The organism is Pseudonocardia sp. DxW, assembly GCF_058448985.1.
Map to the genome: position 1 here is coordinate 226498 of NZ_JBZFLK010000007.1, position 55381 is coordinate 281878.

General features: G+C 74.7%; 60 protein-coding genes and 3 pseudogenes (2 of these 63 running past the window's edge). 19 read left to right on the top strand and 44 right to left on the bottom strand.

Annotated features, from left to right (window positions below; translation table 11 throughout):
• On the top strand, positions 1 to 287 hold the 3' portion of the coding sequence (locus tag ACVJO7_RS13465; protein WP_491673141.1) for a CAP domain-containing protein. The gene continues 502 nt to the left of window position 1, outside the view; only the last 287 of its 789 coding nucleotides appear in the window; the start codon falls outside the window, past its left edge; the stop codon is at positions 285 to 287.
• A gap of 25 nt (positions 288 to 312) precedes the next feature.
• Here the strand turns inward: ACVJO7_RS13465 and ACVJO7_RS13470 are convergent.
• From ACVJO7_RS13470 to ACVJO7_RS13495, 6 genes and pseudogenes are all read right to left on the bottom strand, one after another.
• Positions 313 to 525: pseudogene (locus ACVJO7_RS13470) on the bottom strand (winged helix-turn-helix domain-containing protein); the annotation flags it as partial.
• 92 nt (positions 526 to 617) lie between these two features.
• Positions 618 to 677: pseudogene (locus tag ACVJO7_RS13475) on the bottom strand (hypothetical protein); the annotation flags it as partial.
• 59 nt (positions 678 to 736) lie between these two features.
• Positions 737 to 904, bottom strand: a complete 168-nt coding sequence (locus tag ACVJO7_RS13480) for a hypothetical protein (protein ID WP_491673212.1) — start codon at positions 902 to 904, stop codon at positions 737 to 739.
• 33 nt (positions 905 to 937) lie between these two features.
• Positions 938 to 1236: pseudogene (locus ACVJO7_RS13485) on the bottom strand (potassium-transporting ATPase subunit C); the annotation flags it as partial.
• Between the two features lie 55 nt (positions 1237 to 1291).
• Positions 1292 to 1468, bottom strand: a complete 177-nt coding sequence (locus ACVJO7_RS13490; RefSeq protein ID WP_491673213.1) for a hypothetical protein — start codon at positions 1466 to 1468, stop codon at positions 1292 to 1294.
• Positions 1469 to 1484: 16 nt separating this feature from the next.
• A complete protein-coding gene (locus ACVJO7_RS13495; protein WP_491673142.1) occupies positions 1485 to 1673 on the bottom strand; it encodes a potassium-transporting ATPase subunit F in 189 nt (62 codons plus the stop codon).
• 218 nt (positions 1674 to 1891) lie between these two features.
• On the opposite strand from ACVJO7_RS13495, the gene ACVJO7_RS13500 reads away from it, so the two are divergent.
• Positions 1892 to 2941 carry a magnesium and cobalt transport protein CorA gene (locus tag ACVJO7_RS13500; RefSeq protein ID WP_491673143.1) on the top strand — a complete coding sequence of 350 codons (1050 nt, stop codon included), beginning with the start codon at positions 1892 to 1894 and terminating at the stop codon, positions 2939 to 2941.
• Between the two features lie 52 nt (positions 2942 to 2993).
• On the opposite strand, the gene ACVJO7_RS13505 is transcribed toward ACVJO7_RS13500, so the two are convergent.
• From ACVJO7_RS13505 to ACVJO7_RS13540, 8 genes are all read right to left on the bottom strand, one after another.
• Entirely contained in the window at positions 2994 to 4154 is a 1161-nt protein-coding gene (locus ACVJO7_RS13505) for an HAAS signaling domain-containing protein (protein WP_491673144.1), read from the bottom strand.
• On the bottom strand, positions 4154 to 4471 hold the full coding sequence (locus ACVJO7_RS13510; protein WP_344028503.1) for a PadR family transcriptional regulator: 318 nt from the start codon (positions 4469 to 4471) through the stop codon (positions 4154 to 4156). Before ACVJO7_RS13510 ends, ACVJO7_RS13505 begins: the two co-directional genes overlap by 1 nt.
• A gap of 234 nt (positions 4472 to 4705) precedes the next feature.
• Positions 4706 to 5590 (bottom strand): bifunctional DNA-formamidopyrimidine glycosylase/DNA-(apurinic or apyrimidinic site) lyase, encoded by an 885-nt coding sequence (gene mutM / locus ACVJO7_RS13515; protein ID WP_491673145.1) that lies wholly within the window; start codon positions 5588 to 5590, stop codon positions 4706 to 4708.
• A gap of 9 nt (positions 5591 to 5599) precedes the next feature.
• Positions 5600 to 6370 (bottom strand): ribonuclease III, encoded by a 771-nt coding sequence (gene rnc / locus ACVJO7_RS13520; protein WP_344028497.1) that lies wholly within the window; start codon positions 6368 to 6370, stop codon positions 5600 to 5602.
• Between the two features lie 10 nt (positions 6371 to 6380).
• Entirely contained in the window at positions 6381 to 6563 is a 183-nt protein-coding gene (gene rpmF / locus ACVJO7_RS13525; protein WP_085912377.1) for a 50S ribosomal protein L32, read from the bottom strand.
• 71 nt (positions 6564 to 6634) lie between these two features.
• Positions 6635 to 7222 (bottom strand): YceD family protein, encoded by a 588-nt coding sequence (locus ACVJO7_RS13530; protein ID WP_491673146.1) that lies wholly within the window; start codon positions 7220 to 7222, stop codon positions 6635 to 6637.
• A gap of 36 nt (positions 7223 to 7258) precedes the next feature.
• Positions 7259 to 8203, bottom strand: a complete 945-nt coding sequence (locus tag ACVJO7_RS13535; protein ID WP_491673147.1) for a MinD/ParA family ATP-binding protein — start codon at positions 8201 to 8203, stop codon at positions 7259 to 7261.
• A gap of 117 nt (positions 8204 to 8320) precedes the next feature.
• On the bottom strand, positions 8321 to 9100 hold the full coding sequence (locus ACVJO7_RS13540) for an AraC family transcriptional regulator (protein WP_344028485.1): 780 nt from the start codon (positions 9098 to 9100) through the stop codon (positions 8321 to 8323).
• A gap of 65 nt (positions 9101 to 9165) precedes the next feature.
• Between ACVJO7_RS13540 and ACVJO7_RS13545 the strand changes: the two genes are divergently transcribed.
• On the top strand, positions 9166 to 9666 hold the full coding sequence (locus tag ACVJO7_RS13545; RefSeq protein WP_491673148.1) for a VOC family protein: 501 nt from the start codon (positions 9166 to 9168) through the stop codon (positions 9664 to 9666).
• Positions 9667 to 9687: 21 nt separating this feature from the next.
• On the opposite strand, the gene ACVJO7_RS13550 is transcribed toward ACVJO7_RS13545, so the two are convergent.
• From ACVJO7_RS13550 to ACVJO7_RS13585, 8 genes are all read right to left on the bottom strand, one after another.
• Positions 9688 to 10455 (bottom strand): DivIVA domain-containing protein, encoded by a 768-nt coding sequence (locus tag ACVJO7_RS13550; protein WP_491673206.1) that lies wholly within the window; start codon positions 10453 to 10455, stop codon positions 9688 to 9690.
• A 109-nt stretch (positions 10456 to 10564) separates the two neighbouring features.
• The gene (gene coaD, locus ACVJO7_RS13555; protein WP_344028479.1) at positions 10565 to 11050 is read right to left on the bottom strand and encodes a pantetheine-phosphate adenylyltransferase; all 486 of its coding nucleotides are present in this window, start codon (positions 11048 to 11050) and stop codon (positions 10565 to 10567) included.
• Positions 11051 to 11079: 29 nt separating this feature from the next.
• A complete protein-coding gene (locus ACVJO7_RS13560; RefSeq protein WP_344028476.1) occupies positions 11080 to 11814 on the bottom strand; it encodes a GntR family transcriptional regulator in 735 nt (244 codons plus the stop codon).
• Between the two features lie 67 nt (positions 11815 to 11881).
• Entirely contained in the window at positions 11882 to 12670 is a 789-nt protein-coding gene (locus ACVJO7_RS13565; RefSeq protein ID WP_491673149.1) for a glucosamine-6-phosphate deaminase, read from the bottom strand.
• Positions 12671 to 12672: 2 nt separating this feature from the next.
• On the bottom strand, positions 12673 to 13926 hold the full coding sequence (locus tag ACVJO7_RS13570) for an N-acetylglucosamine-6-phosphate deacetylase (RefSeq protein WP_491673150.1): 1254 nt from the start codon (positions 13924 to 13926) through the stop codon (positions 12673 to 12675).
• Positions 13926 to 15608: a putative PEP-binding protein gene (locus tag ACVJO7_RS13575; protein WP_491673151.1), complete on the bottom strand. Its 1683-nt coding sequence runs from the start codon at positions 15606 to 15608 to the stop codon at positions 13926 to 13928. Before ACVJO7_RS13575 ends, ACVJO7_RS13570 begins: the two co-directional genes overlap by 1 nt.
• A complete protein-coding gene (locus tag ACVJO7_RS13580) occupies positions 15605 to 15871 on the bottom strand; it encodes an HPr family phosphocarrier protein (protein ID WP_491673152.1) in 267 nt (88 codons plus the stop codon). Before ACVJO7_RS13580 ends, ACVJO7_RS13575 begins: the two co-directional genes overlap by 4 nt.
• A 24-nt stretch (positions 15872 to 15895) precedes the next feature.
• The gene (locus ACVJO7_RS13585) at positions 15896 to 17125 is read right to left on the bottom strand and encodes a PTS transporter subunit EIIC (protein WP_491673207.1); all 1230 of its coding nucleotides are present in this window, start codon (positions 17123 to 17125) and stop codon (positions 15896 to 15898) included.
• Between the two features lie 259 nt (positions 17126 to 17384).
• On the opposite strand from ACVJO7_RS13585, the gene ACVJO7_RS13590 reads away from it, so the two are divergent.
• From ACVJO7_RS13590 to ACVJO7_RS13600, 3 genes are read left to right on the top strand one after another with little or no spacing between them, the layout of a single operon-like run.
• Positions 17385 to 17615, top strand: coding sequence for a PTS sugar transporter subunit IIB (locus ACVJO7_RS13590; protein WP_344028458.1), 231 nt, complete (start codon positions 17385 to 17387; stop codon positions 17613 to 17615).
• A complete protein-coding gene (locus tag ACVJO7_RS13595; protein ID WP_491673153.1) occupies positions 17612 to 18070 on the top strand; it encodes a PTS sugar transporter subunit IIA in 459 nt (152 codons plus the stop codon). The genes ACVJO7_RS13590 and ACVJO7_RS13595 overlap by 4 nt, the downstream gene beginning before the upstream one ends.
• Positions 18067 to 18705 (top strand): HAD family hydrolase, encoded by a 639-nt coding sequence (locus tag ACVJO7_RS13600; protein ID WP_491673154.1) that lies wholly within the window; start codon positions 18067 to 18069, stop codon positions 18703 to 18705. The genes ACVJO7_RS13595 and ACVJO7_RS13600 overlap by 4 nt, the downstream gene beginning before the upstream one ends.
• On the opposite strand, the gene rsmD is transcribed toward ACVJO7_RS13600, so the two are convergent.
• Together rsmD and ACVJO7_RS13610 are read right to left on the bottom strand one after the other, a co-directional pair.
• Positions 18690 to 19247, bottom strand: coding sequence for a 16S rRNA (guanine(966)-N(2))-methyltransferase RsmD (gene rsmD, locus ACVJO7_RS13605; protein ID WP_491673155.1), 558 nt, complete (start codon positions 19245 to 19247; stop codon positions 18690 to 18692). The genes ACVJO7_RS13600 and rsmD overlap by 16 nt on opposite strands.
• A 22-nt stretch (positions 19248 to 19269) precedes the next feature.
• On the bottom strand, positions 19270 to 22656 hold the full coding sequence (locus tag ACVJO7_RS13610; RefSeq protein ID WP_491673208.1) for a pyruvate carboxylase: 3387 nt from the start codon (positions 22654 to 22656) through the stop codon (positions 19270 to 19272).
• Positions 22657 to 22842: 186 nt separating this feature from the next.
• Here ACVJO7_RS13610 and ACVJO7_RS13615 point away from each other — a divergent pair, with 186 nt between their 5' ends.
• The gene (locus ACVJO7_RS13615) at positions 22843 to 23670 is read left to right on the top strand and encodes a hypothetical protein (protein WP_491673156.1); all 828 of its coding nucleotides are present in this window, start codon (positions 22843 to 22845) and stop codon (positions 23668 to 23670) included.
• Here the strand turns inward: ACVJO7_RS13615 and recG are convergent, their stop codons facing one another.
• Both recG and ACVJO7_RS13625 read right to left on the bottom strand, forming a co-directional pair.
• Positions 23671 to 25845 (bottom strand): ATP-dependent DNA helicase RecG, encoded by a 2175-nt coding sequence (gene recG / locus ACVJO7_RS13620; RefSeq protein WP_344028444.1) that lies wholly within the window; start codon positions 25843 to 25845, stop codon positions 23671 to 23673.
• Positions 25846 to 27894, bottom strand: coding sequence for a DAK2 domain-containing protein (locus ACVJO7_RS13625; protein ID WP_491673157.1), 2049 nt, complete (start codon positions 27892 to 27894; stop codon positions 25846 to 25848).
• A gap of 182 nt (positions 27895 to 28076) precedes the next feature.
• Here ACVJO7_RS13625 and rpmB point away from each other — a divergent pair, with 182 nt between their 5' ends.
• Positions 28077 to 28268 carry a 50S ribosomal protein L28 gene (gene rpmB, locus ACVJO7_RS13630; protein WP_186358563.1) on the top strand — a complete coding sequence of 64 codons (192 nt, stop codon included), beginning with the start codon at positions 28077 to 28079 and terminating at the stop codon, positions 28266 to 28268.
• 81 nt (positions 28269 to 28349) lie between these two features.
• On the opposite strand, the gene ACVJO7_RS13635 is transcribed toward rpmB, so the two are convergent.
• The 5 genes from ACVJO7_RS13635 to ACVJO7_RS13655 all read right to left on the bottom strand — a co-directional run bounded on the left by ACVJO7_RS13635 (position 28350) and on the right by ACVJO7_RS13655 (position 31330).
• Complete coding sequence (locus ACVJO7_RS13635; protein WP_491673158.1) at positions 28350 to 28952, bottom strand: DUF1707 domain-containing protein; 603 nt, start codon at positions 28950 to 28952, stop codon at positions 28350 to 28352.
• 86 nt (positions 28953 to 29038) lie between these two features.
• Positions 29039 to 29452, bottom strand: a complete 414-nt coding sequence (locus tag ACVJO7_RS13640; protein ID WP_491673159.1) for a PE domain-containing protein — start codon at positions 29450 to 29452, stop codon at positions 29039 to 29041.
• Positions 29453 to 29524: 72 nt separating this feature from the next.
• Positions 29525 to 30085 (bottom strand): DUF3558 family protein, encoded by a 561-nt coding sequence (locus tag ACVJO7_RS13645; protein ID WP_491673160.1) that lies wholly within the window; start codon positions 30083 to 30085, stop codon positions 29525 to 29527.
• Between the two features lie 40 nt (positions 30086 to 30125).
• Positions 30126 to 30806 carry a uracil-DNA glycosylase gene (locus ACVJO7_RS13650; RefSeq protein WP_491673161.1) on the bottom strand — a complete coding sequence of 227 codons (681 nt, stop codon included), beginning with the start codon at positions 30804 to 30806 and terminating at the stop codon, positions 30126 to 30128.
• The gene (locus tag ACVJO7_RS13655; RefSeq protein ID WP_491673162.1) at positions 30806 to 31330 is read right to left on the bottom strand and encodes a gamma carbonic anhydrase family protein; all 525 of its coding nucleotides are present in this window, start codon (positions 31328 to 31330) and stop codon (positions 30806 to 30808) included. Before ACVJO7_RS13655 ends, ACVJO7_RS13650 begins: the two co-directional genes overlap by 1 nt.
• Before the next feature lie 185 nt (positions 31331 to 31515).
• On the opposite strand from ACVJO7_RS13655, the gene mbhE (ACVJO7_RS13660) reads away from it, so the two are divergent.
• Genes mbhE (ACVJO7_RS13660) through ACVJO7_RS13685 form a run of 6 tightly spaced genes read left to right on the top strand, consistent with a single transcriptional unit; the run spans position 31516 to position 37258 of the window.
• Positions 31516 to 34296 (top strand): hydrogen gas-evolving membrane-bound hydrogenase subunit E, encoded by a 2781-nt coding sequence (mbhE, locus tag ACVJO7_RS13660; RefSeq protein ID WP_491673163.1) that lies wholly within the window; start codon positions 31516 to 31518, stop codon positions 34294 to 34296.
• Positions 34293 to 34697, top strand: coding sequence for a sodium:proton antiporter (locus ACVJO7_RS13665; protein WP_491673164.1), 405 nt, complete (start codon positions 34293 to 34295; stop codon positions 34695 to 34697). Before mbhE (ACVJO7_RS13660) ends, ACVJO7_RS13665 begins: the two co-directional genes overlap by 4 nt.
• Complete coding sequence (locus ACVJO7_RS13670) at positions 34694 to 36220, top strand: monovalent cation/H+ antiporter subunit D family protein (RefSeq protein ID WP_491673165.1); 1527 nt, start codon at positions 34694 to 34696, stop codon at positions 36218 to 36220. Before ACVJO7_RS13665 ends, ACVJO7_RS13670 begins: the two co-directional genes overlap by 4 nt.
• Complete coding sequence (locus ACVJO7_RS13675; RefSeq protein ID WP_491673166.1) at positions 36217 to 36606, top strand: Na+/H+ antiporter subunit E; 390 nt, start codon at positions 36217 to 36219, stop codon at positions 36604 to 36606. The genes ACVJO7_RS13670 and ACVJO7_RS13675 overlap by 4 nt, the downstream gene beginning before the upstream one ends.
• Entirely contained in the window at positions 36603 to 36866 is a 264-nt protein-coding gene (locus ACVJO7_RS13680; protein ID WP_491673167.1) for an MrpF/PhaF family protein, read from the top strand. The genes ACVJO7_RS13675 and ACVJO7_RS13680 overlap by 4 nt, the downstream gene beginning before the upstream one ends.
• Positions 36863 to 37258 carry a cation:proton antiporter gene (locus ACVJO7_RS13685; protein WP_491673168.1) on the top strand — a complete coding sequence of 132 codons (396 nt, stop codon included), beginning with the start codon at positions 36863 to 36865 and terminating at the stop codon, positions 37256 to 37258. Before ACVJO7_RS13680 ends, ACVJO7_RS13685 begins: the two co-directional genes overlap by 4 nt.
• On the opposite strand, the gene mnhG is transcribed toward ACVJO7_RS13685, so the two are convergent.
• The 10 genes from mnhG to ACVJO7_RS13735 all read right to left on the bottom strand — a co-directional run bounded on the left by mnhG (position 37156) and on the right by ACVJO7_RS13735 (position 48044).
• Entirely contained in the window at positions 37156 to 37623 is a 468-nt protein-coding gene (gene mnhG / locus ACVJO7_RS13690) for a monovalent cation/H(+) antiporter subunit G (RefSeq protein WP_491673169.1), read from the bottom strand. The two genes, ACVJO7_RS13685 and mnhG, sit on opposite strands and share 103 nt — an antisense overlap.
• Positions 37620 to 37886, bottom strand: a complete 267-nt coding sequence (locus ACVJO7_RS13695; RefSeq protein WP_491673170.1) for an MrpF/PhaF family protein — start codon at positions 37884 to 37886, stop codon at positions 37620 to 37622. Before ACVJO7_RS13695 ends, mnhG begins: the two co-directional genes overlap by 4 nt.
• Positions 37883 to 38494 carry a Na+/H+ antiporter subunit E gene (locus ACVJO7_RS13700; RefSeq protein WP_491673171.1) on the bottom strand — a complete coding sequence of 204 codons (612 nt, stop codon included), beginning with the start codon at positions 38492 to 38494 and terminating at the stop codon, positions 37883 to 37885. The genes ACVJO7_RS13695 and ACVJO7_RS13700 overlap by 4 nt, the downstream gene beginning before the upstream one ends.
• Before the next feature lie 308 nt (positions 38495 to 38802).
• Positions 38803 to 40428 (bottom strand): Na+/H+ antiporter subunit D, encoded by a 1626-nt coding sequence (locus ACVJO7_RS13705; protein WP_491673172.1) that lies wholly within the window; start codon positions 40426 to 40428, stop codon positions 38803 to 38805.
• Positions 40425 to 40877: a Na(+)/H(+) antiporter subunit C gene (locus ACVJO7_RS13710; RefSeq protein ID WP_344025029.1), complete on the bottom strand. Its 453-nt coding sequence runs from the start codon at positions 40875 to 40877 to the stop codon at positions 40425 to 40427. Before ACVJO7_RS13710 ends, ACVJO7_RS13705 begins: the two co-directional genes overlap by 4 nt.
• 2 nt (positions 40878 to 40879) lie before the next feature.
• Positions 40880 to 41485 carry an MnhB domain-containing protein gene (locus ACVJO7_RS13715; protein WP_491673173.1) on the bottom strand — a complete coding sequence of 202 codons (606 nt, stop codon included), beginning with the start codon at positions 41483 to 41485 and terminating at the stop codon, positions 40880 to 40882.
• Entirely contained in the window at positions 41482 to 43854 is a 2373-nt protein-coding gene (mbhE, locus tag ACVJO7_RS13720) for a hydrogen gas-evolving membrane-bound hydrogenase subunit E (protein ID WP_491673174.1), read from the bottom strand. The genes ACVJO7_RS13715 and mbhE (ACVJO7_RS13720) overlap by 4 nt, the downstream gene beginning before the upstream one ends.
• Before the next feature lie 175 nt (positions 43855 to 44029).
• Positions 44030 to 44515, bottom strand: a complete 486-nt coding sequence (locus tag ACVJO7_RS13725) for a GNAT family N-acetyltransferase (protein WP_491673175.1) — start codon at positions 44513 to 44515, stop codon at positions 44030 to 44032.
• Positions 44516 to 44607: 92 nt separating this feature from the next.
• Positions 44608 to 45801, bottom strand: coding sequence for an MFS transporter (locus tag ACVJO7_RS13730; RefSeq protein ID WP_491673176.1), 1194 nt, complete (start codon positions 45799 to 45801; stop codon positions 44608 to 44610).
• Positions 45802 to 45896: 95 nt separating this feature from the next.
• Positions 45897 to 48044 (bottom strand): malate synthase G, encoded by a 2148-nt coding sequence (locus ACVJO7_RS13735; protein WP_491673177.1) that lies wholly within the window; start codon positions 48042 to 48044, stop codon positions 45897 to 45899.
• 150 nt (positions 48045 to 48194) lie between these two features.
• On the opposite strand from ACVJO7_RS13735, the gene ACVJO7_RS13740 reads away from it, so the two are divergent.
• The 3 genes from ACVJO7_RS13740 to ACVJO7_RS13750 are packed head-to-tail and all read left to right on the top strand — an operon-like array spanning position 48195 to position 52349.
• A complete protein-coding gene (locus tag ACVJO7_RS13740; RefSeq protein WP_491673178.1) occupies positions 48195 to 49649 on the top strand; it encodes an FAD-linked oxidase C-terminal domain-containing protein in 1455 nt (484 codons plus the stop codon).
• Between the two features lie 14 nt (positions 49650 to 49663).
• Positions 49664 to 50926: an FAD-binding oxidoreductase gene (locus ACVJO7_RS13745; RefSeq protein ID WP_491673179.1), complete on the top strand. Its 1263-nt coding sequence runs from the start codon at positions 49664 to 49666 to the stop codon at positions 50924 to 50926.
• Between the two features lie 7 nt (positions 50927 to 50933).
• Complete coding sequence (locus ACVJO7_RS13750; protein WP_491673180.1) at positions 50934 to 52349, top strand: (Fe-S)-binding protein; 1416 nt, start codon at positions 50934 to 50936, stop codon at positions 52347 to 52349.
• Between the two features lie 234 nt (positions 52350 to 52583).
• On the opposite strand, the gene ACVJO7_RS13755 is transcribed toward ACVJO7_RS13750, so the two are convergent.
• Positions 52584 to 53189, bottom strand: a complete 606-nt coding sequence (locus tag ACVJO7_RS13755; protein ID WP_491673181.1) for a LysR family transcriptional regulator — start codon at positions 53187 to 53189, stop codon at positions 52584 to 52586.
• Between the two features lie 111 nt (positions 53190 to 53300).
• Between ACVJO7_RS13755 and ACVJO7_RS13760 the strand changes: the two genes are divergently transcribed.
• Positions 53301 to 54275: an LLM class flavin-dependent oxidoreductase gene (locus ACVJO7_RS13760; protein ID WP_491673182.1), complete on the top strand. Its 975-nt coding sequence runs from the start codon at positions 53301 to 53303 to the stop codon at positions 54273 to 54275.
• Positions 54276 to 54297: 22 nt separating this feature from the next.
• Here the strand turns inward: ACVJO7_RS13760 and ACVJO7_RS13765 are convergent, their stop codons facing one another.
• Positions 54298 to 54705 (bottom strand): hypothetical protein, encoded by a 408-nt coding sequence (locus ACVJO7_RS13765; RefSeq protein WP_491673183.1) that lies wholly within the window; start codon positions 54703 to 54705, stop codon positions 54298 to 54300.
• A 331-nt stretch (positions 54706 to 55036) separates the two neighbouring features.
• Between ACVJO7_RS13765 and ACVJO7_RS13770 the strand changes: the two genes are divergently transcribed.
• Entirely contained in the window at positions 55037 to 55228 is a 192-nt protein-coding gene (locus ACVJO7_RS13770) for a hypothetical protein (RefSeq protein ID WP_491673184.1), read from the top strand.
• Positions 55229 to 55288: 60 nt separating this feature from the next.
• Here ACVJO7_RS13770 and ACVJO7_RS13775 read toward each other — a convergent pair whose 3' ends face one another.
• Positions 55289 to 55381: the end of an L-lactate permease gene (locus tag ACVJO7_RS13775; RefSeq protein WP_491673185.1), read on the bottom strand. It continues 1674 nt past the right edge of the window; the window shows 93 of its 1767 coding nt (coding positions 1675-1767); its start codon lies beyond the right edge, outside the window; it ends in the stop codon at positions 55289 to 55291.

A 55381-nucleotide genomic window follows, 5' to 3' on the forward strand; every position in this document is an offset into this window, starting at 1 on the left:
ACCCGCGGATCAACGCGGCCGCCGAGGGGCACAGCGAGGACATGGCCGCGAACAGCTACTTCTCGCACGAGAGCCGGGACGGCCGGGACTTCGCCGACCGGATGACCGCGGCCGGCTACCCCTCCCCCGGCGCGGAGAACATCGCCGCCGGGCAGCCGGACGCTGCCACCGTCGTCGCCGACTGGATGGCCTCGCCCGGGCACCGGAAGAACATCCTCGACTGCTCGCTGTCCACGATCGGCGTCGGCCTGGCCGGCGGGTACTGGACGCAGAACTTCGGGCGCTGAGCACGTCGGGCGGTGAGATCACAGCTCAGCCGTCGAGCCGGTAGCCCATCCCGGCCTCGGTGATCAGGGATCGCGGGCGGGCGGGCACCGGTTCGAGCTTGCGCCGCAGCTGGGCCAGGTAGACCCGCAGGTAGTGGGTCTCGGCGTCGTAGCACGGGCCCCACACCTCGTGCAGCACCTGCCGCTGGCCGACCAGCTTGCCGCGGTGCCGCACCAGCAGCTCCAGGATCCCCCACTCGGCGAGCACTGTCCCGGCGTGCTGGACGCGCCGGCGGGGCAGCACCTCCAGGCCTCCAGCAGGGCGGCGGTTCGTTCCCGGCCGTGCGTCTCGACGACCCCGACGACGACGTCGGTGCCCCGGTCGCGCCGCCGGTGCGCCTCGGCGAGCATGGCGAAGGTCTTGCCGACCCCGGGCGCCGCACCGAGGTGGATCCGCAGCTCACCCCTGTTCACCGGACCGTTCTGGCAACCGGCGCCACCCCCGCGGAATCCCCGATCCCAGCGGCCCCGCGCAGGGCGGCGTCCTGCACGGTGGCGTTCAGCACGGTGGCGTTCAGCACGGTGGCGTTCAGCACGGTGGCGTTCAGCACGGTGGCGTTCAGGTCGGGAACGTTCACCCGCGGCTCACCGAGCATCCCGAACGTAGGGCCGTCAGCGGCGCCGGCGACCAGCTCCGCCACCAGCGCGGGCGGCAGTCCGGTGACCCGGCGAGCCGGGGCGCCTGCAGCGCGGCGTAACCGGGGCTGGTGTGCGGGTCCAGGCCGGACGCCGACGCCGTCACCGCGTCACCCCGGACCGCCGCGGGCCGGGTCCCCTTCCGGGCCGCGATCAGCTCCCGGCGCAGGGTCACCACGGCCAGCAGCTCCGGATCGGCGCCGCCCGCGAGGCCGGGCAGCCGGGCGGCCGCCCAGATCCCGAGCGGATAGACGACGCCGCACAGCACCGCCATGACCAGCAGCAGCCGCAGGCCGGCTGCGGCCTGTCTGCGCAGGATGGCGAGCACCTCACACCTCCGGGACCAGGCGGACGACGAGATCGATCAGGGCGATGCCGGCGAACGGCGTGAGCACCCCGCCGATCCGGTAGACGAGCAGGTTGCGGCGCAGCAGCGCAGCCGCCGACGACGGCCGGTACCGCACCCCGCGCAGCGCGAGCGGGATCAGCGCCACCAGGATCGCCACCTGGGCCAGACGGCCATCAGGAACGCTCCGGACGCAGCAGCGCCACCACCAGGTGGACGAGCAGTGCCAGCGCGGCGAGCCCGGCCACGACGTCGGCGATCACAGCTTCTCCATCCCGTGCAGTGCGAGCGCGAGGACGGCGAAGCACGCCGGCACCAGCGCGAGACAGGCCACGTCGGCCACAGGTCCCCTTCCGGGTCCGCACCGGGACATCCGCCGCGGCCGGAGCGAGATCGTGCGTCCCACGGGGGGCGGCGCGGCGTCCCGGTGACCATCGTTTGACGCCGCGCCCGGCCGCGTCGACGGCTCCTCGACGGCGCCGTGGGGCCGGTCACGCGCGGCGCCCGTTGCGAGCGGGAAGCACTCGTTACCCTCTGCTGGGCCGGGGGGCACCGGGCCGGGGAGTCCGGGAGGTGGCGGAGCATGTCGGTGATCGACAACGCGGTGTACGTGGACGGCAGGCGGGCCGCGGCGCCGGCGTCGGTGGACGGGGCGCTCGCCGAGCTGCACCGTTGCCGCCGCGACCAGGTGGACGCGTCGTCCGGCGGGTTCTGCTGGATCGGGATGCTCCGACCGGACCACGACGAGATCCGCGAGGTCGCGAAGGAGTTCGACCTGCACTCGCTCGCCGTCGAGGACACCGTGAACGCCCACCAGCGCCCGAAGATGGAGCGCTACGGCGACACCGAGTTCGTCGTGCTCCGCCCGGCCCGCTACGTCGACCACGACGAGGTCGTGCAGATCGGCGAGGTCCACCTGTTCCTCGGCCCGGACTTCGTGATCACCGTCCGGCACGCCGTAGAGCCGGAGCTGGGCGAGGTCCGCGAGCGGCTGGAGAACGACCCGGAGCTGCTCGCGCACGGCCCGATGGCGGTGCTCTACGCCGTGCTGGACCGGGTGGTCGATGACTACGCCCCCGTCCTCGACGGCCTGCAGGACGACATCGACCAGATCGAGGAGCAGGTGTTCCGGGGCGACCCGCAGGTCTCCCGGCGGATCTACCAGCTGACCCGCGAGGTGATCGCGTTCCAGCGGGCCGTCGAGCCGTTGCAGGAGATCTTCGGAGAGCTGCGCGGCCGGTTCGCGAAGTCCGGGCCGAGCCCCGATCTGGAGCTGCGCCGGGCGATGCGCGACGTGATCGACCACGCGACCCGGGTCCGGGAACGGGTGGAGGGCTTCCGTGACCTGCTGGGCAACATCCTCACCGTCAACGCCACCCTCGTCGCGCAGCGGCAGAACGAGGAGATGACCCGGTTGACCGAGGCCGGGTTCGCGCAGAACGAGCAGATGAAGAAGGTGTCGTCCTGGGCGGCGATCCTCTTCGCGCCCAGCCTGATCGCCGGCATCTACGGGATGAACTTCGAGCACATGCCCGAGCTGAGCTGGACGTTCGGCTATCCGATGGCGTTCGGCATGATGCTCGCGCTCGCGCTGGTGCTGTACACGATGTTCCGGCGCAACGGCTGGCTGTGACCGCGGGCCGGGCGCGCACCCCCCGTGCGCGCCCGGCCCCGGTCCCCGGCCGTCAGCCGGTGGGACCCGGCCCCGGTGCCGGTGGCGCGGTCGCACCGCCCGGGATCGTGACGATCAGCGGCTCCGGCGGGGTGGTCACGCACTCGCCGGTGACCGGATCGGGCGTGCGGTCGCCCCGCGGGTACGGGCCCGGCTCGGCCGCCGGCACCCCGCCGCCGGGCCGCTCGGCCGGGATGCAGCCGATGTCCTGCACGGCCAGCGGGCGGCCCTCCTGGTCGAACAGGTACACCCCGGACAGCGGGTTGCCCTGCGCGTCGAACGGGCGCACGTCGGTGACCGGCTCCCCGTCCCGGAGCAGGCCGGGCTGCACCCAGGACGCCTGGCCGCCGTCCCACGGCGGCGACGCGAGCGAGTGCACCGCGCCCAGCAGCACCCCGGCGGCGAACGCGTTCAGCGGCACGACCGCCCACAGCAGCCGCCGGTCGGCCCGGGTGCGGGCGCCCAGCGCGAACGACAGCGGGATCGCGACGAGCCCGAGCACCGCGCCGGTCACCAGCGCGGTCGGGCCCTGCCCGGCGAACAGGTAGGCGAGCGTGCCGCCCGCGAGCACCGCGCGCAGCACCCACCAGCCCGGTTGCAGCCCGGCGAGCAGGACCGGGACGTCGATCCGGCCGCCGCGGCCCGCCGGTTCCGGTGCGGAGCCCGCACCCTCCGGTCCGGGCCGCAGGCCGCGGTTCAGCGCGGACACCGAACCCAGGGCCGCGACCGAGGGCAGCCGCGGGCCGTCACCGAGCACCGGCAGCAGCCCGATCAGCGCCACCACCAGCCCGACGATCAGCCCCAGCACACCGGACGGGACCACCAGCCCGCCGACGACGGCGATCAGGACGCCCACCACCAGCGCCGTCACCGCGAACCGGGCCGACCAACGGCCCCGGTGCGCCGGGGACCTCTCCGGTGCGGTGCCGAACCCGGCCGCGGCCCGCAACTCGGCCGCGTACGCCGCGGGGGTCCCGAGCCGCTCCTGCACCGCGTCCCGGTCGTAACCCTCGCCGAGCTCCGCGGCGAGCTCCGCGAGATGCCCGCGGGCGTCCTCGACGATCTCCTCGACCTCGCCGGGCGGCAGATCGGCCAGGGCGGACCGCAGGCCGTCCAGGTAGTCGGCGGTGGTCCCGTCGGGGATCCGCGTCGTCGGGTCGTCCGTCTCGGCCATCACGCGCCCACCAGCCCGTTCATCGTGGTGGCGAACGCCCGCCACCGGTCCGTCGTCTCCCGCAGCCGTTCCCGGCCCGGCTCGTTGATCGCGTAGTACTTGCGGTGCGGCCCCTCCTCGCTCGGCACGACGTAGGACGTGAGCAGCCCGGCCCCGTAGAGCCGGCGCAGCGTGCCGTACACCGAGGCGTCGCCGACCTCGGTGAGCCCGGCGCCGCGCAGCGCGCGCACGACCTCGTAGCCGTAGCCGTCGGCCCGTTCGAGCACGGCCAGGACCGCGAGATCGAGTACGCCCTTCAACAGCTGGCTGGTGTCCATCGCCCCCCTTCCTTCCGCACCGGAGAGTACTACGTTAACCGCAGTAGCCTGGAGCGCGTTGCACCCGGGCAGGGTGGGCGCGCCGGGCACCGGGGTCGCCACGGCGCACCCCTTCCGTCGCGAATCGCACCCCCAGCGGGTTCGCGCACCCGGTGGAGCAGGTGCGGGGACGTGCTGGGGGTGCGGCATCGGAGCAGAGGGTGCGGCGCGGTCCGCACCGGCGGCGGCCCGTCGTCAAGGGGCGCGGTGCGCCCGCGGCGTGGGCTGGCAGCGCGGGCAGGTGAAGGACGACCGGTTCATGAAGTGGTCCCGGCGGATCGGCGTCCCGCACCGCCGGCAGGCCCGGTCGACCCGGCCGTAGACGTTCAGCGAGCGGTCGAAGTACCCCGACGCCCCGTTGACGTTGACGTAGAGCGCGTCGAACGACGTCCCGCCCTGGGCGAGCGCCTCGGTCATCACGGTGGTCGCGGCGTCGAGCACGGCGTGGCCCTGGGCGCGGGTCAGCCGGTCGGTCGGCCGGGCCCCGTGCAGCCGGGCCCGCCAGAGGGCCTCGTCGGCGTAGATGTTGCCGATCCCGGAGACCACGGTCTGGTCCAGCAGCGCCCGCTTGACCTCGGTCCGGCGCCGGCGCAGCGCCGCGACCGCGTCGGCCGCGGAGAACGCCGGGTCCATCGGGTCGCGGGCGATGTGCGCGACCGGTTCCGGCACGAGCCCGCCGCCCGACGCCGGCCGCAGCGGGTGCACGGACAGCCCGCCGAACGTGCGCTGGTCGACGAACCGCAGCTCGGGGCCGTCGTCGTCGAACCGGATCCGCACCCGCAGGTGCTTCTCGTCCGGACGCCCGGGATCGGCGACCAGCATCTGCCCGCTCATCCCGAGATGCGCGAGCAGCGCGTCGTCACCGGGGTCCGCGGTATCGAGCTCCAGCCAGAGGTACTTCCCGCGCCGGGCGGCGGCGCGCAGGGTGCGCCCGCCCAGCCGGCCGGTGAAGTCGTCCGGGCCGGTCGGGTGCCTGCGGACCGCCCGCGGGTGCAGGACCTCGACGCCGGCGATCCGGCGGTCCAGCACGTGATCGGCCAGTCCGCGCCGGACGACCTCGACCTCGGGCAGCTCGGGCACGGCGCGCGGTCAGAGCGTGGAGCCGGAGCTCTGCTCCGCCGACAGCGCCCGCCAGGCGAGCTCGGCCGCCTTCTGCTCGGCTTCCTTCTTGGTGCGCCCGGCCCCGGTCCCGAGGTCCCGCCCGGCGACGACGGCCGTCGCGGTGAACACCTTCAGGTGGTCCGGGCCCTCCTCGTCGATCCGGTACTCGGGCACGCCGTGCCCGCCGGCCGCGGTCAGCTCCTGCAGGCTGGTCTTCCAGTCCAGACCGGCGCCGAGCAGCGGTGCGCTGCGCAGCAGGTCGTCGAACAGCCGGTGGATCAGCTCCCGGGACGGCTCCAGGCCGTGCTGGATGTACACGGCGCCGAGCAGTGCCTCGGTGGCGTCGGCCAGGATGCTGGCCTTCGTCCGGCCGCCGGTCAGCTCCTCGCCGCGGCCCAGGAACAGGTACGCGCCGAGCCCCAGCCGGGTGCCGTCGATGCCGGTGCGCCCGTCCGGGGCGGGCAGTGCGGCCGCGACGCCGGCCAGCGCGTGCATGTTGACGACGCTGGCCCGCAGCTTCGCGAGCTGCCCCTCCGGCAGGTCCGGGTGGTCCCGGTAGAGCCGCTCGGTGATCACGATGGACAGCACCGAGTCGCCGAGGAACTCCAGGCGCTCGTTGGTCGGCAGCCCACCGTGCTCGTAGGCGTACGACCGGTGCGTGAGCGCGAGGACCAGCAGCTCCTCGTCCAGCTCCACGCCGAGCGCGGACAGCAGAGGAGACCGGTCCGTCGCCGGACCGGTCACACTCTTCTCGCCCACCTCAGGCGGGTCAGGCCGGACGGGTGACCTGCCGGCCGTCGTACTGACCGCAGGTCGGGCAGGCGATGTGCTGCAGCTTCGGCTCCCGGCACGCGCGGTTCGAGCAGGCGACCAGGTTCGGTGCAGTGGCCTTCCACTGCGACCGGCGAGCCCGCGTGTTGGACCGCGACATCCGGCGCTTGGGGACGGCCATGATGACACTCCTCGGTTCTGAGACGTTCAGTCTGTCTGCTCACCGGGATCCGGCCCGCGAGGGGCACCGGCTCACTCGGTGGAGGGCAGGCGCTCACGGAGCGCCGCCCAACGAGGATCCAGTGTCTCATGCCCGTGATCGGGCGCGAGATCGGCCCACCGCTCACCGCAGCCCTCGCACAGCCCGGGGCAGTCGGGCCTGCACAGCGGCGCCATCGGCAGGTCGGTGACCAGCGCGTCCCGCACGGTCTGGGTGAGATCGATCCGCTCGTCGACCAGCCGCGGGATCTCGTCGGCGTCGGTGGTCTCCTCGGTGACCGAGGCCGGGTAGGCGAACAGCTCGCCGAAGGCGACCACGACGTCGTCGGACAGCGGGTCCAGGCAGCGCGAGCACTCGCCCTCCAGCCGGGCCGATGCCGTCCCCGAGGCGTAGACGCCCTCGGTGACCGACTCCAGCGACACGTCGAGATCGACGTCCGACCCGTCCGGGACGGCGATCACCCCGACCAGCCCGATCGCCTCGTCACCCGAGGGCGCGGGGACGGTCCGCGCGACGGTGCGTTGTGTCCCGGGGCGGCGGGCCAGCTCGCGGGTGCTGACCACCCACGGGTCGTCGTCGGGACGGGCGGGCCTGGATCGGGGGGTGCGCTGCGTGCTCATGTCCCGGACCAGGGTACGCCGCCGCGGCGGACGATCTCAGCGCACCCGCGCGTCGAACGCGTCCGCGACCAGCGCACCCAGCTCCAGGAACGCCGCCGCGGTCGCCGGGCGCAGCCGGGCCGGGTCGATCCGCCCGCCGGTGGCCAGGTGCGGGTCGTGCGGCACCTGCACCACCCCGCGGGCGCGGCCGGCGAAGTGCTCGACGATCCGGCCGGTGTCCACCTCGGCGCTCTGCCGGTCGCACGACAGCACGACGACGGCGTCCCGGGCCAGCGCCTGGTGGCCGTGCGCGGTCAGCCAGTCCAGCGTCCGCCCGGCGCGCCCGGCGCCGTCGGCGGTCGGCGCGCCGACCACCACCACCGAGTCGGCGCGGGCCAGCGTGCCCTCCATGGCCGAGTGCACCAGACCGGTCCCGGAGTCGGTGACGATGACGTTGAAGTAGCGGCCGAGCAGGTCGCAGACCCGCTCGTACTCGTAGCGGCGGAATGCCTGGCCGGACGCCGGGTCCTGCTCCGAGGACAGCACCTGCAGCCGTCCGGCGAGGCTGGTGTAGCGGGAGACGTCGGTCCAGGTGGTGACGCCGTCGAGATCGTCGAGCAGGTCCCGGACGGTGACCCGCGGGTCGCCGGTGAGCCGGTCGGCCAGGGTGCCGGCGTCCGGATTGGCATCCAGCACGACGGCCCGGTCGCCGCGGTGCTCGGCCAGGGTGAGCCCGAGGCAGGCGGCGACGGTCGTCTTGCCGACGCCGCCCTTCACCGACATCACCGCGACCCGGTGCGATCCGGGCAGCGGGCCCCGGATCCGGGCGAGCAGCGCGGCCCGGTGCAGCTCGGCCTCGCCGGGGCCGGGGCTCAGCCGGCCGCCGGTGAGGTCGTGCAGGGCGCGCCGCCAGCCGGTGCCCGGCCGTTCGACGCGCGGGCGCAGCACGTCGGCCTCGTCCAGCACCGGGGCTGCGGCCTGCGGGAGGGGGCGGGATGTCACGGGCGGTCCTTCCAGCCGGTGCCCGTAGCGCTCCCACCAGGTCGTCGGATCGGGCTCGGGCCGGCGTGCCATGCACGGAGAGTAGTACGACGGCGTTGTCCCGCGGAACGTTTCCGATCATCGTCCGGCGCGGGCCGCGCGCCGGGTCGCGCCCGGCGTCTCCCCCACCACGGCGCGGTAGCGGCGGGTGAAGTGCGCCTGGTCGGCGTAGCCGAGGTCGGCGGCCAGCGCGGCCAGGTCGGTGTCCGGGTCGAGCCGCAGCGCGGCGGCCGCGTGCTGCAGCCTGCGGCACTCGATCAGCCACAGCGGGGTCAGCCCGACGTGCCCGCGGACCAGCCGCTCCAGGGTGCGGGGGGCGATCCCGAGCTCCTCGGCGAGCTGGTCGGCGCGGACGACGTCGGCTCGTTCCTCGGCGAGCGCGCAGGCCCGGTTCACCAGCCGGCCCGCGTCGCCGACCCGGGCGGCGGCCGGTGCGAGCCAGTCGCGCAGCACCGCCGCGACCGACCGGTCCGGATCGGTCGCGTCGTGCACGGCGGCGGTCAGCGCCGCGACCGGCGCGCCGGGGAACGGCTCGGACGAGCCGCGCAGCGCGGCGGGCGGGGTCGCGGTGAGCAGCGGCGTCGCGGCCGGCCGCAGCAGCACCGCCGCCACCCAGGACCGGCCGGTCAGCTCGCGGACGTCGACCACCGTCCGCGGCCCGTACAGGTAGGCCCCGGCCGGTTCGGTGACCAGGTTGAACGCCGGGTACTGCAGCACCCGCTGCGGCCGGGTGGCGCCGTCGGGCACGTCCCACCGGGCGACCCAGGCCCACCGGACGAGCTCGTCGAGGCCGATCGGGAACCGGCTCAGCGCGACGTCCGGCCCGCCCGGGTTCAGGTGGCCGCGGGACTCGACCACGGCCGCCCTCCCGCCCTGTCGGGAATCTTCAAGAACGCCGGACGGGCCCGGGGCAGGCTCGTCCCATGAGCACCGACACCGTCACCCCCGCCACCGGCGAGCACACCACCGGCGGCCTGCCGCACGTGAGCACCTCGCTGACCCCGCACCTGGTTGCCTCCCCCGCCTGTGAGGCGATCGCACTCTACTGCGCCGCGTTCGGCGCGCGGAGTGTCTCGGTGACCGAGAGGGGCGGGCTGGTCGGCCACGCCGAGCTGGAGCTGGCCCGCGGCCGGTTCACCGTCAGCGACCCGATTCCCGACTACGGGCTGACCGCCGCCGCACCCGGCGACCATCCGGTCGGCATGTCGCTGGCCGTGTACGTCACCGACGTCGACGCGGCCGTCCGGGTGATCGCCGAGGCCGGCGGCACCGTCCGGGAGGTGCCGGACACCTTCGTCTCCGGGGACCGGTTCGCCTCGGTGGTGGACCCGTACGGGATCCGCTGGGCGGTGCTGTGCCGGGTCGAGGACCTCTCGCCGGAGGAGAACCAGGCGCGGGTCGCGGAGTGGGCGGGCGCGCAGTGACCGGGGGGCCGGGCGCACCGGTCAGTCGATGAGGTCCATCCCGGTGCCGGTCCGGCCGTTGTGCGGGTAGCCGCCGGGGCCCCCGTCGGGCCCGTAGCCGTAGCCGCCGCCCTGGCCGCGCCAGAGCTGGCTGCGGCCGCGCCCGACGACGCCGAGCGCGTTGTTGAGGGTGGTCTCCAGCTCGCCGAGGGTGGTGTCGACGTACTCGTCGCACTCCCGGCGGAGCCGGTCGGACTCGGCGTGCGCGGCGTCGACGATCCGGCCGGACTCGGCGTGCGCGGCCCGGACGACCTCGGTCTGGGCGACCAGCCTGGCTTGCTCGTTCTGGCCGTCGGCGAGCAGCCGGTCGTGCGCGGCGCGACCGGCGTGGGTCATCCGCTCGGCCTCGTCGCGGGCCCGGTCGGTCAGCTCGGCGTACTGCCTGCGGCCCTCGGCGACGGCGCGCTCGGCCTCGTGCCGGGCCTCGGCGAGGGTGCGGGCCGCCTCCTCCTGGGCCTCCGACACCAGCCGCTCGGCCTCGGTGCGCGCGTTCTGCAGCGTCTCCTCGGCCTCGGAGCCCGCCGCGGACCGGGTCTCCTCGGCCTCCCGCTCCGCCTCGGACACCACCTCGTCCCGGCGGTCGAGGACGTCCTGCGCGTCGTCCATCTCGCCCGGGATCGCCTCGCGGACGTCGTCGAGCAGCTCCAGCACGTCGCCGCGCGGGACCACGCAGTTCGACGTCATCGGGACGCTGCGAGCGTCCTCGACGATTGTCACCAGCGCATCCAGCGACTCGAAGACCCGGTACACGCGGGGGATCATCGCACCGGCCACCGGCACGGCGCGTTATTACCCGCGACTCGCGCGTGTCAAGTTCCGCAAGGGTGACCCCCACACAGACGAACGCGAAGCGTCCGGCTCAACCCTGCAACCGCTCGACCAGCCGCTCGTGCACGCTCGGCGGCAGGAACGCCGTGACGTCGCCGCCGCCGCGCGCGACCTCCTTGACGAGCGAGCTGGAGACGTACACCTGGCCGGGCGCGCCGGGCAGGAACAGCGTCTCGACGCCGGTGAGGTGCCGGTTCATGTGCGCCATCGGCAGCTCGTAGTCGTAGTCGGTGGCCCCGCGCAGGCCCTTCACCATCGCCTGGGCGCCGCGCTCCCGGCAGTAGTCGACGACCAGCCCGGAGAACGCCTCGACCCGGACCTGCGGCAGGTCCGCGGTGATCTCGGTGAGCATCTGCACCCGCTCGTCGATCTCGAACATGCCCTGCTTGCGCGGGTTCACCAGGATCGCGACGAACACCTCGTCGAACAGTGCTGCGGTGCGTGCGATCACGTCCAGGTGGCCGACCGTCGGCGGGTCGTAGGAACCGGGGCACACCGCGCGGCGCACGTCGGGCATGCGGCGGAACCTATCAGCCGCTGATCACCTCAGGTCCACTCCCGGTCCAGGGACATGTGCAGCTCGTAGCGGTCGCCGCGGTAGCGGGAGACGGTGTACTCGACCGGCCGGTCGCCCGACGACGCCGTCCGGTCGAACACCAGGATCGGCTCCCGGGGCGCGATCCCGAGCAGCACGGCCGACGCCTCGTCGGCCTCCCGGGCGGCGACGCTCTGCTCGGCCCGGTCGATCGGCAGCTCGTAGTGCTCCAGCAGGATCCCGTAGATGGAGCCGCTGAGGTCGTGCCGGTCCAGGCCGGGGGCCAGCTCGGCGTTGTACCAGGCGTCGTCGATGGACATCGGGACGCCGTCGGCGACCCGCAGCCTGCGCACCCGGTAGCAGCGCTGGTCGGGTCCCAGGTTCAGCGCCTTCGCCGCGTCCGCCGACGGCGGGACGTGGGACACCTCGAGCACCACGGTGGTCGGGGTCAGCCCGAGCCGGCGCATGTCGTCGTGGAACGACGCCAGGTGCAGTCGCGAGCGCGCGGTGCGGGCGGCGACGTAGGTGCCCTTGCCGCGGACCCGGGTGAGCAGGCCGTCGCGTTCGAGCTGCCCGACGGCGGCCCGCACGGTGACCCGGCTGACCCCGTGGTCGAGGCACAGCCTGCGCTCGCTCGGGAACGGATCGCCGGGCGCGAAGTCGCGGGCGATCGCGTCGGCGAGCAGGGTGCGGAGCTGCTCGTGCTTGGGCACGACCCCGTCACCGATCCGGACTGCCCGCGTCATCGACCGTCCCCTCCCCGCACCGTCCCGGGCCCGCCCCGGCGGCCGGTCGCTCCGGCCCGTCCCGGGCTCAACGGTAGCCGCGGACCGGGGTGCCCGTACCGCACATCCTGCCGGACCGGCCGGGTCCGAGACCGGCCGCGGCGGCCGGGTCGAGGACCACCGTGCAACGCGGGTGGTCGCGCAGCAGCGAGGCGGGCACCGCACTGCCGACCGGCCCGTGCACCGCGGCCGCGACCGCCGGGGCCTTCTCCGGGCCGGTCGCGACCAGCACCAGGTGCGCCGCCCGGCCGATCGTGCCGATCCCCTGGGTGAGCACGCGGTGCGGCACGTCCTGCGGGCGGTCGAAGAACCGCGCGTTGTCGGCCCGGGTGCGCCCGGTCAGCGTGACCTCCCGGGTCGTCGAGCCGGGCGGTGAGCCGGGCTCGTTGAACCCGACGTGGCCGTTCCGGCCGATCCCGAGGATCTGCACGTCGATCGGGCCGGCGTCGAGCAGCAGCCGCTCGTAGCGGGCGGCGGCCGCGGCCGGGTCGTCGGCGGTGCCGTCCGGGGCGTGCACGGCCGCCGGGTCGATGTCGAGATGGTCGGTGAGCTCGCGCCGGATCACCTGCCGGTAGGACTGGGGATGGTCGCGGGGCAGGCCGAGGTACTCGTCGAGCAGGAACGCGCGGGCGCCGCGGAACGACAGCCCGTCGCGCCGGTGCCTGCGGATCAGCTCGGCGTAGGCCGGCAGCGGCGAGCTGCCGGTGGCCAGGCCCAGGTTCACCGGTCCGCCCGCCGCACCGGTCACGGCGTCGGCGACGGCGTCGGCCACCGCCGCACCGCAGGCGGCGGGATCGGGCAGGACGACGACGTGCACGGTCACACCTCTCGGTTCGGGGTCGGGCCGGACCGGCCGGTGACGGTCGCCCCGCACCGCAGGACCTCGGCCGGGCGCAGTGCGGGATCGGTGACGAGCACGTCCGCCCGGTGCCCGGCGGCCAGCGAGCCGATCTCGTGGTCGAGCCCGAGCAGCCGGGCCGGGGTACGGGTCGCCGCGGTGACGGCGGCCGCGAGCGGCACCCCGCTGCCGGTCACCGTGCTGCGCAGCACGTCGATCATCCGGGCGGTGCCGCCGGCGATCGCCCGGCCGCCGGTGCCGCCCGCGGCCGCCAGCCGGGCCACCCGGTCGGCGACCCGGACGTCCATCGCGCCGAGCCGGTAGCGGCCGTCCGGCATGCCGGCGGCCGCCATCGCGTCGGTGACCAGGGCGATCCGGTCCGGGCCGACGAGATCGAACACGGCGGACACGGTGTCCGGCGACAGATGGACGCCGTCGGCGATCAGCTCGACCACCAGCTCGCCGCGGGCGGCGGCGGCCAGGCAGGCGGTGGCCGGCCCGGGGGCGCGGTGGTGCACCGGGGGCATCGCGTTGAACAGGTGGGTCGCGCTCATCGGGGCGCCACCGGCCCGCCGGATCGCGGCGGCGGTGGCCCGGGCGTCGGCGTCGGTGTGCCCGATGCTGGGCAGCGCCCCGTACCCGGCCAGCACGGCGAGCAGCTCCGGGTAGCGCGGGGTCTCCGGGGCCAGCGTCATCGACGCGACCGTGCCGCCCGCGGTGGCGAGCAGCTTCTCCAGCAGCACCGGGTCGCCGGGGACGATCGCCGCCGGATCGTGCGCGCCGCAGCGGGCCACCGCGAGGAACGGGCCCTCCAGGTGGATCCCGGCCAGCTCCCCGGCGGCGACCAGCGGGCCGAGCAGCTCCAGCCGGTCGGCCAGCGTCGCGGCCGGCGCGGACACCAGGCTGGCCAGCATCGTGGTGGTGCCGTGCTCGCGGTGGTGCGCGACGGCCGCCAGTGCGCCCGCGGCGGTGGTGTCCGGGAAGCCGTGCCCGGCCGCGCCGTGACAGTGCACGTCGACCAGACCGGGCAGCAGCAGCCGGTCGGTCGGCGGGGGCAGCCTGCCGGGCGGGCCGGCCCAGGACGCGGCGGGCACGACGGCGACGATCCGGTCGCCGGTGATCGCGACGACGGTGTCCGGGAGGGTCCGGCCGTCGGTGACGACGGTGCCGCGCAGCAGGCGGTCGGGCACCGCATCGGGCGCCGCCGGGTCCGGTCCGGTCGGTGCGGGCTGCATCAGGTCCGCTCCAGCAGGGCCGCGACGGCCGCGCGGGCCGCCGCCGGGCCGTCGGCGGCGCGGGCCAGGTCGGCGGCGCGACGGCAGGTGTCCCGGTCGTGCCGGGCCAGGGCGGCGGCCACCGCGTCGCGGGCCGCCGGCGCGGTGGACAGGCTGGTCGCGCCCAGCCCGACCAGCACCACCGCGAGCTGCGGATCGGCGGCCGCCTCGCCACACACACCGACCGGTGTGCCGGTGGCCCGGCCGGCCTCGCCGACCAGGCCGACGAGATCGAGCAGCGCGGGCTGCCACGGGTCGAGCAGCTCGCCGAGCGCCCCGACCGTGCGGTCCGCGGCCATCAGGTACTGGCCCAGGTCGTTGGTGCCGATGCTGACGAAGTCGACGGTCCGGCACAGCTCGCGGGCCCGCAGCGCCGCGGCGGGCACCTCGATCATCGCGCCGGCCCGCAGCGGTCCGGCCGCCCGCGCGAGTTCCGCGAAGCGGGCCGCCTCGGCGGCGGTGGCGATCATCGGCGCCATCACGTCGACGCCGCGCCCGGCCTCCCGGGCGGCCTCGGCGATCGCGGCCAGCTGCTCGGTGAGCAGCTGCGGGTGCCCGGCCGCGGTGCGCAGTCCGCGCACCCCGAGCGCCGGATTGGCCTCCTCCCCCAGCGGCAGGAACGGCAGCGGCTTGTCCGAGCCCGCGTCCAGGGTCCGGACGACGACCCGCCGCGACCCGAACGCGCGCAGGATCCGGAGCAGCTGGTCGCGCTGCTCGGCGCGGGTCGGGGCGGTGCCGCGGTCGAGGTACAGCAGCTCGGTGCGCAGCAGCCCGATGCCCTCCGATCCGCCCGCCGCGGCGTCCAGCGCCTGCCGCTCGGTGCCGATGTTGCTCAGCAGCGGCACCGCGGCGCCGTCCGCGGTGCGGCCCGGGCCGCTCGCCCGCCCGGGCCCGGCGACCGGACGGGCGGCGGCCGCCGCCCGGGCGGCGGGCGGCGGGTCGACCTGCACGGTGCCCGCTGCACCGTCGAGCAGCACGGTGGCGCCGGCGGCGATCCGGGCGGCGTCCGGGCAGCCCACGACGGCGGGCAGGCCGAGCGCCCTGGCGATGATCGCGGTGTGGCTGGTCGGGCCGCCCTGCTCGGTGAGCAGTGCGACGACGTCGCTGCCGGCCAGCGCGGCGGTGTCGGCCGGGGACAGGTCGGCCGCGGTCAGCACCACCGGGTGCCCGGGCGCCGGGAGCCCCGGTGGCGCGACCCCGAGCAGCCGGGCGACCGTGCGGTGCCCGACGTCGCGGACGTCGGTGGCGCGCTCGGCGAGGTACCCGCCCAGCCCGGCGAGCCGGGTGCAGAACTCCTCGACGGCGAGGGTGACCGCGTGCGCGGCCGGCGTCCCGGCCCGCACCCGCTGGTGCGCGGCCGCGGCGAGCGTCGGGTCGAGCGCGATCGCCGCGGTCGCCTCCAGCACGCCCGCCGCGGCCGGGTCCGCGGTCCCGGCGCGCGCCTGCAGGTCGGCGGCGACCGCACCCAGCGCGTCGTCGATCCGGGCGCACTCGGTCCGGGCGTCGGCCCCGGCCGGGTCGGCGGCCGAGGTGACCGGCGGTGCGGCGAGCCGGGCCAGCGGCGCGCAGGCGGTCCCGGGGCTCACCCCGCGCCCGGTCAGGACGGTCCCGGCGGCGCGGGCCGGGTGTGCAGCCGTCGTCACGCGTCGAGGCCCGACTCGAGCAGCCCGACCAGCCCGGCCAGCGCGGCCTCGGCACCGTCGCCGTCGGCGGCCAGCACCACCTCGTCGCCGTGCCCGACGCCGAGGGTGAGCACGTTCAGCACGCTGCGGGCGTCGACCGGGTCCCCGCCGCGCACGGCGATGGTCACCGGCACGCCGGTGGCGCCGGCGGCCCGGGCGAACAGGGCGGCGGGGCGGGCGTGCAGGCCCACCTGGGACGCGACGACCGCGGTTCGGGTGTGCACGTCGATCTCCTTCCGGTGCGGGGTTCAGGAACGCTCGGGGGTGTCCGGCCTGCCCGGCTCGACCGGCCGGCCCGGCGCGTCCGGGGCGGCCGGTGCGGCCGGTGCGGCCGGTGCCGGGGTGCCCGGCTCGGTGGTCTCGTCGTCCTCCCGGCCCGGCGTGCGCAGGTTCCAGCGCCGGATCACGAACCGGAACAGCAGGTAGTAGACGACGGCGTAGGCCAGGCCGATCGGGATCAGCCACAGCGGCCGGGTGGACTGGCCGAAGTTCAGCACGTAGTCGATCGCCCCGGCGGAGAAGGTGAACCCGCTGTGGATGTCGAGCGCGTTGACCAGGGCCAGCGAGGTGCCGGTGAGCAGGGCGTGGATCAGGTACAGCGGCCAGGCCACGTAGACGAAGGCGTACTCCAGCGGCTCGGTGATCCCGGTGACGAACGAGGTCAGCGCCACCGACACCATGATCCCGCCGACCAGCTTGCGCCGCTCCGGGCGGGCCTCGTGCCAGATCGCCAGCGCGGCGGCGGGCAGCGCGAACATCATGATCGGGAAGAAGCCGGTCATGAACACGCCCGCCGTCGGGTCGCCGGCGAAGAACCGGTTGAGGTCACCGTGCGCGCCCTCGAAGTCGCCGATGATGAACCAGACCACCGAGTTGATGATGTGGTGCAGGCCCAGCGGCAGCAGCAGCCGGTTGACCACGCCGAACACGCCGCCGCCGAGCACGGCGTTCGCCGCGACCGCGTCGCCCAGCCCGGTCAGCCCGGCGTTGAAGATCGGGTAGATCAGGCTCAGCAGCGCGGCGACGACCATCATCACGGCGGCGGTGAGGATCGGGACCAGCCGGCGGCCGTTGAAGAAGCCGAGGAAGGTCGGCAGCGTCGTGCGGTGGAAGCGCTGCCAGAGCAGCGCGGCGGTGAGCCCCGCGACGATGCCGCCGAGCACCCCGAAGTTGACGACGGCCTGCTCGCCGTCGGAGTCGACCACCCCGGGCAGGACCATCGGGCTCATCGCGGTGAAGACGCCGTCGAGCACCAGGTAGCCGACCAGCGCGGCCAGCGCGGTGGATCCGTCGGCCTTGCGCGCCCAGCCGATCGCGATGCCCAGCGCGAAGATCATCGGGAGGTTGTCGAACAGCGCGCCACCGGCCGCGGCGAGCACCTCGGCCGGCCGTTCCAGCCCGGGCACGCCGCCGAGCAGGTCGTCCTGACCGAGCCGCAGCAGCAGGCCGGCGGCCGGGAGCACCGCGATCGGCAGCATCAGGCTGCGGCCGAGCCGCTGCAGGCCGGCCAGCACGGCCCGCCGCCGCACCGGTTCGGCCGCCGCGTCCGGGGGTGTCGGTGAAGAGGTCACAGCGCCCATCGCAACGCGCTCCTCGGGTTCGTCTCGGGACCGTCCGGCGTTGTGGCAGCGCCGCTCTCAGCGGTACGGTCTGGTTATAACCAGTGAGAGTGGCGGCAGGTCAAACGGCTGTCAAGGGCACTGGTTCCTACCAGTCCCATCCGATGAGGAGCCGAACATGAGCAGAGCCGCCGACATCGTCGCGGGCCTCGGCGGGGCCGCGAACATCACCGACCTGGAACCCTGCATCACCCGGCTGCGGACCGAGGTCGGCGATCCCGCGCTGGTCGACGACGCGGCGCTGCGGGCCGCCGGCGCGCACGGCGTCGTCCGCTCCGGGACGGTCGTGCAGGTGGTGGTGGGACCGGACGCCGAGAACCTCTGCGACGACATCCGGGACCTGCTGTGACGGTCGTCGTCGGGGCCCCGGTGGACGGCACCGTGGTCGGCCTGGCGGACCTGCCTGACCAGGTCTTCGCCCAGGAGATGGTCGGCGCGGGCACCGCGGTCGAGCCGCCGCCCGGCGCCGACCGCGCGGTGGTGCTGGCCCCGGTCGCCGGGACCCTGTCGACGCTGCACCCGCACGCGTTCGTCGTCGGGACCCCGGGCGGGACCGCGGTGCTGGTGCACGTCGGCATCGACACCGTCGGCCTGCGCGGCGCGCCGTTCACGCTGCACGCCGCGCGCGGCGACGCCGTCGAGCGGGGTGCGCCGGTGCTGACCGTGGACCTGGCCGCCGTCCGGGCCGCGGGCTGCGCCGTGACCTGCCCGGTGGTGGTGCTCGACGCGCCCGCCGGATCGGTCCGCGCGGTCGCCGGGGAGCCGGTCCGGGCCGGCGCCGAGCTGTTCGTCTGGGCGCCGTGACCGCCCCGGTCGTGTTCGACCTGGACGGCACGCTGGTGCTCAGCGAGCACGTGCACCGGCGGACCTGGTTCCGGTTCTTCGACGAGTGGGACGCCCGGATCGACGAGGGCACCTACCGGAACCGGTTCGTCGGCCGGCGCGCGGTCGACGTGCTGCCCGAGGTCGACGGCCCGTGGCGGGGCACCCCGGTCGAGGAGCTCGGCCGCAGGCTCGCCGAGCTCGCGACCGGGCTCGCCGACGAGGTCCGGCCGGTCCCGGGCGCCGTTGCTCTGCTCACCTCGCTGGCCGGGCGCGGGCACCGGCTCGCGGTGGTGACCAGCGCGCGCCGGGACTACGCCGAACGGGTCCTCGAGCGGGTTCTCGGCGCCGCGCCGCTGGTCGAGTTCGTGGTGACGGCCGGCGACGTGACCCGCGGCAAGCCGGACCCGCAGGGCTACCTCGGCGCCTGCGCGCGGCTGGCCGCCGATCCGGCGGACTGCTGGGGCTTCGAGGACTCGCCGTCCGGGGTGGCCGCGCTGGCCGCGGCGGGGTTCGGCACGATCGTCGGGGTGTGCAGCACCGCGCCCGCCGCGGACCTGCTCGCCGCCGGCGCCCACCGGACCGTGCCCGACCTGCGGGATCAGCCGCCGGTGTAGCGGGCCCGGTGCAGCACGGTGTCCCCGTAGCGCCGGGACCGCCCCGGTTCCAGGCCGTCCGGCCAGCCGAACTCCCCGGACGCCTTGGCCCGCTCCACCACCACCGTCGCGCCGGGCGCCAGCCAGCCGTTGCCGGCCGCGGCGGTGAGCCAGCCGGCGATCTCGGCGTCGTCGACGGCGTAGGGCGGGTCGACCAGCACCACGTCGAACTCCCGCGGGGCCGGTGCGCCGAGCGCCGTGCCCGCCGCGGCGGCGATCACCCGGCCGCCGAGCCCGACGGCGGCGAGATTGCGCCGGAGCACCCCGGCGGCGCGCCGGTCGGACTCGACGAACACGGCGTCGGCGGCGCCCCGGGACAGCGCCTCCAGGCCGAGCGCGCCGGACCCGGCGCACACGTCGAGCACGGCGGCGCCGTCCATCCCGGGATCGTGGTCCAGCGCGGAGAACAGCGCCTCCCGGACCCGGTCCGAGGTGGGCCGGGTGCCGGACGCGGGCACGGCGAGCCTGCGCCCGCCGGCCCGGCCCGCGATCAGCCTCGTCATCCCCCCATGATCCCCGGCCGGGTCACTCCAGCTCCACCAGCAGGTCCCCGCCCTCGACCTGGGTGACCTCGCCGATCGCGAGCCGCCTGACGGTCCCGGCGGTGTGCGCGGTGATCGACGCCTCCATCTTCATCGCCTCGATGGTGGCGACGGTCTGCCCGGCGTCGACCCGGTCGCCCTCGCCGACCTGCAGCGTGACCACCCCGGCGAACGGCGCGGCGACGTGGCGGTCGTTGCCCTTCTCCGCCTTCTCTGCCGCCTTGACCTCGGTGGCAACCGACTCGTCGCGCACCGCGACCGGGCGGATCTGCCCGTTCAGGGTGGTCAGCAGGGTGCGGTAGCCGCGCGCGTCGGGCTCGGAGATCGCCTCCAGCTCGATCAGCAGGGTGACGCCCGGCTCCAGCTCCACGGTGTGCTCGAGGTCCTCCTCCAGCCCGTAGAAGAAGTCCTTCGAGCTGAGCACCGAGGTGTTGCCGAACTGCTCGCGGTGCGCGTCGAACTCCTTGGTCGGCCCGGGGAACAGCAGGCTGTTCAGCGTCCGGCGGCGGTCGTCACGCAGTCCGCGGCGGTCGGCGATGGTCAGGTCGGCCTTGGCCGCCTCCGGGCTGCGGCCCTCCAGCGCGCGGGTCCGGAACGGCTCCGGCCAGCCGCCGGGGGGCTCCCCCAGCTCGCCGCGCAGGAACCCGATCACCGAGTCCGGCACGTCGAACGACGACGGGTCCTTCTCGAAGTCCGCGGGCTCCACCCCGGCGCCGACCAGGTGCAGCGCCAGGTCGCCGACGACCTTCGACGACGGCGTCACCTTCACCAGCCTGCCCAGCATCCGGTCGGCGGCGGCGTAGCAGTCCTCGATCAGCTCGAACCGGTCGCCGAGGCCGAGCGCGATCGCCTGCTGACGCAGGTTGGACAGCTGCCCCCCGGGGATCTCGTGGTGGTAGACGCGCCCGGTCGGCGACGCCAGGCCGGACTCGAACGGCGCGTAGACCTTCCGGACCGCCTCCCAGTACGGCTCCATGTCGCCGACCGCGGCCAGCGACAGCCCGGTCGCCCGCTCGGTGTGGTCGGTGGCCGCGACCAGCGCCGACAGCGACGGCTGGCTGGTGGTGCCCGCCATCGAGGCGACGGCGCCGTCGACGGCGTCCACCCCGGCGTCGATCGCCGCGACCAGCGTCGCCAGCTGACCGCCCGCGGTGTCGTGGGTGTGCAGGTGCACCGGCAGGTCGAACCGGTCCCGCAGCGCGCCGACCAGGGTCCTCGCCGCGGGCGGCCGCAGCAGCCCGGCCATGTCCTTGATCGCCAGCACGTGCGCGCCGGCGTCGACGATCTGCTCGGCGAGGCGCAGGTAGTAGTCGAGGGTGTAGAGCTCCTCGGCCGGGTCGGACAGGTCCGCGGTGTAGCAGAGCGCCACCTCGGCCAGCGCCGTCCCGGTGTTCCGGACGGCGTCGATGGCCGGCCGCATCTGGGAGACGTCGTTGAGCGCGTCGAAGATCCGGAAGATGTCCATCCCGGTCTCGGCGGCCTCGGCGACGAACGCGTCGGTCACCTCGGTCGGGTACGGCGTGTAGCCGACGGTGTTGCGCCCGCGCAGCAGCATCTGGGTGCAGATGTTCGGCGCCGCGGCCTTCACCGCGGCCAGCCGCTCCCACGGGTCCTCGGCCAGGAACCGCAGCGCGACGTCGTAGGTCGCGCCGCCCCAGCACTCCAGCGACAGCAGCTCCGGCATCGTGCGCGCCACGTACGGGGCGACGGCGAGCAGATCGCGGGTCCGCACCCGGGTGGCGAGCAGCGACTGGTGGGCGTCCCGGAACGTCGTGTCGGTGACGGCGACGGCGGTCTGCTCGCGCAGCCGCCGGGCGAAGCCCTCCGGGCCCAGCGAGCGCAGCAGCTGCGCCGAACCGTCCGGGGCCGGCGCGTCCAGCACCGACGGGTCCAGCTGCGGCAGCTTCTCGACCGGCTCGACGACGACCGGGCGGGGACCGTTCGGCTGGTTCACCGTGACGTCGCCCAGGTACTGCAGGATCCGCGAGCCGCGGTCGGCCGAGGGCCGCGCCCGCAGCAGGTGCGGGCGTTCCTCGATGAAGCTGGTGGTGACCCGGCCCTCCCGGAAGTCCGGGTCGTCGAGCACCGCGGCGAGGAACGGCAGGTTGGTCGCGACGCCGCGGATCCGGAACTCGGCGATCGCCCGCCGCGCCCGGCGGGCCGCGTTGGCGAAGTCGTGGCCGTGGCAGGTCAGCTTGACCAGCATCGAGTCGAAGTGCGCCGAGACCTCGGCGCCGACGTGCACGGTGCCGCCGTCGAGCCGCACCCCGGGCCCGCCCGGCGAGCGGTACACCGAGATCGTCCCGACGTCGGGCCGGAACTCGTTGGCCGGGTCCTCGGTGGTGATCCGGGTCTGCATCGCGGCCCCGGTGAGCGTGATGTGGTCCTGGGTGAGCCGCAGCTCGGGCAGCGTCATCCCGGAGGCGATCCGCAGCTGGGCGATCACCAGGTCGCGGTCGGTGACCTGCTCGGTCACCGTGTGCTCGACCTGGATGCGCGGGTTCATCTCGATGAAGTGGTGCTGTCCGCGCTCGTCGAGCAGGAACTCCACGGTGCCCGCGTTGACGTAGCCGATCTGCCGGGCGAAGTTGACCGCGTCGGCGCAGATCCGGTCCCGCAGCTCCGGGTCGAGGTTCGGTGCCGGGGCGATCTCGACGACCTTCTGGTGCCGGCGCTGCACCGAGCAGTCCCGCTCGAACAGGTGCACGACGTTGCCGTCGGCGTCGGCGAGGATCTGCACCTCGATGTGCCGCGGGTTCACCACGGCCTGCTCCAGGAACACCGTCGGGTCGCCGAACGCGGACTCGGCCTCGCGCATCGCCGCCTCGATGGCCTCGCGCAGCGCGGAGGGCTCCTGGACCCGGCGCATGCCGCGCCCGCCACCACCGGCGACGGCCTTGACGAACACCGGGAAGTCGATGCCCTCGGCGGCCGCGACGAGCTCGTCGACGTCCGACGACGGGTCCGACGACTCCAGCACCGGCACGCCGGCCTCGCGGGCCGCGGCGACCGCGCGGAACTTGTTGCCGGTCAGGTGCAGCACGTCGGTCGGCGGGCCGACGAAGGTGATCCCGGCGTCGGCGCAGGCCCTGGCCAGGTCGGGGTTCTCCGACATGAAGCCGTAGCCGGGGTAGACGGCGTCGGCGCCGGCCTTCCGCGCGGCCCGGATGACCTCGTCCACCGACAGGTAGGCGCGCACGGGGTGACCGGGCTCGCCGATCTGGTACGACTCGTCCGCCTTCGCCCGGTGCAACGAGTTGCGGTCCTCGTACGGGAAGACGGCGACGGTCGCGATACCCAGCTCGAACGCCGCCCGGAAGGCCCGGATCGCGATCTCACCACGGTTGGCCACCAGCACCTTGCGGAACATCGATCCCCTCACTTCTCCTCGTGCGCCCGGCGGCGCGGTGTTCCCGGACACCGGGCGCGTGATCCTGACACGTGGAACGCGCCGCCGACCACCGCGGGGAACCACCTGGTGGAACCCCGCCGGTCCGTCCGGCGGCCACCCGTCCGGCCCGCACCGCAACCGCGCCCGTTCGGGTACCAAGGAGGGATGACGCGCAGCACGCACCGCGGTCACGGCCGCCCCGTCCGGTGGAGCGGCGGCGGCCGGGCGGCCCTGCACGGCCACCGGCCGGGGCTGCGGCCGCACCGCGGTGGACGGCCCGCCCGGCCGCTCGCGCGGGTGGCGGCCGGGTCCGGTGTGGTGATCCTCGCGGGAACGGCGGTGGTGGTCGTGGGAGTGGTGGTCGCGGTGCTCGCCCAGCTGCTGCTGGTGCTGCTCGTCGGGATGATGGCGATCGGCGTGCACCGCGCGCTGCGGAGCGCGGCCCGGAACCGGGCCGATCCGCCGCCGCACCCGCAGCCCACCGGCGCCGCGGTCACCGCCGAGCAGGCGTGGCGGCGCGCCCGCGCCGACCACCAGCGGCTCCGCGCGGAGTTCCTGGAGCACGAGACCGACCCGATGGCGGTGCTCCGCCGCCCGGCGCTGTCCGACGTCACGGTGCCCAGCACCGCCCGGTTCGTCGACGCGTTCGCCGCGGCGCAGGCGCTCGACACCGACGGCTACCCCGGCGAGCCGTACGGCGCCCACTACCTGCGCGCCGTCGAGGCGGCCCGGCGCGCCTGGCGGGCCGCCGTCGACGCGGCCGACCGGATCCGGCTCTCCGGGCTCTCCGCCGAGGAGCGGCGCACCGTGGAGCGCGTGGTCAAGCTGCTGACCACGGCCCGCGACTCCGACTCCGAGCCGGAGCGGCTCGCCGCCTACGCGCGGGCCCGCAGCGAGCTGGACCGGCTCGACCGGGCCGGGATCGTGCACCTGCCCGCCCCGGCCAGGGCCCATCTCGACGCCCGCGCCCGCGGCGAGCTGCCCGGGGCCTGATCAGGCCTTGTCGAGGTAGGCGGCGCGCTCCTCGTCGCCCAGGGTCTCCCCCACCAGCGCCCGCAGCCGCGGATGCCCGAGCAGGCCGGGATCGCGCCCGACCAGGTCCTGGGCGTAGACCTGGGCCTTCGCGATGACCTCCTCGTGCCGCAGCAGCGACAGCAGCTTCAGCCCGGACCGTGACCCGGACTGGCTGGCGCCCAGCACGTCACCCTCCCGGCGCAGCTCCAGGTCGAGCCGGGCCAGCTCGAACCCGTCGGTGGTGCCGGCGACGGCGTCCAGCCGCTCCCGGGCGGTGGTGGCGGCCGGCATCTCGGTGACCAGCAGGCACAGCCCGGGGGCGGTGCCCCGGCCGACCCGGCCGCGCAGCTGGTGCAGCTGGGACAGGCCGAACCGGTCGGCGTCGAGCAGCACGATGCCGGTCGCATTCGGCACGTCGACGCCGACCTCGATCACCGTCGTCGCGACCAGCACGTCGAGCTCGGCGCGCTCGAAGGAGCGCATCACCGCGTCCTTCTCGTCGGGCGGGAGCTTGCCGTGCAGGATCCCGACCCGCAGCCCGGCGAGCTTCTCGGTGATCATCGGCGCGATGTCGAGGACGGCCAGCGGCGGCCGCCGCTCGGACTCGCCCTCCTCCGGCGGTGGCTCGTCGAGCTCCGGATCGGCCTTGTCGACGTCGCCGACCCGCGGGCACACCACGTAGCACTGGTGCCCGGCGTCGACCTCCTCGCGGATCCGCTGCCAGACCCGCTCGATCCACTGCGGGTGCTCGGCCAGTGGGACGACGGTCGTCGCCACCGGGGACCGGCCGCGCGGCATCCCCTTCAGCTCGGACACCGACAGGTCCCCGTAGACGGTCATCGCGACCGTGCGCGGGATCGGCGTGGCCGTCATCACCAGCATGTGCGGGGCGCGCTCGCCGCGGGCGCGCAGCGCGTCGCGCTGCTCGACGCCGAACCGGTGCTGCTCGTCGACGACGACCAGGCCGAGATCGGCGAACCCGACGGCGTCCTGGATCAGGGCGTGCGTGCCGACGACGATCCCGGCCGCGCCGGACTGCGCGTCCAGCAGGGCCTGCCGCTTGGCCTTCGTGCTCATCGACCCGGTGAGCAGCGTGACGGCGGTGGCGTTCTCGGCGGCGTCCAGCTCGCCGCCACGGCCGAGCGGCCCGAGCATCGCGCGCAGCGAGCGGGCGTGCTGGGCGGCCAGCACCTCGGTCGGGGCGAGCATCGCGGCCTGCGCGCCCGCGTCGACCACCTGCAGCATCGCCCGGAGCGCGACGATCGTCTTGCCGGCACCGACGTCGCCCTGCACCAGCCGGTTCATCGGGTGCTCCCCGGCGAGATCGGCGGCGATCTCCTCGCCGACCGCGAGCTGGCCGTCGGTCAGCGGGAACGGCAGGTCGGCGTCGAATGCGTCGAGCAGGCCACCCGCGGTGCGCGGGCAGGCCGGGGCGGGCCGGCCCACCGCGTCCTGCCGGCGCAGCGCCAGCGCCAGCTGCACGCCGAGCGCCTCGTCCCACACCAGCCGGTGCCGGGCGGCGTGGATGTCGGCCTCGGACTCGGGCACGTGGATCCGGCGCAGCGCCCGGCCCAGCTCGGGCAGGTTCTCCCGGCGACGCAGCTCCTCGGGCAGCGGATCGGTCGGGTCGTCGATCTGCTCCAGCGTCTGCCGGATCGACCGGGCGATCTCCTGCGAGGTGACCTTGGAGCTGGCCGGGTACACCGACAGGAACGGGCGCAGCGCATCCGTCTCGTCGAGCGCCTCGAACTGCGGGTGGGTCAGCTGCAGGCGCTGGTTGAACACCCCGACCTTGCCGGAGAACACCGCGCGCACGCCCGGCTTGATGAACTGGCGGACCTTGTAGGGGCTGAAGAAAGTGCAGTCGAGCTGGCCGCCCTTCTCGTCCCGGATGACGACCTGCAGCATCTGCCCGTTGCGCCGGCGCATGTCGCGCAGCGTCGCCTTCTCCACCTGCGCGATCAGGGTGGCGTGCTCGCCGGCGACCAGCCCGGCGATGTCGGTCAGCCTGCCCCGGTCGACGTGCCGGCGCGGGTAGTGCCGCAGCAGGTCGCCGACGGTCTCCAGGCCGAGCGGGGCCAGCGCGTCGGCGGCCTTCCGCCCCAGCGGCCCGGTCAGCCTGCTGTCCAGGTCGAAGGTCTGCACGCCCTCCATCTACTCCACCCCCAGCACCAGCGGGAAGTCGTGCTGGTCGCCGCGGTGCACCAGCACGTCCACCTCCGGATGGGTGCGGCGCAGGTCCTCGGCGAGCCGCTCGCCCAGCGCGTCGTCGGCCGCCGAGCCGAGCAGCACGGTCACCAGTTCCCCACCCGGTGTGAGCATGCGATGAGCCAACCACAGGGCCCCGACAGCCAGATCGGGGGCGATCAGCACCACCTCGCCGTCGGAGATGCCGAGCACCTCCCCCGGCCGGCACGGCCCGGCCCAGGTCAGTGCCTCCGCCTCGGCGATCTGCAGGCCGCCGGTGCGCGTCCCGGCGGCGGCCTCCGCCATCCCGACGACGTCCTCGGCCGCCCGGCGGTCCGGATCGTGCACGGCCAGCGCGGCCAGGCCCTGCAGCACCGACACCGTCGGGACGACGACGGCGTCGATCCCCTCCGCCCGGACCTGCTCGACCGCGGTCTCCGCCACGGTCCGCCGGTACGGCGCGCACGGCAGGACGACGACGTGCCCGGCGCCGGTCGCCCGGATCGCGGCGACCACGTCGTCGCGCACCGGATCGGGATCGGCGACCAGCACGTCCCCGCCGGCGGCCCTGGCGAGTGCGCCGGCCCCGGAGCTCTCGATCATGAGCAGGACGGCGCGGGCCCGGGTGCGGGTGAGCGCGGGCAGCGCCTCGATCCGGATCGACGACGGCCGCCCCGCCGCCAGGCCCGCCTCGACCGCCGCCCCCGGCTCGGTGGTGTGGACGTGCACCAGCCAGCCGCGCCCGCCGTCGCCCGCGATACCGACCGAGTCGCCCAGCGCGCCGAGCCGGATCCGGAGCGCCGTGAGGGCGTCCGGCGCGGGATCGTCGAGCAGGTAGGTGACCTCGTACACCGGCTGCGGGGCCGGTGTGGCGGGGAAGGGGCCGGCGGCCTCGCCGTGGCCTGCGCCCGGGCTGGTGGTCGATCCCGGCCCGGTCACCGCGCCGGTGTCCGGCGCACCCGGCCGTCCCGTGCGGTCGAACCCCGGGCCGCCGGGCCCCGGGCCGTCGGGCCCCGGGCCGTCGAGCCTCGCGAGGGTGCCCGCCGGGACCGGTTCCGGGGTGCCCCCGGCGGCGGCCACCAGCGCGTCGAGCACCACGACCAGGCCGAGCCCACCCGCGTCGACCACCCCGGCCCGGTCCAGCTCCGCGGGACGGCCGGCCACCCGGGCCAGCGCCGACCGTGCCGCCCGCGCCGCGACCGCGGCCGCCTCGGCCAGCGCCCCCTCGACCGATCCCGCACCGCCGTCATCCGCACGGGTTCGCTGCGTTCGCACGGGATCCGATCCCGTGCGAACGACAGGATCCCGTGCGAATCGGCCCGAGGCGGCCGACACCGCGGCGACCGTCTCGCCGACCGCCGACGCGGAGGCCTCCAGGACCGTGAGCGCGGTGCCGGGGCGGGGCGCCGACACGGCACCGGTGGCGAGCGCCGCGGCCCGGCGCAGCGCTCCGGCGAGCAGCTCACCCGCGGTGCGGGTACGGGTCGCGACTCCGGGACCCGACCCGACCGGGGCACCGGGACCCGGTCCGTCCGCAGCACCGGGACCCGGCCCGGCCTCGACACCACGACCCGGCAGACGCGCGCCCCCCGGTGCATCCGCAGCACCGGGGCCCGGCCCGCCCGCGACACCAGGACCCGGCTCGTCCCGGACACCCCGGTCGAGACCGGCCGGCCCGGCGCCCGTCGCCCCGGGCCCCGCCCAGCCGGTCCCCTCGGCCGGGGTCGCCGCCAGCTCCTCGGCGAGCCCCCGGAACAGCTGGGACAGGATCAGCCCGGAGTTCCCGCGCGCACCGCGCACCGCGGCCGCGGCCAGCGCCGCGGCCGCCCGCGCCGGGCCGCCCTCCAGCGGTGCCGACGCCGCCGCCCGCGCGGTGAGCAGCAGGTTCGAGCCGGTGTCGTGGTCGGCGACCGGGAACACGTTGATCCGGTCGATCTCGGCCCGGCCCGCGGTCAGCCGCTCGGCGGCCGCGTCGATCCAGCGGCGCAGCAGCGCGGGGTCGAACGGCGGGGCCACGCCGTCAGCGTAGGTGCGCGGCGGTCCGCCGCCGCCCCTGGGCGGGCCCCCGCGGAGGTCGCGTCGCACGGATGGCTAGACTGGATCGCCGAGCCCCGGTCCGTCCGGGCTCTGCGCACTGTCTCAACCTTGAGATGCTGTCTCTACCTTGCAATGTCTCCAACCTTCGAGGAGTGTTCGACGTGGCTGCCGTCTGCGACGTCTGTGGCAAGGGTCCGGGCTTCGGCATGTCCGTCTCGCACTCGCACCGCCGCACCCACCGCCGCTGGAACCCGAACATCCAGACCGTCCGGGCCGCGATCAACGGGGGCAACCGCCGCCGGATCAACGCCTGCACCTCGTGCCTGAAGGCCGGGAAGGTCGCCCGCGTCTGACGCGTGGTGCCGCGCGAGAACCGATACCCCGGTAGGCCCGGACCCGGCAGGGCCCGGGCCTACCGTCGTTCCGGGGGCCGATCAGCCCAGCACGGCCTTCCACCAGCCCTTGCGTGAGCCGCGGACGGTCAGCGATCCCATCCCGACCTTCCCGCGCACCACGATGTGCGGCCCGGAGCCGCCCGGCGTCGACGGCACCTTCGTCTTGACCTCGCCCCACGAGCCGGAGACGGCGTCGACGTCGGCGCTGCCGCCCTCGGGGAGCACCAGCACGATCTCGCCCATCCCGGTGGAGACCTCGATGTCGATCCGCGGCGGGACCCGCCGCGCCTCGGACAGGTCCAGGTGGATGGTGCCCATGCTGGTGGTCAGCCGCATCGCGGCCGGGACCGGCCAGTCCCCGGTCCGCTTCACCGTCCCGGCGCCGGTCCGCAGATGCACCCGGTCCGCCCCGTCGACCGGACGCGCGAGCCGCGCCGACCCGGGCGGGACGACGAGGTCCGAACCGGGCAGGTCGGCCAGCGGTGGGCGCAGCTCGCTCGCGGTGCGCGCGGCGTAGACGGCGTCGAGCCGCTCCTCCAGCTCGGTGAGCGTGATCCGGCCCTCGCCGAGCGCGTCGTGCAGCCGTTTGGCGGCGGCCTCGCGGTCGGCGTCGGATATGCGCATCTCCCCCGGATCGGTCACACCGACCAGCCTAATGCCCTGCGGCCTGCGACCCGGCACACCCGTTGACGACGCCGCACACCTGCTGTGCGGGGTGTGCGGCGCGGTCAGCGGGTGTGCCGCCGGTCAGCCGCCCGGGGCGGCGGTGGCCCGGGCGGCAGCGGCGGGAGCTCGCCCCTGGCCCGCTCGAACTCGCCGTGGATCATGTCCTCGGTGTGGCTGTACTCGCGCGCCGCCGCCCGCAGCCGCTCGGTCGCCTCGGACAGCTCCCGGTAGCGCGCCCACTGGGCGTCGAGCATGTTGTTGATCTTGAGCTGGAAGGAGTTCCGCGCGTCCAGCGACACCGGATCGCCGCCGACCGCCTCGATGGTGCGCAGCCAGTCCGAGCGGTCCAGGAGCAGGCGCATCCGCTCGGCCTGTGCGGCGAGCACTCCGTGCACGGCCAGCACGTTGCCGATCGAGATCTGGCTCATCAGACCGTCCGACGCCGTGCCGACCGGACGCTTCGCCTCGATGTTCATCGGTCGGACGGTACGCAGAGCGCAGCCGGCCCGGGCCGCGAACGGGGCGCGGCGTTCACGGCTGCGAACCGCTCACGGGGTGAGCGTTCCCGCGGTGCCGAGGGCGTCGGCCGCCAGCAGCTCCGCCTCCCGGCAGGCTTCGTCGATCGACGGCGTCGATCCGTCCGGCTTCCGGCCGACCACCCTGACCTGGAGCCGCATGACCTGGCCGTCCGCCGCGTCCACGACCAGCTCGCACATCGGCGAGGTGTCCTCCCGCGCGGTGTTCCGGACCGCGCCGTAGCCGGCGACCACCTGCACCTGCGAGCCCGGGCCGCCGACCGCGCGCGCCGCGTCGACCGGGATCATCTGCGCGCTGTAGCTGTAATCGGCCGTCCAGGGGGCACCCCAGCCGCAGGCGTGGGTCGTCGCGTCGCCCACCACGGGCTCGGCGTAGTGGCTGTCCTCCGGCGTCAGACCGCGGCTGGCGAGTTGCTCCGGCGTCAGCACCCGGCACGGGTCGATGGCCATCACCTCGATCGGCTGCGGCCGCGGCGGGAACGGATCGGGCGCCCCCTCGGCAGCCCCCGAGCAGCCCGCCAGCACCGCCCCCACCACCACGAGGATCCCGAGGTGACACCGCACGTCGATCATGTTGCCTCCCGCAACGGAGGCTAGCGGGGCGGCGCCCCGGTCAGGGCAGCTTCCAGTCGACGGGATCCCCGCCGATCTCCTCGAGCAGGTCGTTGGCCCGGGTGAACGGCCGCGACCCGAAGAAGCCACGGTCCGCCGACATCGGGCTGGGATGCGCCGACTCGATCATCGGCACGTCCTCCAGCAGCGGCGCGAGGTTGCGGGCGTCGCGACCCCAGAGGATCGCCACCATCGGCTCGGCGTCCCGCGCGACGAGCGCCCGGATGGCCTGCTCGGTGATCTCCTCCCAGCCCTTGTTGCGGTGCGAGCCGGGCTCGCCGGGGGCGACCGTGAGGCAGCGGTTGAGCAGCAGCACGCCCTGCTCGGTCCACGGCGTCAGGTCCCCCGACGACGGCGCCGGATGCCCGAGGTCCTCGCAGTACTCGCGATAGATGTTCTGCAGCGAGCGCGGCAGCGGCCGGGTCTCCGGCGCCACCGAGAACGACAGGCCGACCGCGTGCCCCGGCGTCGGGTACGGGTCCTGGCCGACGATCAGCACCCGCACCTGGTCGAACGGCTGCTGGAAGGCGCGCAGCACGTTCGCCCCGGCCGGCAGGTAGCGGCGGCCCGCGGCGATCTCGGCGCGCAGGAACTCGCCCATCGCGGTCACCGTCCCGGCGACCGGTTCGAGCGCCTGCGCCCAGCCCGCCTCGACGACCTCGTGCAACGGCTTCCCGGCCATCAGCCCTCCAGCTTCCGCAGCTGATCGCGGAACCGGCGCCCGCGCTCGACGTAGGACTCCACCGAGTGCCGCCAGCGGTCCGCGGCGACCTCGTACCCCTCGCGCACCCGGGCCGGGACGCCGAGCGCCATCCGGTAGGCGGGGACCTCGGCGTTCGGCGAGACCACCGCACCCGCGGCGACCACGGCGCCCTCGCCGATCCGGGAGCCGTTGAGCACCACCGAGCCGGACGAGATCAGCGCCCGGTTCGCGATCGTGGACGCCTCGATGTGCACGTTGTGCCCGACCGTCACCTCGTCGCCGATGATCGTCGGCTCGCGCAGCGTGGTGTGGATGATCGAGCCGTCCTGGATGCTGGTGCGCGCGCCGACCTCGATCCGGCCGTCGTCGCCGCGCAGCACCGCGGTCGGCCAGACCGTCGACTCCGGGCCGAGGGTCACGTTGCCGATCACCACCGCGTCCGGATGGACGTAGGCGGTGGGGTGGATGTCCGGTTCGGTGTCACCGAGCGCGTACAGGGGCACACCGGGAGGGTACGAGCGCCGCCGCGGCGGCCCGCCGGGCCCCCCGGGAGGATGCGCCGCGCAAACCAACGGGGTGTCCACCCTGGCGGGTTGGGAAACGTCGCGGGTGGGTAAGAATCGGGCGTGCTGTCGATCAGGGCGCTGCTGGCGCCGACCCCCGGATCCCGGACGGAGGCGCTCGCCCGGTGCTGCCGCTGATCGTCCTCGGTGGTTCGGTCCTCCTCGCGCTGGCCGCCCCGCTCCTCGCCCGCCTGTCCGGCCGCAACGCCGGTTACCCGCTCGCAGCCGGCCTGGCCGCGCTCGGCGTCTACGCCAACACCTCGGCCGGCGCGATCGTCGACGGCGACGTCCTCACCGCGTCCTGGGACTGGATGCCGGCCCTCGGCGTCTCGTTCGGCCTGCGGATGGACGGCCTGTCACTGCTGTTCGTGACGATCGTGCTGGGCGTCGGCGCGCTCGTCATGGCCTACAGCGCCCGCTACATGGGCGACGGGTACCCGGTCGGCACGGTCTACGGGCTGCTCACCGGCTTCGCCGCCGCGATGATCGGCCTGGTCACCGCGAACGACCTGGTGCTGCTCTACGTGTTCTGGGAGCTCACCACGATCCTGTCCTTCCTGCTGATCAACACCGCCGGGCCGAAGGCGGCGCTGCCCGCCGGCCGGGCGCTGGTGGTGACGGCGACCGGCGGCTTCGCGCTGCTCGGCGCGGTCGTGATGATCGGCGTGGCGGCCGGGACGACCGACCTGGGCGTGATCGTCGGGAACCCCGAGGTGGTGCTCGCCAGCCCGCTCGCGGTGCCGGCCGCGGCCCTGCTGATCCTGGCCGCGGCGACCAAGTCCGCGCAGCTGCCGTTCACCTTCTGGCTGCCCGGCGCGATGGTCGCGATGACCCCGATCAGCGCCTACCTGCACGCCGCGACGATGGTGAAGGCCGGCATCTACCTGCTGATGCGGTTCTCCCCGGTCTACGTCCCGACGACGGCGTGGTCGATGGTGCTCGTCCCGCTCGGCCTGCTGACCGCCGTCGTCGGCGCCGTGCTCGCGCTGCGCGAGCACGACCTGAAGGCGATCCTCGCCCAGTCCACGGTCAGCCAGCTGGGCCTGCTGACGGCCGCGATCGGCGTCGGCACCTCCTACGCGCTGTCCGCCGCGGTGCTGCACACCTTCGCGCACGCGCTGTTCAAGGCGACCCTGTTCATGCTGGTCGGGATCATCGACAAGGAGGCGGGCAGCCGGGACGTCCGCGAGCTCGGCGGGCTCCGGAGGGTCATGCCGGTCACCGCGACGCTCACCGGGATCGCCGCGCTGTCGATGGCCGGCGTCCCACCGCTGATCGGGTTCGTCTCCAAGGAGACGCTCTACGAGGGCTTCCTGGAGGCCGACTTCGCGCCGGGCGCCGGACCGGTCGCCGCAGTGACGGCCGTGATCGCCTCGGCGCTGACGTTCGCCTACAGCGCGCGCATCGTCTACGGCGCGTTCGGCGGCACCCTGACCCAGCCCGACCTGTACGAGCCGTCGAAGGCGTTCCTCGCCCCGGCCGCAGTGGCCGCGGTGCTCGGCCTGGCCTTGGGGCTCGGCGTCGACGTGCTGAACCCGCTGACCGACCGGGCCACCACCGACCTGCACCCGGGCGCCGAGCCCGCGACGTTCGCGTTGTGGCACGGCGTCAACGCGGCGCTGCTGCTGTCCCTGGTGACCTTCGCCGCCGGCTACGCGCTGTTCCACTGGCGGCACCGGGTGGACGCCCTGCTGCAACGGCTGTGGGTGCCCGACGGCTCCGCGGTCTACGACCGGATCCGGGCCCGGGTGATCGAATTCGGCGGCCTGGTCGGGAAGCCCGACGTCGACCCGACGCCGGCCGCCGTGCTGGCCCGGCCGGTGCTGCTGCTGCCGGTGCTCGCCGTCGTCGCCGGGATCGGCCTCCCGGCCCTGCCCGGGTACCCCGGACCGGCTGTGCAGGGCCTGGACTGGCTGGTCGTGGTGCTGGTACTGGCGACGGTCGGCGGCGCCGCCGTGACCCACTCGGTGCTCGCCGCGCTGACCCTGACCGGGTTCGCCGGGCTGGCGACCGCGCTGTGGCTGCTGCTCGCCGGGGCGCCGGACGTCGCGATGACCCTGCTGCTGGTCGAGGTGCTGACCACGGTGGTGGCGGTGCTCGTGCTGCGGGGGCGCGGGGAACGGCTGCGGCGGCCCGCGCGGATGCGCGCCACCCCCGCCGCGCTCACCGCGCTCGCCGCCGGGCTCTCGCTGGGCACCGCCACGTTCGTGCTGACCGGGCGGCGCCCGCCGTCCGAGGTCGGCGGGTACTTCGTGGACACCGCACAGGAGGCGACCGGCGGCACGAACGTCGTCAACACCATCCTGGTCGACTTCCGCGGGATGGACACCTTCGGCGAGGCCGTCGTCGTCGGTGCGGCCGCGCTGGGCCTGCTCGTGCTGCTGCGGCGGACCAGCGACGAGAGCCCCGGCGGCACCGGGGACGCCGGGGCGCCGCGCCGGTTCGCCCGCGACGGGCCCGCCGACACCGTCGTGATGCGGGTCGCGAGCCGGGTGCTGTTCCCGGTGATGCTCGCGCTGTCGCTGTTCCTGCTGTGGCGCGGACACGACGAGCCGGGCGGCGGGTTCATCTCGTCGCTGGTCGGCGGGGTCGCCGTGCTGTTCCTGCGGCTCGCCCACCGCGGCGACGCCTGGGCGCTGCGGCTGCGCCCGGAGCCGCTCGTCGGCACCGGCCTGCTGATCAGCCTGCTGACCGGGCTCGCCGTCTACCCGCTGGGACTGCCGTTCCTCGCGCCGGTGTACCTGCCCGGCGAGGTGCTGCTGTCTTCTTTCATCTTCGACCTGGGGATCTATCTGATGGTGGTGGGGCTGATGGTGGCCGCGGTCGACCGGATCGGCGGCCGGACACGGGTCGGCCCGGTGCTGGCCCGCCGGGACCGCGCCGCGCCCGAGGGGACCACCCCGTGACGGCCGCGATCATCGTGACGGTGCTCGTCGCCGGCGGCGTGTACCTGATACTGCAGCGCGAGCTGCTGCGCGTGGTCCTCGGGTTCATCCTGCTCGGCCACGGCGTCAACGTGCTGATCATCTCCGCGGGCGGGATGTACAACCGGCAGCCCCCGCTGCTCGGCCAGCAGGACCGGGCCGCCATGGCCGATCCGCTGCCACAGGCGTTCGTGCTGACCGCCATCGTGATCGCCTTCGCGATCACCGTCTACCTGCTCGCGCTGCTCAAGGCCGGTGAGGAGGAGACCGGCGGGGACGGCGGCACCCGGTCCGATCCGGACCACGACCCGGCCGCCCGGGACGACCCGGACCGGGAACGCACCGAACGGGCCGGCGGCTCGGCGCGGGGTGAGGACCGGTGACCGGGATCGAGGCGCTGGTCATGGCGCCGGTCGCGGTCCCGCTGTTCGCCGCAGGCCTGCTGATCCTGTTCGCGGTCCGGATGCCGGTGGCCGCCCGCCGCGCTGTCGCGTTCACCGCGGTCGCCGCCTGCACCGCAGTCGCCGGTTACCTGCTCGCCGTCACCACCGACGGCACGGTGATCGTGCAGCGGCTCGGCGGCTGGCCGGACGGCATCGCAATCCCGCTCGCCGCCGACGCGTTCGGTGCGGTGATGCTGCTGGTCACCGGCGTGCTCGGGCTGGCCTGCCTGGCGTTCGCCGCGCTCGACGGCGGCGGCCCCGGCGATCTCGGGGCCACCGACCGGACCCGCGCGTTCCTCCCGCAGGCGATGCTGCTGCTGGCCGGTGTGAACGGCGCCTACCTGACCGCCGACCTGTTCAACCTGTTCGTGTTCATCGAGGTCATGCTGGTCCCCAGCTACGTGCTGATCGCCACCGGCCGCAATCCGGAGCAGCTCGCCGCGGCCCGGCTGTACCTGACGGTGAACCTGCTCGCCTCCACCGTGTTCCTGGCCGGGCTGGGCCTGGTCTACGGCGTCGCGGGCACCGTGCAGCTCGGCGACCTCGCCGGCGCCGCCGTGACCGACCCGCGGGTGGCCGCCGCGACCGCGGTCATCCTGCTCGCGCTGTCGGTGAAGGCGGCGTTGGTGCCGCTGCACAACTGGCTGCCGCGGGCCTACTCGGTCGCACCGGCCGCCGTCACCGTGCTGTTCTCCGGCCTGCTCACCAAGGTCGGCGTGTACGCGCTGTTCCGGATCTACGCGGTGGTGTTCGACGGGGACCCGCGGTTCCTGCCCGTCATCCTGGTGGCCGCACTGCTCACCATGATGGTCGGCGTGCTCGCCGCGGTCGGCGCCGGCGGGATGCGCCAGATCCTGACCTTCCACATGATCAGCCAGCTCGGCTACATCGTGCTCGGGCTGGCGATCTTCACCCCGGTCGGGCTGGCCGCCGCGATCTACTTCATGGTGCAGTACGTGCTGGTCAAGGCGGCGCTGCTGATGATCGCCGGCGCGGTCGAGCGGCACGTCGGCACCGGCGACCTCGCTCGGCTCGGCGGGCTCGCCGCGCACAGCCCGGCGGCCGCCGTCGCGTTCGCCGTCTCCGCGCTGTCGTTGGCCGGGATCCCCCCGCTGTCCGGGTTCGTCGGGAAGTTCGCCCTCGTGCTCGGCGCCGTGGACGCCGGGCTGATCGTCGCCGCCCTCGTCGCGATCGGAGTCAGCGTGTTCACCCTGCTGTCGATGCTCAAGATCTGGAACGGCGCGTTCTGGGGCGGTGACGCACCTGTCCCCGACCCGGCGGGCGGCGCCGGGACGGTCGTCGCGCTGCGGGTCCCGGTCCGCGCCGTCGTCCCCGCGCTCGCACTGGGCGGGCTGAGCCTGCTGCTCGGCCTGGCCGCCGAACCGCTGCTCGCCGTGTCGACGGCCGCCGCGAACGGGCTGTTCGACACCGCCGGCTACGCCGGGGCGGTGGGCGCCCCGTGAGCCGCCGTACCCGCGCACCCGGCGACAGCAGGCTGCTGGCCTCGGCGCACTTCCTCGTCTGGTTCACCGGTGAGTTCTTCCGGGCCAACGCGATCGTCCTCCGTGAGGTGCTCACGCCGGGGCACGGCATCGATCCGGCTGTCATCCGGGTCCGGCTGCGGTCCCGCAGCATGGTCGAGATCGCCACCATCATGGCCCTGATCAGCCTCACCCCGGGCACCCTCGCGCTGAACCTGACCACCGGTTCGCGCGACCCGCTGCTGACCGTGCACGGCATGCACGCCTCCGACCCGGGGCAGCTCCGCGCGCGCGTGCAGGAGATGGAGGACCGGTTGCTCGCCTGTCTGCGCCGGCCCGCCCCCGCAGAAGGGAGAGTGGACCAGTGACCGCCACCATGCTGCTCGACGCCGGGCTCGTCCTGCTCGGGCTGAGCCTGCTCGTCGCGGTGTACCGCGTGTTGCGCGGCCCGACCGAGGCCGACCGCGGGCTCGCCGTCGACTACGGATTCGTGGTCGTCGTCGGGCTGATCGCGCTGCTCGCGCTGCGGCTCGGGTCGACCGCGATGCTCGATCTCGTCGTCGTCGCGACCCTGGTCGGGTTCCTGACCACGGTCGCGGTGGCCCGGCTGGTCTGGGCCAGCTCGTGAGCGCGCCGGACGTGCTCACCGGCGGCCCGGTGCAGAACACGATCGGCGGGGCGATCGTCGCCGCCGGCGTGCTGCTGATCGGCTCCGGCGCGATCGGCATGCTGCGGCTGCCCGACATCTACAACCGCACCAACGCCGTCACCAAGGCGGCCGGGCTGGGCATCGTGGCGCTGCTCGTCGGCGTCGCCGTGCTGGTGCCCGAGCCCGGCGTGCTGGTCACGCTCGGAGTGGCTGTGGCGCTGCAGCTCTTCACGATCCCGATCGCGAGCTTCGCGGTCGGGCACGCCGCCTACCGCTCGGGGGTCCCGTCGACGCCGTCGACGTTGCGGGATGACGCGCCTCCCACCCCGGGGGCCGCCTCGCCGTCGCCGTCGGAGAAGTGCGAGGACTGAGCCGGGGTGGTGATCCGCGCCGCGCGGGCGTCTGCCTCCATCCGCTCACCGAGATCATCGACCACCAGTGAGTCCCGGTCGATCGCGCCGCTGCGGTACGCCGACCGGCCGACGACCTGTGAGATCACCGGGGCGGTCAGCACCTGGAACATCACCACGAGAACCAGTGTGGAGGCGCTCTCGAACTCCAGCCGCACAGCGACCCCGATCAGGATCAGCAGCAGCCCCAGGGTCTGCGGCTTCGTCGTCGCCTGCAGCCGGGCGGGAAGGTCGGGCAACCGCACCAGACCCAGTGCGCCGAGCAGGCAGGACAGGCCACCCGTCAGCATGAATGCGGCGGAGACCGCGTCGGACACGGAGATCATCGGTGCCGCTCCCATCGTTCGACGAGGCGGGCCGCGGTCGCCGAGCCGACCAGCGCGATCAGCGCGACGGCGGCCAGCAACGGGATGTTCGACCCGTCCGAGTAGATCGCCGCGTACACCGCGGCCGCTGCCACGATCAGCACGACGAACACGTCGAGGGCCACGATTCGGTCGAGGGTGGTCGGCCCCTGCATCAGCCGCCACAGCGTGAGCAGGGCCGCCGCGGTCAGCATGACCAGGACCAGCGCGTAGACGACGGTCACTCCGGTCCTCTCCCCGCGTCCCGACCGGCGGCGACGTCGTCCATCGCGATCCGGCACTGCTGGACGTCGTCCTCTGTTCCGATCGCCTCCACCACCCGCATCTGCAGGATCATCAGCTCACGGCGCACCCGGTCGACCGCGCCGGCGCGGTGCAGGCCGAGCGCATAGGCGTACCAGCGGCCGCGCCGGCGGTCGATCTGCAGCGCGAAGCTTCCCGGCGTCAGCGCGCACGCCGCCACGATCGTCGTCGCGGTGCGATCCGAGCTGCTGCACAGCGGTAGCCCGATGATGCCCGACTTCGCGTGGCGGCCGTGCACCAGCGTGACCGCGCTGACGCGCACACCCGACACGACGAGGTCCCACATCAGGAACCCGATCAGCCTCAGTACCTTCACCGGCCGCACCGGGAGGCGCTCCGGCAACACGGGCAACGGGAAGATCATCACCACCAGGACGCCGACGATCAGCCCACCGACGATCGCCATCGGTGTGAGGCTGCCCCACAGCAGCACCCACACCAGGGCCAGTGCGAGCACCTGCGGGATGCGGCGCCGCCAGTTGCCGATCCGTGCCGAGCCTGCCATCGGCTCGGCCGTCGTGTCGGGCACCGGTGGGGGCACCCTCGCCGGTGTACGACCTGTCGCCCCGCCCGCCGGGGGCGCCGGTCCGGTGGCGTCGTCCGTCCCCGAACCGTCCCCGGTGCCGGCCGGCTCGCTCGGTACACCGCCCGTGACGTCGGAGGTCGTCGGGTTCGTGGCGTCTCCCGTCGTCGTGCGGTCGGGTGTCTCCATGGCAGTCTCCGCATCGGTCACACCGAGCTCAGCCTCCCCGTCGGGCCCCGCGCCGACCGTCCCGGATTCCCGCCCGGCCCCGCCGGCGTCACGGTGGCCTGCGCCGTCTCTCCGATGGTGGCGGGTCACGGGGTCACCTCCGCCCCGTCGGCGGTGGGCGCGCCGAGCGCCGTGCCTCCGCCCGGGTCGTCGGGCTCCGCCGCGGCCGCCGCGCCGACTGCGCCCGGATCGAGCACCGCTGTGCGGTAGGCCTCCCGGCCGTGCAGGTCGTCCCCTGCCCGGGCGGTGATCCCGGACAGCGGGCCGGCGAACAGCGCGATCACGATGCTGACCGTGACCAGCGAGGACGCGCCGACGTACATGCCGCGGGCGCTGCGCGCGGTGCCGACCACCAGCTCGTCGTTCGGGTCGTTGTCGACCAGCGGCTCCTTCGGCGTCCCCCAGAACACCCGGACCCAGACCCGCGCGACCGCGTACAGCGTCAGCAGGCTGGCGACCACCACGAAGGCGGCGACGATCTCGCTGGCCAGCCCGGCACCGGCGCCGGCCTGCAGCAACGCCAGCTTCGCGACGAAGCCGGACGTCGGCGGCAGGCCCGCGAGGGTGATCGCCGGGATGGCGAAGAGCACGGCCAGGTGCGGTGCGGTCTGCGCCAGCCCGCCCATCTGGCTGATCGACACCGTCCCGGTCCGCCGGGTGATCAGACCGCTGACCAGGAACAACGTCGCCTGGACGGTGATGTGGTGCACCACGTACAGCGCAGTGCCCGCGATGCCCTCGGGCGTCCAGACCGCCATCCCGAACAGCATGAAGCCGATGTGGCTGACCAGCAGGAACGACAGCAACCGGTTCAGGTCGTCCTGCGCGATCGCGCCGAGCGCGCCGACCACCATCGTCAGGGCCGCGATGACCAGCAGCAGCATCGACGGGTCGTCCTGCGGGAACACCAGCGTCTGGGTGCGCAGCAGGGCGTAGATGCCGACCTTGGTCAGCAGCCCGGCGAACAGCGCGGTGACCGGTGCCGGCGCGTTCGGGTAGCTGTCGGGCAGCCAGAAGTGCAGCGGCACGATCGCCGCCTTGATCCCGAACACGACGACCAGCACCAGCGCCAGCACCGTCTGCAGCCCGTCCGGCAGCAGCTCCATCCGGCCCGCGAGATCGGCCAGGTTGACCGTGCCGGTCGCGGCGTAGACGAAGCCGACGGCGGTCAGGAACAGCAGCGACGACGTCAGCGAGACGATCACGTAGGTCATCCCGGACCGGATCCGGGACGCCGAGGTCCGCCGGGTGATCAGCACGTAGGACGACGCGAGCATGATCTCGAACGCGACGAACAGGGTGAACAGGTCGCCGGTCAGGTAGGCCAGCGAGACGCCCGTCGAGAGCAGCAGGAAGATCGGGTGGAACGTCGTGCTGGCCGTCTCCCGGCCGTAGTCGGAGATCCGCTGGTCGATCGCGTACACCAGCACCGCGAGGGTGACCAGCGTCGAGATGAGCAGCAGCAGCGCCGACATCCGGTCCGCGACCAGCGCGATGCCCATCGGGGCCGGCCAGCCGCCGAGCTCGGCGACGACCGGGCCGTGCCGGTCCGCGGCGACCAGCAGGATCCCCGCGACGACGCAGACGATCGCGAGGGTCACCACGCCGATCACCCGCTGCAGGGACGCGCGGCGTCCGACGATCACGCTGGCGGCGGCCCCCAGCATGGGGAGCAGCACCGGGAACGCGACCAGTGCCTGGAGCAGGGTCACTTGCGGCCCTCCTCGAGCTCGTGCGAGTCGGCGGTGTCCTCGGGGGAACTCTCGGTCTCCGCCGCGGTGCCCTCCTCCATGGCGCCGTCCGGGCTCTGCCGGGCCGCGATCCGGCGGTCCTCGACGTCGTCCTGAACCTCGTCGTGACCGACCAGCACCCACGACCGGTAGCCGAGCGCGAGCAGGTAGGTGGTCAGCGCGAAGGTGATTACGATGGCGGTGAGGGCGAGCGCCTGCGGCAGCGGGTCGGTGATCTCGTCGAGCCCGACGGCGTCCAGGATCGGGGCCCGGCCGGGCGGCCCGCCGGCCAGCTGCAGCAGCAGGTTCGCGCCGTGCCCGAGCACCACGATGCCGATCAGGATGCGCATCAGGGAACGCTGCATGAGCAGGTAGAAGCCGACCGAGTAGAGCACGGCGAGCACCAGCGCCATGCTCAGGTTGATGGTCATGTTCATCGGTCACCACCGAGATCGCGGCCCGGCGGGCCCTCGCCCGCCTCGCGGGCGTCCCGGGCGATGCCGGAGCCGAGCGAGCGCAGCAGGTCCAGCACCACACCGATGATCAGCAGGTAGACGCCGACGTCGAGCAGCAGGCTGGTGACGATGTCCAGGTAGCCGAAGTCGCCGAAGGTGATCGTCCACTTGGTGGACTCCAGCACCGCGCCGCCCCACAGCACCGGGGCGAGCCCGGTGAGCACTGCGATCGTCAGGCCGGTCCCGACCACCACCGGCGGCCGGATCCGGAACTTCGAGCCCAGGTTGTCGTCGCCGCCCGCGATGTGCCGGAGCACGAACGCGAGCCCGGCGACCAGGCCGCCGGAGAACCCGCCGCCGGGGCCGTAGTGTCCCTCGAACAGCAGGAACACCGAGAAGACCAGCACGGTCGGGAACAGCAGCCGGGCGGCTGCCTCCAGCACCAGCGTCCGTTCACGGGTGTCCGGGCAGTTGCCGGGCAGCATCCACTGGCCGCTGGGCTCGTCCCAGCGGGCCCAGGACTCCTCGGCGACCGCTGCGCCGGGCTGCTCCGCCGTCGCGGGCGCCTCACGTGAGGTGGTCATCCCATCACCTCCTGCTCGTGCTTCGGAGACCCGGACCCGCTCGTCACGACCTGGCCGCCCTTCCTCTTGTCGTAGCGGGTGGCCAACACCAGGCTGGCCGTCCCGGCGGCGCAGATCAGCAGGATCGTGATCTCGCCGACGGTGTCCAGCGCCCGGAAGTCGACCAGAATCGCACTGATCAGGTTGGTGGCTCCCGCGTCGGGCGCGGACGCGACGAAGTCGGCCGTGGTCGCCGGCGGCTGCACCCGGGCGCCGGAGAAGATCACTGCCATCCCGGCGACCAGGACACCGCCGACCGACGCCACGGCGGCCTTCGGCAGCCGCACCCGGCGCTCGGTGTCCGGTTCGTCGAAGTGCGCGGGCAGCCGCCGGAGCACGAACACGAACGCGACCAGGGTCAGTGTCTCCACCAGGAACTGGGCGAGCGCGAGGTCCGGAGCGCCGTCGATGACGAAGATCCCGCCGATGCCGTAGCCGACGGCGCCGACCAGCAGCACCGCGGTGAACCGGCGGCGCGCCCGGCACAGCGCGATCGCCGCGACGATCACCATCAGGCCCACCGGAACCTGCATGATCGAGTGGTAGACGCTCTGGTCCTGCGGCAGCACCCCGCCGATCACCAGTGCCGGGGCGGGCAGCGCGATCAGGGTGATCAGGATGAAGCCGAGATAAACCGGCAGCGAACCGATCTGCAGCCGGCCGGTGACGATGATCGCGACCCGCTCCATGCCGGTCACCACCGACTCGTAGCCGCGCTGCGCCGATAGCCCGTGCAGCACCACCCGCTCGGTGAGCGCCGCACCGTACTGGTGCAGCAGCAGACCGCCGACGACGGCGATCGCGGAGAACAGCAGCGCGATGCCGAACCCGTGCCAGAGCCCGAGCTCGTACTGCGCGGCGTAGGCGTCGCCGAGCGAGGGCAGCGGCCGGGCGTAGGCCGCGGCCAGCTCCTGGACGGCCGGGGCGGCGAACCCGGCGGCGAGCCCGGTCAGCGCGCACAGCCAGGCCGGCCCGGACAGGCCGAGCGGCACCGGGTCCCCGCCGGTGGGCTGCGGGCCCTTCGTCGCGAACGCACCCCAGAGGAAGCGCGCGGTGTAGGCAACGGTCAGCAGCGACCCGGCGAGCAGGCCGATCGCGACGACCCAGCCGCGCACCCCGCCCTCCAGCACGAACGCCTCGTAGGCGGCCTCCTTGCCGACGAACCCGAGCAGCGGCGGCAGCCCGGCCATCGACATCCCGGCGATCGCCGCGAGCACCGCGAGCCCCCGCCTGCGCCGCCCCAGCCCGCACAGCTCGCGCAGGTCACGCGTCCCGCACGCCTTGTCGATCGCACCGACCACCATGAACAGCGGGGCCTTGAACAGACCGTGCGCCAGCAGCATCGCGATGCCTGCCAGCCCAGCGACCCGGGAGCCCGCGCCGAACAGCACCATCAGGAAGCCGAGCTGGCTGACGGTGCCGAAGGCGAGCAGCCGCTTCAGGTCGGTCTGGCGCAGCGCGCGCCAGCCGCCGAGCAGCATCGTCGCCAGGCCGAGCACGACCACCGGCACCCACCACACCGCGAACGGCGAGAACGCCGGCCCGAGCCGGGCCACCAGCACGACGCCGGCCTTCACCATCGACGCGGCGTGCAGGTAGGCCGAGATCGGGGTCGGGGCGGCCATCGCGTACGGCAGCCACGGGTGGAACGGCAGCTGCGCCGACTTGGTGAGCGCGCCGAGCAGGATCAGCACCAGCGCGAAGCTCAGCGCCACCGGCTGGTCCGCAGCCAGGGTGCCGGCGTTGGCCGCCGCGGCGATCTCGGGGATCGAGTAGGTCCCGGCGAGCTGGCCGAGCAACACGATGCCCAGCAGCATCGCGAGCCCGCCGAAGACGGTCACCAGCAGCGCCTGCACGGCGGCACGCCGGTTCTCCCGGTACTGGCCGCCCTGCCCGACGAGCAGGAACGACGTCAGCGACGTCAGCTCCCAGAACACGTAGAGGGTGAGCAGGTCGTCGGCCAGCACCAGGCCGAGCATCATGCCGGCAAAGGTGACCAGCAGCGCCGCCGACCGCGCGGCGTCGGTCGAGCGGGGGCCGAAGTACCAGGCCGCGTAGATCAGGATGAGGGCGCCGACCCCGGACACCAGGACGATCATCGCCAGGGCCAGCGCGTCCAGCCGCAGGCTGAGGGACAGGCCCAGCTCCGGTGCCCAGGCGAGCTCGTCGGTCACCCCCGTGCCGAGCGCGGCGGGAGCCTGCGTCATCGTCCACGCGAGTGTGGCGACGAGCAGGGCGGCGCCGGCCGCGAAGGCCAGCCGCCGGTTGTACCGGGCGAGTGCGGGGAGGCACAACGCCAGGACGATATGGGCGGCCACGATGGCGAGCACCGATACCTCCTGGGGCACGGGGTCGTGTTCGGACGGGCGGTCAGTGTGCTCGTGCCCCAGTCGGCCGAGTAGCGGCCCCGGTACCGGAGAGCCGGCGGCCGGCAAGGACACGGCAGCGGAGCCGCCGTCATCCTATCGGAGCAACCGGACGTTTCGACCGCCACCGTACCGGGGCTCACTCCCGCAGGAGCTTGCCGAAACACCGTGAACGGTGATCGTCCCGGTATGTGCCGAACCTCCCGATCGGCTGATACCCGCAGGCGCGGTACAGCGACATGGCCTCGGGCTGGGCGGTGCCGGTCTCCAGGATCATCCGTCGCCGCCCGGCGGCCGCGGCGGTGCGTTCGAGCTCCGCCAGCAGTGTGCGCGCGTGCCCGGCCCCGCGCGCGTCGGGGACGACGTACATCCGCTTGATCTCGGCGTCGCCGTCGCGCAGCACCGGGTCGTCGGGGCGGGCGTCGACCGGCCGCCAGGCGCCGGTCGCGACCGGCCGGCCGTCGTCGTAGCCGACCAGGTAGCGACCGCGCGGGGCAGTGAACTGCTCCGGGGCGAGCACGGTCACGTCGTTGTCGCCGTAGACCTCGCGGTAGTAGGCCTGGACGTCCTCGTTCAGCTTCAGAGCGTCCGGGTGGTCCAGGGCGCAGACACGCAGTTCGAGCACGCGACCATCATCGTCGCCGCCATGATCCGCGTTTCGGGAGTGCCGGTGCGCGTGGACAGCACGAGCACTCCCGACACGCGGATCATGCACCGTCACACCCCGACCGGCTCCGGCGCCGGACGCCGGACCCCGCGCCACACCGGCACCAGGCAGAGCCCCTGCACCGCGGCCACCCCCAGCAACAGCACCGGGTACCCCGCACCGGGCACCCCGAGCCCGACCGGCCAGGCCCGCACGACGGCACCGGACAAAGCGGCCAGCGCCACCGGGAGCAGGAACCCGAGGTAGGTGACGGAGTAGAAGACCGCGGTCAGCCCGGCGAGCTGCCCGGGCGGGGCGATCCGCTGCACCTGCTGCAGCCCGGCCAGCAGCACGAAGCCGTATCCGGCGCCGAGCAGCGCGGCGGCGGCGAACGCGACCGGCACCGACGCGGTCACGGCGACCGGCACGGTCACCAGCGTCCCGCCGATCACCAGGGCCAGCCCGGCGCGCACGACGGCCTGCTCGCCACCCCGGCGCTCGACCGTGCGGGCCAGCGACTGGGCCCCGAACCCGACGGCCAGGCTCACCGTGGTGAGCCCGGTCGCGACCAGCAGGCCGTGGCTGCCGGGCGCCAGCAGGTCGGGCTGCACGGCGTAGGCCAGCGCGGCCGCGCCGAACACCCAGGGCGCGGCGGGCAGCACCAGCCGGACGAAGCGCGGATCGGTCACCGCGGGCACCCGCAGCGCCCGCCACAGCGGCCCGCCGCCCGGATCGGGGAGCACCGTCTCGGGCGCCCGGCGCAGCGCGGCCAGCACCGGGACCATGATCAGCACGTGCACCAGGTAGGGCAGCACCGTCGGCCACGGCGCGTACTGCGCGAGCAGCCCGCCGACCAGCGGCCCGGTCCCGAAGCCGAGGGTGGTCGCCAGCGCGGCGCGCCGGGCGCCGCCCTCGGCCGAGAGCTCCTTCACCCAGGTCGTCGCGACCGCCATCGCGACGCCCATGCTCAGTCCGGCCAGCAGCCGTCCGGCGTGCAGCAGCGGCTCGGCACCGCCGCCCGCGGCGAGCACCGCCGACGCCGGGACCGCGAGCGCCGCGGCCGGGAGCAGCACCCGGTGCCGGCCCCATCGCTGCGAGGCGGGGCCGCCCAGCAGCAGGCCGGGGACCAGCCCGAGCACGTAGACCCCGAAGAAGGCGGCGACCGCCGTCGACGAGTGATGGCCCTGTTCGCGGTAGGCGACCATCAGCGGGCTGAACTGGTTGGCGCCGTAGCCGACGCCGAACAGCACGGCCGCGGGTCGCACCCAGGGCGCGGGGCGGTTCAGGGGACCCTCCTCCTCACACACGTCGGCGCCCCCGGGCCGATGGGCCCGGGGGCGCCGATGACGACGCGGAACGGTCAGGCGCTGCTCTTGGCCCGCTGCCGCCAGCGGGTGAGCGTGCGCTCGGTGTAGCCGTTGGGCTCGGTCGCACCGGAGAACACCAGCTCCAGCGCGGCCTGGAAGGGCTCGCTGCCCGCCAGGTCCTTCGCCATCGGCGGATAGCCGGGCTCGCCGGCGTTCTGGTCGTCGACGACGGCGGCCATCCGGGCGAACGTGTCCCGCACGGTCCCGGCGTCGACGATCCCGTGCTCCAGCCAGTTGGCGACCAGCTGGGCGGAGATCCGCAGCGTGGCCCGGTCCTCCATCAGCCCGACGCCGGACAGGTCCGGCACGGTGGAGCAGCCGATGCCCATGCCCACCCAGCGCACGACGTAGCCGAGGATCGACTGCGCGTTCGTCTCCAGCTCGTGGGTGACCGCGTCGGCCGTCAGCGTCGCCGGGTCGGCCAGCGGCAGCTCCAGCAGCGGGCGCCGCTGCGCGACCGGCCGGGTGGCGATCCCGGACTGCACCTCGTGCACGTCGACCCGCAGGTAGTGCAGCGCATGCAGGGTGGCGGCGGTCGGTGAGGGCACCCAGGCGCAGTTCGCGCCGGTCTTCGGGTGGCCGATCTTCTGCTCGATCATCTCGGCCATCGCGGCCGGCTTGGCCCACATGCCCTTGCCGACCTGGGCGCGGTGCGAGAACCCGGCGGCGAGTGCGACGTCGACGTTGCGGTCCTCGTAGGTCTGCAGCCAGGTGGTCGACTTCATGTCGCCCTTGCGGAGCACCGGGCCCGCCCGGAAGCAGGTGTGGATCTCGTCGCCGGTCCGGTCCAGGAACCCGGTGTTGACGAAGATGACCCGCTCGCCGGCCTCGGCGATGCAGGCGCCGAGGTTGACGGTGGTCCGCTTCTCCTCGTCCATGATGCCGATCTTGAGCGTGTTCGGGCTCAGCCCGAGCGCCTCCTCCACCGCCGCGAACAGCTCGACGGTCAGCGCGACCTCCTCGGGGCCGTGCTGCTTGGGCTTGACGATGTAGACGCTGCCGGCCCGCGAGTTCGTGTGCGGGCCCTTGTGCTGCAGGTCGTAGAGCCCGGCGACGGCGGACACCAGCGCGTCCAGCACGCCCTCGGCGATCTCGTCGCCCTGCGCGGTCAGCACCGCGTTGGTGGTCATGTGGTGGCCGCAGTTGCGGACCAGCATCAGCGAGCGACCGGGCAGGGTGAGCGCCGAGCCGTCCGGCGCGGTGTACTCGCGGTCCGGGTTGACCCGGCGGGTGACGGTCCGGCCGCCCTTCTCGAACTCGGCGACCAGGTCGCCGGTGAGCAGGCCCAGCCAGGTGCGGTACGCCGCCGCCTTGTCCTCGCCGTCGACGGTCGCGACCGAGTCCTCGAGATCGACGATGGTGGTGACGGCCGACTCCAGGACGACGTCCGCGACGCCGGCGTGGTGCTGGCGCCCCACCCGGGCCGTCGGGTCGATGCCCAGCTCCAGGTGCAGGCCGTTGCGGGTGAGCAGCACGGCGCCACGGCCGTCGGCGTCGGTCGGCCGGTGCCCGGCGAACTGCGCGGGATCGGCGAGCACGACCGGCCCGTCGGCGGTGTCGGCGACCAGGCCGTCGTCGGTGACGCGGTAGGCGCTCACCCCGGCGTGGCTGCCGCGGGCCAGCGGGAACAGCTCGTCGAGCAGCTCGTCGGCGGCGGCGATGACCTGGGCGCCGCGCTGCTCGTCGTAGCCGGGGGCGAGCTCGCCCTGCTGCGGGAGCGCGTCGGTGCCGTAGAACGCGTCGAACAGCGAGCCCCAGCGGGCGTTCGCCGCGTTCAGCGCGTAGCGCGGCACGGTCGCGGGCACGACCAGCTGCGGGCCGGGGATCTCGGCGATCTCCGGATCGACCCGGTCCACGCTGATCGTGGGCGAGGCGTCGGGGCGCAGGTAGCCCAGCTCGGTCAGGAACGCCTCGTACTCCTCGACCGAACCGGCACCGTGCTCGGAGTGCCAGGCGTCGATGCGGGCCTGGAGGTCGTCCCGGCGGGCCAGCGCGTCGGCGATCCTCGGCGCGAAGCGCTCCTGCAGCCGCGCCAGGGTCGACCAGAACGACTCGGCGGTGAGACCCACGTCGGACAGGAGCTCGTCCTCGACGAACGCGCGCAGGTGCGGATCGACCTGCAGCCCGGAGCTGTCGGCCATCTGTGACCACCCTCTCTACATATGCCTGGGACTGGCTGCATTTCTACCAGTGGACTATCTTTTCCGCATCATGAAAGTGACGCGGCACGCGGAACCTCCCGTGCCGACGTACCCTCGCGTGAGCCCGACCACGCCCGGGAGGACCGAACCATGCCCCTCGCCCGCCGCGTCCACGACGAGTTCGTCGCCCTGCTCGGCGCCGCCGACGTGATCGACGATCCGGTCCGCGCCCGCGCCTACGAGTGCGACGGGCTGACCGGCAGCCGGGTCGTCCCGGAACTCGTACTGCTCCCCCGCACCGCCGACGACGTCGCCGGCTGCGTCCGGATCTGCGCCCGGCACCGCGTCCCGTTCGTCGCGCGCGGCGCGGGCACCGGCCTGTCCGGCGGCGCGCTGCCGGTGGCCGACGGCGTCGTCATCGGGCTGAACCGGCTCAACCGGGTGCTCGAGGTCGATCCGGAGAACCGCCGCGCGGTGCTCGAGCCCGGCGTCACCAATCTCGAGATCACCGCGGCCGCCGCGCCGCACGGCCTCTACTACGCGCCCGACCCGTCGTCCCAGCAGGTCTGCACGATCGGCGGCAACGTCGCGGAGAACTCCGGCGGCGCGCACTGCCTGAAGTACGGCTTCACCACCAACCACGTGCTGTCGATGGAGGTCGTGCTGCCGGACGGCTCCCAGGTCACCCTGGGCACCGACTCCGCCGAGCAACAGGGCCCGGACCTGCGCGGGGTGTTCCTCGGCTCGGAGGGCACCCTCGGCATCGTCACCGCCGTCACCGTGCGGCTGCTGCGCACCCCGGAGGTCATGCGCACGCTGCTCGCCGACTTCCCGTCGGTCGCCGCGGGCGGGCAGGTGGTGTCCGACATCGTCGCCGCCGGGATCGTCCCGGCCGCCGTCGAGATGATGGACGCGCTCGCGATCGAGGCGGCCGAGGGCGCCACCGGGGCCGGTTACTCGCTGGACACCCCGGCCGCGCTGGTGGTGGAGCTCGACGGCACCGTCGAGGAGTGCGAGGAGCAGTTCGCACTGGTCAAGGAGATCTGCGACCGGCACGGCTGCACCCGGCTGCACATCGCGGGCTCGCCCGAGGAGCGGGCGAACATCTGGCGCGGGCGCAAGGCCGCGTTCGCCGCGGTCGGCCGGATCTCGCCGGACTACATCGTGCAGGACGGCGTCGTCCCCCGGACCCGGCTGGCCGAGGTGCTGGAGCGGATCGAGGAGATGAGCACGGACGCGGGCCTGCGGGTCGCGAACGTCTTCCACGCCGGGGACGGCAACCTGCACCCGCTGGTGCTGTTCTCCGACGCCGAGGGCCAGACCGAGCGGGCCGAGCACCTGTCGGCGCAGATCGCCGAGCTGTGCGTCGAGATGGGCGGCTCGCTGTCCGGCGAGCACGGCATCGGCACCGACAAGGCCTGCTCGATGCCGACCATGTTCGGCGAGGACGACCTGGCCGTGATGGACCGGGTCCGGGCCGGCTTCGATCCGGACCACATCTGCAATCCCGGCAAGCTGCTGCCCACCCCACGGCTGTGCGGCGAGAAGCCGGGCCGGTACCGGCCGCATCCCCTGGAGGAAGCCGGCCTGATCGAGCGTCTCTAGAAGGGCCCGAACCCATGACCCGCGCTGCCCCCACCACGCTGCGCCCGACGTCGGCGAAGGAGGTCCGCGACGCCGTCCTCGACACCCCGGGCCGGCTCGCGATCTCCGGGGCGGGCACCGCCCGCCACTGGGCCGGACGGCCCGCCGAGGCCGACGCCACGATCGACCTGTCCGCGCTGTCCGGGGTGATCACCCACAACCCGGGTGACATGACGGTCTCGGTGCACGCCGGGACGCCCGTGCGCGAGCTGCAGGAACAGCTGGCCGAGCACGGCCAGCGGCTCGCGCTGGACGCCGCCCGGACCGACCGCGGCGCGACCGTCGGCGGGCTGCTCGCGACCGCCGACGCCGGCCCGTCCGCGCTGGTCTACGGCGGCATGCGGGACCTGGTGATCGGCACGACCACGGTGCTCGCCGACGGCACGATGGTCCGCAGCGGCGGCCACGTCATCAAGAACGTGGCCGGCTACGACATGGCCAAGCTGATGCACGGCTCGTACGGCACCTTCGGCCCGGTGGTCGAGGTGGTGCTGCGGCTGCACCCGGTGCCCAAGGCGGTGGCCTGCATCGCCGTCGACGGGCCCCTGGACGCCGCCGCCGCACACGTGCGACGGCTGATGGCGAGCCCGCTGGAGCCGATCGCGGCCGAGTGGGTGTCCGGCGACCCTGGCACGCTGCTCGTCCGGTTGGAGGGCGGGATCGACACCCTGCCCGCGCGCACCGGGCGGCTGCTGGAGCTGCTCGGCGACGGGGCCCGGGAGATCGGGCCGGAGGGCTGGGCCCGGCACGCCGCGCTGACCGGCGGCCCGTCCCGCCGGCCGGAGCAGGCGCGGGCGGCCGTCGCCGCGGCCGGCCCGGCCGGGACCTCCGCGACCGCGCTCGCCGGGGCCGGCATCGCGGACCCGACGGCTGTCCCCGGCCCGGACCCGGCGGCGCCCGCCGGGGCCGGTGCGGCCGGCGACCCAGGGGCCGTCGTCCGGATCGGGTGCGCACCGGTCCGGCTCGCCCCGCTGCTCGCCGGGCTGCCCAGCACCGCCGTCACCGCGGGCCCGGCCACCGGCGTCGCCACCGTGACGGTGCCGGGCAGCGCGGTCGCCGATGTGCACCGGGCGGTGGCCGCGGTCGGCGGCACGTCGGTGCTGCGGGACCGCTCGGACACCCAGGACGCCCCCGCCTGGGGACCGGCACCATCCGCACTCGCCCTGCTCAAGGCCGTCAAGACCCAGCTCGACCCCGAGGCCCGGTTCGCCGCCGGTCGCTTCGAACCCTGGATGTGAGGCACGCATGACGAGCACCCACGACCCCGCCCAGCCGTCCGCCTTCGACGGCGTCCACCCGCCGGAGCGGGAGCTGCTCGACGACTGCGTGCACTGCGGGTTCTGCCTGCCCACGTGTCCGACCTACGTGCTGTGGGGCGAGGAGATGGACTCCCCGCGCGGCCGGATCCTGCTGATGGACCTGGCCGAGAAGGGCGACATCGGGCTCGACGGCCCGTTCACCGAGCACATCGACAACTGCCTGGGCTGCATGGCCTGCGTGACGGCCTGCCCGTCCGGCGTGCAGTACGACAAGCTGCTGGAGTCGGTGCGCCCGCAGATCGAGCGCAACGTCCCCCGCAACCGGGCGGACAAGCTGTTCCGGGACGCGATCTTCGCGCTGTTCCCCTACCGGCGCCGGTTGCGCGCCGCTGCCCTGCCCGGCGCGCTCTACCAGAAGCTGCGCACCGTCCCGGCGATCCGGAAGCTGGCCGAGAAGCTGCCCGGCCGGCTGCCGGCCGGAACGATGAGGCGGCTCGCCGCCGTGGAGTCGCTGCTGCCGCCGGTCTCGGTCCGCGAGGCGTTCGCCACGCTGCCGGTGCACACCCCCGCCGTCGGACGCCGCCGGGCCCGGGTCGCGCTGCTCACCGGCTGCGTGCAGGACGTGTTCTTCCACCGGGTCAACGAGGCCACCCTGCGGGTGCTCGCCGCCGAGGGCTGCGACGTGCTGGTGCCGCGCGACCAGCAGTGCTGCGGCGCGCTGGAGGTGCACGCCGGCCGCGCGGAGTCCGCGCTGGCCAGGGCGCGGCGCACGATCGCCCGGTTCGAGACGCTCGACGTCGACGCGGTGGTCACCAACGTCGCGGGCTGCGGCTCGTCGATGAAGGATTACGGCCACCTGCTCGCCGACGACCCGGAGTGGGCCGACCGGGCGGCCGCGTTCTCCGCGCGCTGCCGCGACGTGCACGAGGTGCTGGCCGAGCTGTACTCGCGTCCCGAGTCCGAGGACGGCGGCCCGCGTGCCCCGCGGACCCCGGTGCGCGGCCGCGTCGCCTACCACGACGCCTGCCACCTCGGGCACGCCCAGGGCGTGCGGTCCGAGCCGCGGGAGGTGCTGCGGACGGTGCCGGAGGTGGAGCTGGTCGACATCGCCGAGGCGTCGCTGTGCTGCGGCTCCGCCGGGATCTACAACATGATCATGCCGGACGCAGCGGCCGAGCTCGGCGAGCGCAAGGCCGGGAAGATCCGGGACGCGAAGCCGGACGTGGTGGTCACCGCGAACCCGGGCTGCCTGCTGCAGATCGCCAAGTACCTGCCCGGGTCCACCGACGGCCCGAACAGCACCGACGGCACCGGCGGCCCGGGGTTCGCCGACGTCCCGCTGCTGCACCCGGTGCAGCTGCTCGACGCCAGCATCCGCGGGGCGGCACTGCCGCACCGCTGAACCGGCCGGCAGGGGAGCACCGGCCGGGGCCGCGACCGACGTCGCCGCACCCCCTGCTCGTCGGCGCACCCGTCAGAGCGGGTGCGCCGCCGCGGCGGGGGTGCGGGGATGGGCCGGGGGTGCGTCCTGGTCCTGGAAGGCCGCCAGCACCGCCCGCCCCGCGGGCAGCAGCGTCCATCTGCACCGGTCCGCCCCGATCTCGACGGCGACGTCGTCCTCGGTCCCGACCCGCCGTCACGCACCGGACCGCACCCCGGCCGGCTCGACGATCCGGGCCACCGCGTCGTGCCACGGGCCGGTCGCCGTCCCGGCAAGGAACCGGAACGGGCCCGTCGCGGCCAGCTCGGCCAGGGTCACCGGGCCGGCCCCGGCCAGCGGGTGCCGGGCGGACACGACCGCGTGCAACGGCTCGGTCCAGGCCGGGCGCACCAACAGCCCGCGGGCCACCGGGGTACCGCGGACCAGCGCGAGATCCAGGTCCCCGGCCAGCACCGCGTCCAGCCGCTCCCGCACCGGCAGGTCGAACAGCTGCACGTCGAGTGCCTGGTTGCGGGCGCGCAGCCGCTCGATGCCGGTCTCGATCCGCGCGGTCGGGCCGGCCGCGGTGCCCAGCCGGAGCCGGACGGCGGGCTCGTCGAGCACCCGGTGCACCCGGTCCGCCGCGGCCAGCGCCTCGCGCGCCGCGGCGAGCACCCGGCGCCCGGCCGGGGTCAGCGGGACGTGCCGGGACGACCGGTCCAGCAGCGCGACCTGCCTGCTGACCGCCGGCTGGACGATCCGCAGCCGTTCCGCGGTCCGGCCGAAGTGCAACTCCTCGGCCACCATGACGAAGTAGCGCAACCCGCGCAGTTCAATGTCCGCCGCTCCCTGCCTGCATCGATGTCCGACGCTGATCGCTGCGCGGTCTGTTCCGGTCTGGTTCGCCGCCCGCCGCCGGGGTGGGCCGGACCCATGCGGATCGGAACCTTCCTCGACCCCTCCGGCGGACCGGCAACGGTCCACGACGCGATCGCTGCGGCGGGCCGGCGCGGGCTCGACGCGGTCTGGGCGAACCGGCTCCCGGGCAGCTGGGACCCGTTGGCGCTGCTCCCCGGTGCCGGTCCGGACCGTGGGCCCGCCGAGCTCGGCACCGCGGTGACGCTCACCGCCCCGGTGCATCCGACCGCGCTGGCGGCGAACGCGCTGACCGTGCAGGCCGTCGTCGGCGGGCGGCTGACGCTCGGCGTGGGGCCGGGTCACGGGTGGTTCGTGACCGACCAGCTCGGCCTGCCCTACGACGCGGTCACCGCCCGAACCCGCGAGTACCTGGAGATCCTGCGACCGCTGCTGCACGGCGAGCACGTCACCCACCGGGGCCGCTTCCACACCGTCGACACCCGGATCATGGTGCCCGGCCCGCCGCCCCGGTTGCTGCTGTCCGCGCTCGGGCCGCGGATGCTCGCCGTCGCCGGGGAGCTCACCGACGGCACGGTCGCCACCTGGGTGCGGCCGGACCTGGTCGCCGACCACCTGCGGCCCGCGCTGCCGGACACCACCCGGATCGTCGTCTCGGTGGTGACCGTGGTGACCTCCGATCCGGACGCGGCCCGGGCCGGGATCGAGCGGACGTTCGGCGTGGCCGCCGACATGCCCGCCTACCGGACGGCGCTGGAGCGGGGCGGAGTGACCCGGATCGCCGAGACCGTGGCCGCCGGGGACGAGGAGGCGGTGGCCGCGGAGCTGCGCCGGTTCGCCGACGCGGATGTCACCGATCTGGTGCTGGTGGCGCGGCCGGGGAGCACCCGGATCTCGTCCTGGACGTCGCCGACGCCTCCGGGCGACCAGATCCGTCACGCACCCGTTCCGCCGGACCCCAGGATGCTCGCCGTGCTGTCCGTGACGATCGCGTCGCAGGCGACACCGGTGCCCGACCGGCCGCTGCCGTGACGGTGGAGGTAGCTCGGCCGGTTCAGTAGGTGCGCCGGCGGACCCGGCGGCGGTGCGACCGCCGCCAGGCCGTCGGCCCCGTCGTCCGGACGGTCGCGGGGGCGGCCGCACGCCGGGCGCCCGCCCGGCGCCCACGCGGTTCGCCCCACGGCGGATGCGCCGCGCCCGGCTCCACCAGGACCGGCTCCCCCACGGCCGACTCCCCCAGGGGCTGCTCCACCGGGGACTGTTCCACCGGGGCCGGCTCCGCCACCGGCTCTGCGGAGCCCAGCTGCGCACGCAACGCCCCGAGCTCGGCACGCAGTGCGAGCAGGTCCCATTTGCGCGCGGTGTCGGCCCGCTGTAGCTGTTCGATCCGCCCGTGCCCGAGGACCAGCAGCACCCCGGCGAGCACCCATCCCGCCAGCGCCACCCAGCCCGCTGCCGACACCGGCCACCTCCGCTCCGTTCCGGCGACCGTCCGTCGCGTGCGCACCTGTACGGTAACCCGATCGGGGACGGCGACCGGCTCTCCCGGTGAGGCACCGCACGCTCCCGGCAGCGGGGGCCGTACTACCCTGCAACGTGCAGGCACCGGTGCCCGCGCTCCTCTGGCCGCCCGCCGGGCCCTCCGCGCCCCGCCCGGATCTCCGGGGTCGTGTCGGCGCGCCGACGACGTCGACGGTGCGCGGGCGTGCAGATCGAGGAGGCTGACTGTGGAGCACAAATCTGGTAACGGAGTGACCACTCAGAGCGATGGTGCGTTCGTGCAGGAGAAGTCCGTGACCCCGTCAGCCCGTCATTTCCCGCAGACCCTCGTCGCGATGGACCCGCCGACCCTACCCGCGGCCGGCCTGACTCCGCCGCCACCGGAGTTCCGGCAGTTCCCGACGCCGCAGCGCTCCGTTCCGGGACACCCGGGACTGCGCAGCCGGCTACGCCGCGTCCTGCTGTTCTGGCGCCGCGGCGGCTGACGTCCGCGCGCCGGCCCGGTCACCGTGCGGTGACCGGGCCGGCGGGCGTCGGGGGTGCGGTCAGCTCCGCGCGGGCACGGACCGCTTCAGCCCGACGACGATCGCCGCCAGGGTCACCAGCACCAGCACCAGCAGCACCGTGCCGAGGTTGAA

Excerpts from the sequence above, each read along its gene's own strand:
- ACVJO7_RS13500 (WP_491673143.1), top strand. The coding sequence starts at position 1,892 with ATGTCGGTGATCGACAACGCGGTGTACGTGGACGGCAGGCGGGCCGCG.
- ACVJO7_RS13505 (WP_491673144.1), bottom strand. The coding sequence starts at position 4,154 with ATGGCCGAGACGGACGACCCGACGACGCGGATCCCCGACGGGACCACC.
- ACVJO7_RS13510 (WP_344028503.1), bottom strand. The coding sequence starts at position 4,471 with ATGGACACCAGCCAGCTGTTGAAGGGCGTACTCGATCTCGCGGTCCTG.
- rpmF (WP_085912377.1), bottom strand. The coding sequence starts at position 6,563 with ATGGCCGTCCCCAAGCGCCGGATGTCGCGGTCCAACACGCGGGCTCGC.
- ACVJO7_RS13530 (WP_491673146.1), bottom strand. The coding sequence starts at position 7,222 with ATGAGCACGCAGCGCACCCCCCGATCCAGGCCCGCCCGTCCCGACGAC.
- ACVJO7_RS13545 (WP_491673148.1), top strand. The coding sequence starts at position 9,166 with ATGAGCACCGACACCGTCACCCCCGCCACCGGCGAGCACACCACCGGC.
- coaD (WP_344028479.1), bottom strand. The coding sequence starts at position 11,050 with ATGCCCGACGTGCGCCGCGCGGTGTGCCCCGGTTCCTACGACCCGCCG.
- ACVJO7_RS13560 (WP_344028476.1), bottom strand. The coding sequence starts at position 11,814 with ATGACGCGGGCAGTCCGGATCGGTGACGGGGTCGTGCCCAAGCACGAG.
- ACVJO7_RS13570 (WP_491673150.1), bottom strand. The coding sequence starts at position 13,926 with ATGCAGCCCGCACCGACCGGACCGGACCCGGCGGCGCCCGATGCGGTG.
- ACVJO7_RS13585 (WP_491673207.1), bottom strand. The coding sequence starts at position 17,125 with ATGCTGCCGATCGCGGTGCTCCCGGCCGCCGGCCTGCTGCTGCGGCTC.
- ACVJO7_RS13590 (WP_344028458.1), top strand. The coding sequence starts at position 17,385 with ATGAGCAGAGCCGCCGACATCGTCGCGGGCCTCGGCGGGGCCGCGAAC.
- rsmD (WP_491673155.1), bottom strand. The coding sequence starts at position 19,247 with ATGACGAGGCTGATCGCGGGCCGGGCCGGCGGGCGCAGGCTCGCCGTG.
- ACVJO7_RS13610 (WP_491673208.1), bottom strand. The coding sequence starts at position 22,656 with ATGTTCCGCAAGGTGCTGGTGGCCAACCGTGGTGAGATCGCGATCCGG.
- ACVJO7_RS13615 (WP_491673156.1), top strand. The coding sequence starts at position 22,843 with ATGACGCGCAGCACGCACCGCGGTCACGGCCGCCCCGTCCGGTGGAGC.
- recG (WP_344028444.1), bottom strand. The coding sequence starts at position 25,845 with ATGGAGGGCGTGCAGACCTTCGACCTGGACAGCAGGCTGACCGGGCCG.
- ACVJO7_RS13640 (WP_491673159.1), bottom strand. The coding sequence starts at position 29,452 with ATGAACATCGAGGCGAAGCGTCCGGTCGGCACGGCGTCGGACGGTCTG.
- ACVJO7_RS13645 (WP_491673160.1), bottom strand. The coding sequence starts at position 30,085 with ATGATCGACGTGCGGTGTCACCTCGGGATCCTCGTGGTGGTGGGGGCG.
- ACVJO7_RS13650 (WP_491673161.1), bottom strand. The coding sequence starts at position 30,806 with ATGGCCGGGAAGCCGTTGCACGAGGTCGTCGAGGCGGGCTGGGCGCAG.
- mnhG (WP_491673169.1), bottom strand. The coding sequence starts at position 37,623 with ATGATCTCCGTGTCCGACGCGGTCTCCGCCGCATTCATGCTGACGGGT.
- ACVJO7_RS13710 (WP_344025029.1), bottom strand. The coding sequence starts at position 40,877 with ATGACCATCAACCTGAGCATGGCGCTGGTGCTCGCCGTGCTCTACTCG.
- ACVJO7_RS13715 (WP_491673173.1), bottom strand. The coding sequence starts at position 41,485 with ATGACCACCTCACGTGAGGCGCCCGCGACGGCGGAGCAGCCCGGCGCA.
- ACVJO7_RS13735 (WP_491673177.1), bottom strand. The coding sequence starts at position 48,044 with ATGGCCGACAGCTCCGGGCTGCAGGTCGATCCGCACCTGCGCGCGTTC.
- ACVJO7_RS13740 (WP_491673178.1), top strand. The coding sequence starts at position 48,195 with ATGCCCCTCGCCCGCCGCGTCCACGACGAGTTCGTCGCCCTGCTCGGC.
- ACVJO7_RS13745 (WP_491673179.1), top strand. The coding sequence starts at position 49,664 with ATGACCCGCGCTGCCCCCACCACGCTGCGCCCGACGTCGGCGAAGGAG.
- ACVJO7_RS13750 (WP_491673180.1), top strand. The coding sequence starts at position 50,934 with ATGACGAGCACCCACGACCCCGCCCAGCCGTCCGCCTTCGACGGCGTC.
- ACVJO7_RS13760 (WP_491673182.1), top strand. The coding sequence starts at position 53,301 with ATGCGGATCGGAACCTTCCTCGACCCCTCCGGCGGACCGGCAACGGTC.